The 56,609-nt window shown below is 63.4% G+C and carries 53 protein-coding genes; 33 read left to right on the top strand and 20 right to left on the bottom strand.

Going from position 1 to position 56,609, the window contains the following annotated elements; genetic code table 11:
* Window positions 1–114: 114 nt before the first annotated feature.
* The 6 genes from FJW05_RS21080 to FJW05_RS21055 all read right to left on the bottom strand — a co-directional run bounded on the left by FJW05_RS21080 (window position 115) and on the right by FJW05_RS21055 (window position 6,946).
* A complete protein-coding gene (locus FJW05_RS21080) occupies window positions 115–1,152 on the bottom strand; it encodes an MBL fold metallo-hydrolase (RefSeq protein ID WP_140635392.1) in 1,038 nt (345 codons plus the stop codon).
* A gap of 103 nt (window positions 1,153–1,255) precedes the next feature.
* On the bottom strand, window positions 1,256–1,486 hold the full coding sequence (locus FJW05_RS21075; RefSeq protein WP_140635390.1) for a hypothetical protein: 231 nt from the start codon (window positions 1,484–1,486) through the stop codon (window positions 1,256–1,258).
* A gap of 159 nt (window positions 1,487–1,645) precedes the next feature.
* The gene (locus tag FJW05_RS21070) at window positions 1,646–3,673 is read right to left on the bottom strand and encodes an autotransporter outer membrane beta-barrel domain-containing protein (RefSeq protein WP_140635388.1); all 2,028 of its coding nucleotides are present in this window, start codon (window positions 3,671–3,673) and stop codon (window positions 1,646–1,648) included.
* Window positions 3,674–3,780: 107 nt separating this feature from the next.
* The gene (choV, locus tag FJW05_RS21065; RefSeq protein WP_140635386.1) at window positions 3,781–4,962 is read right to left on the bottom strand and encodes a choline ABC transporter ATP-binding protein; all 1,182 of its coding nucleotides are present in this window, start codon (window positions 4,960–4,962) and stop codon (window positions 3,781–3,783) included.
* Complete coding sequence (gene choW / locus FJW05_RS21060) at window positions 4,959–5,813, bottom strand: choline ABC transporter permease subunit (RefSeq protein WP_140546562.1); 855 nt, start codon at window positions 5,811–5,813, stop codon at window positions 4,959–4,961. Before choW ends, choV begins: the two co-directional genes overlap by 4 nt.
* Before the next feature lie 197 nt (window positions 5,814–6,010).
* A complete protein-coding gene (locus FJW05_RS21055; RefSeq protein ID WP_140546563.1) occupies window positions 6,011–6,946 on the bottom strand; it encodes a choline ABC transporter substrate-binding protein in 936 nt (311 codons plus the stop codon).
* Here FJW05_RS21055 and FJW05_RS21050 point away from each other — a divergent pair.
* From FJW05_RS21050 to FJW05_RS21015, 8 genes are all read left to right on the top strand, one after another.
* Complete coding sequence (locus tag FJW05_RS21050; RefSeq protein WP_140546564.1) at window positions 6,945–7,169, top strand: hypothetical protein; 225 nt, start codon at window positions 6,945–6,947, stop codon at window positions 7,167–7,169. The two genes, FJW05_RS21055 and FJW05_RS21050, sit on opposite strands and share 2 nt — an antisense overlap.
* Before the next feature lie 62 nt (window positions 7,170–7,231).
* On the top strand, window positions 7,232–7,843 hold the full coding sequence (locus tag FJW05_RS21045; protein WP_140635384.1) for a thymidine kinase: 612 nt from the start codon (window positions 7,232–7,234) through the stop codon (window positions 7,841–7,843).
* Window positions 7,844–8,273: 430 nt separating this feature from the next.
* Window positions 8,274–9,362 carry a hypothetical protein gene (locus FJW05_RS21040; protein WP_095766474.1) on the top strand — a complete coding sequence of 363 codons (1,089 nt, stop codon included), beginning with the start codon at window positions 8,274–8,276 and terminating at the stop codon, window positions 9,360–9,362.
* A 34-nt stretch (window positions 9,363–9,396) separates the two neighbouring features.
* A complete protein-coding gene (locus FJW05_RS21035) occupies window positions 9,397–10,542 on the top strand; it encodes a hypothetical protein (protein ID WP_140635382.1) in 1,146 nt (381 codons plus the stop codon).
* Between the two features lie 24 nt (window positions 10,543–10,566).
* Window positions 10,567–12,477, top strand: a complete 1,911-nt coding sequence (locus FJW05_RS21030; protein WP_140635380.1) for an AAA family ATPase — start codon at window positions 10,567–10,569, stop codon at window positions 12,475–12,477.
* A gap of 219 nt (window positions 12,478–12,696) precedes the next feature.
* Window positions 12,697–14,001: a DUF6638 family protein gene (locus tag FJW05_RS21025; RefSeq protein WP_140635378.1), complete on the top strand. Its 1,305-nt coding sequence runs from the start codon at window positions 12,697–12,699 to the stop codon at window positions 13,999–14,001.
* Window positions 14,002–14,103: 102 nt separating this feature from the next.
* The gene (locus tag FJW05_RS21020) at window positions 14,104–15,228 is read left to right on the top strand and encodes a DUF2333 family protein (protein WP_140543554.1); all 1,125 of its coding nucleotides are present in this window, start codon (window positions 14,104–14,106) and stop codon (window positions 15,226–15,228) included.
* 314 nt (window positions 15,229–15,542) lie between these two features.
* A complete protein-coding gene (locus FJW05_RS21015) occupies window positions 15,543–17,222 on the top strand; it encodes a formate--tetrahydrofolate ligase (protein WP_140635376.1) in 1,680 nt (559 codons plus the stop codon).
* A gap of 63 nt (window positions 17,223–17,285) precedes the next feature.
* Here the strand turns inward: FJW05_RS21015 and FJW05_RS21010 are convergent, their stop codons facing one another.
* Together FJW05_RS21010 and FJW05_RS21005 are read right to left on the bottom strand one after the other, a co-directional pair.
* Window positions 17,286–18,590, bottom strand: a complete 1,305-nt coding sequence (locus tag FJW05_RS21010) for a hypothetical protein (RefSeq protein WP_140635374.1) — start codon at window positions 18,588–18,590, stop codon at window positions 17,286–17,288.
* A gap of 388 nt (window positions 18,591–18,978) precedes the next feature.
* Window positions 18,979–19,620: a cysteine hydrolase family protein gene (locus FJW05_RS21005; protein ID WP_140635372.1), complete on the bottom strand. Its 642-nt coding sequence runs from the start codon at window positions 19,618–19,620 to the stop codon at window positions 18,979–18,981.
* 126 nt (window positions 19,621–19,746) lie between these two features.
* Here FJW05_RS21005 and FJW05_RS21000 point away from each other — a divergent pair, with 126 nt between their 5' ends.
* A complete protein-coding gene (locus FJW05_RS21000) occupies window positions 19,747–20,733 on the top strand; it encodes a helix-turn-helix domain-containing protein (protein WP_140635370.1) in 987 nt (328 codons plus the stop codon).
* Here the strand turns inward: FJW05_RS21000 and FJW05_RS20995 are convergent.
* Entirely contained in the window at window positions 20,720–21,277 is a 558-nt protein-coding gene (locus tag FJW05_RS20995; RefSeq protein WP_140635368.1) for a sugar O-acetyltransferase, read from the bottom strand. The two genes, FJW05_RS21000 and FJW05_RS20995, sit on opposite strands and share 14 nt — an antisense overlap.
* 133 nt (window positions 21,278–21,410) lie before the next feature.
* Here FJW05_RS20995 and FJW05_RS20990 point away from each other — a divergent pair, with 133 nt between their 5' ends.
* From FJW05_RS20990 to FJW05_RS20970, 5 genes are all read left to right on the top strand, one after another.
* Window positions 21,411–21,872: a DUF4126 domain-containing protein gene (locus FJW05_RS20990; protein ID WP_140635366.1), complete on the top strand. Its 462-nt coding sequence runs from the start codon at window positions 21,411–21,413 to the stop codon at window positions 21,870–21,872.
* Entirely contained in the window at window positions 21,869–23,245 is a 1,377-nt protein-coding gene (locus FJW05_RS20985) for an FAD-containing oxidoreductase (protein WP_140635364.1), read from the top strand. The genes FJW05_RS20990 and FJW05_RS20985 overlap by 4 nt, the downstream gene beginning before the upstream one ends.
* 160 nt (window positions 23,246–23,405) lie before the next feature.
* Window positions 23,406–24,461 (top strand): succinylglutamate desuccinylase/aspartoacylase family protein, encoded by a 1,056-nt coding sequence (locus tag FJW05_RS20980; RefSeq protein ID WP_140635362.1) that lies wholly within the window; start codon window positions 23,406–23,408, stop codon window positions 24,459–24,461.
* A 238-nt stretch (window positions 24,462–24,699) separates the two neighbouring features.
* Complete coding sequence (locus FJW05_RS20975) at window positions 24,700–26,889, top strand: anthranilate synthase (protein WP_140635360.1); 2,190 nt, start codon at window positions 24,700–24,702, stop codon at window positions 26,887–26,889.
* A 5-nt stretch (window positions 26,890–26,894) separates the two neighbouring features.
* Complete coding sequence (locus tag FJW05_RS20970; RefSeq protein WP_140635359.1) at window positions 26,895–27,842, top strand: cation diffusion facilitator family transporter; 948 nt, start codon at window positions 26,895–26,897, stop codon at window positions 27,840–27,842.
* A 233-nt stretch (window positions 27,843–28,075) separates the two neighbouring features.
* Here the strand turns inward: FJW05_RS20970 and FJW05_RS20965 are convergent, their stop codons facing one another.
* Entirely contained in the window at window positions 28,076–29,173 is a 1,098-nt protein-coding gene (locus tag FJW05_RS20965) for a hypothetical protein (protein WP_140635357.1), read from the bottom strand.
* Window positions 29,174–29,270: 97 nt separating this feature from the next.
* On the opposite strand from FJW05_RS20965, the gene FJW05_RS20960 reads away from it, so the two are divergent.
* From FJW05_RS20960 to FJW05_RS20950, 3 genes are all read left to right on the top strand, one after another.
* Window positions 29,271–29,705 carry a DsrE family protein gene (locus tag FJW05_RS20960; RefSeq protein WP_140635355.1) on the top strand — a complete coding sequence of 145 codons (435 nt, stop codon included), beginning with the start codon at window positions 29,271–29,273 and terminating at the stop codon, window positions 29,703–29,705.
* An 81-nt stretch (window positions 29,706–29,786) separates the two neighbouring features.
* On the top strand, window positions 29,787–30,560 hold the full coding sequence (locus tag FJW05_RS20955) for an SDR family oxidoreductase (RefSeq protein WP_181165028.1): 774 nt from the start codon (window positions 29,787–29,789) through the stop codon (window positions 30,558–30,560).
* A 49-nt stretch (window positions 30,561–30,609) separates the two neighbouring features.
* Window positions 30,610–30,921, top strand: coding sequence for a putative quinol monooxygenase (locus tag FJW05_RS20950; RefSeq protein WP_095766458.1), 312 nt, complete (start codon window positions 30,610–30,612; stop codon window positions 30,919–30,921).
* Window positions 30,922–30,989: 68 nt separating this feature from the next.
* On the opposite strand, the gene FJW05_RS20945 is transcribed toward FJW05_RS20950, so the two are convergent.
* Window positions 30,990–31,919 (bottom strand): LysR family transcriptional regulator, encoded by a 930-nt coding sequence (locus FJW05_RS20945; RefSeq protein WP_140635351.1) that lies wholly within the window; start codon window positions 31,917–31,919, stop codon window positions 30,990–30,992.
* 146 nt (window positions 31,920–32,065) lie between these two features.
* Here FJW05_RS20945 and FJW05_RS20940 point away from each other — a divergent pair, with 146 nt between their 5' ends.
* On the top strand, window positions 32,066–33,601 hold the full coding sequence (locus FJW05_RS20940; RefSeq protein ID WP_140635349.1) for an MFS transporter: 1,536 nt from the start codon (window positions 32,066–32,068) through the stop codon (window positions 33,599–33,601).
* Window positions 33,602–33,651: 50 nt separating this feature from the next.
* On the opposite strand, the gene FJW05_RS20935 is transcribed toward FJW05_RS20940, so the two are convergent.
* Together FJW05_RS20935 and FJW05_RS20930 are read right to left on the bottom strand one after the other, a co-directional pair.
* The gene (locus tag FJW05_RS20935) at window positions 33,652–34,428 is read right to left on the bottom strand and encodes an alpha/beta hydrolase-fold protein (RefSeq protein ID WP_140543518.1); all 777 of its coding nucleotides are present in this window, start codon (window positions 34,426–34,428) and stop codon (window positions 33,652–33,654) included.
* Between the two features lie 4 nt (window positions 34,429–34,432).
* Window positions 34,433–35,599, bottom strand: a complete 1,167-nt coding sequence (locus tag FJW05_RS20930) for an ATP-grasp domain-containing protein (protein ID WP_140635347.1) — start codon at window positions 35,597–35,599, stop codon at window positions 34,433–34,435.
* 455 nt (window positions 35,600–36,054) lie between these two features.
* Between FJW05_RS20930 and leuA the strand changes: the two genes are divergently transcribed.
* From leuA to FJW05_RS20905, 4 genes are all read left to right on the top strand, one after another.
* Window positions 36,055–37,785: a 2-isopropylmalate synthase gene (leuA, locus tag FJW05_RS20920; RefSeq protein ID WP_140635343.1), complete on the top strand. Its 1,731-nt coding sequence runs from the start codon at window positions 36,055–36,057 to the stop codon at window positions 37,783–37,785.
* Window positions 37,786–38,113: 328 nt separating this feature from the next.
* The gene (locus tag FJW05_RS20915) at window positions 38,114–39,901 is read left to right on the top strand and encodes a hypothetical protein (RefSeq protein WP_140635341.1); all 1,788 of its coding nucleotides are present in this window, start codon (window positions 38,114–38,116) and stop codon (window positions 39,899–39,901) included.
* A 204-nt stretch (window positions 39,902–40,105) separates the two neighbouring features.
* Window positions 40,106–40,909 (top strand): alpha/beta fold hydrolase, encoded by an 804-nt coding sequence (locus FJW05_RS20910; protein ID WP_140635481.1) that lies wholly within the window; start codon window positions 40,106–40,108, stop codon window positions 40,907–40,909.
* A 132-nt stretch (window positions 40,910–41,041) separates the two neighbouring features.
* On the top strand, window positions 41,042–41,659 hold the full coding sequence (locus tag FJW05_RS20905) for a hypothetical protein (RefSeq protein ID WP_140635339.1): 618 nt from the start codon (window positions 41,042–41,044) through the stop codon (window positions 41,657–41,659).
* Here FJW05_RS20905 and FJW05_RS20900 read toward each other — a convergent pair.
* Entirely contained in the window at window positions 41,649–42,584 is a 936-nt protein-coding gene (locus tag FJW05_RS20900) for a metallophosphoesterase (protein ID WP_140635337.1), read from the bottom strand. The genes FJW05_RS20905 and FJW05_RS20900 overlap by 11 nt on opposite strands.
* Before the next feature lie 170 nt (window positions 42,585–42,754).
* On the opposite strand from FJW05_RS20900, the gene FJW05_RS20895 reads away from it, so the two are divergent.
* Window positions 42,755–43,258: an NUDIX domain-containing protein gene (locus FJW05_RS20895; RefSeq protein WP_140635335.1), complete on the top strand. Its 504-nt coding sequence runs from the start codon at window positions 42,755–42,757 to the stop codon at window positions 43,256–43,258.
* Here the strand turns inward: FJW05_RS20895 and FJW05_RS20890 are convergent, their stop codons facing one another.
* On the bottom strand, window positions 43,259–44,245 hold the full coding sequence (locus FJW05_RS20890) for a glutathione S-transferase family protein (RefSeq protein WP_140635333.1): 987 nt from the start codon (window positions 44,243–44,245) through the stop codon (window positions 43,259–43,261).
* Between the two features lie 326 nt (window positions 44,246–44,571).
* On the opposite strand from FJW05_RS20890, the gene FJW05_RS20885 reads away from it, so the two are divergent.
* From FJW05_RS20885 to FJW05_RS20860, 6 genes are all read left to right on the top strand, one after another.
* Window positions 44,572–45,177: an N-acetyltransferase gene (locus tag FJW05_RS20885; RefSeq protein ID WP_140635331.1), complete on the top strand. Its 606-nt coding sequence runs from the start codon at window positions 44,572–44,574 to the stop codon at window positions 45,175–45,177.
* Between the two features lie 26 nt (window positions 45,178–45,203).
* Window positions 45,204–45,965 (top strand): 3-hydroxyacyl-CoA dehydrogenase, encoded by a 762-nt coding sequence (locus tag FJW05_RS20880; RefSeq protein WP_140635329.1) that lies wholly within the window; start codon window positions 45,204–45,206, stop codon window positions 45,963–45,965.
* A gap of 4 nt (window positions 45,966–45,969) precedes the next feature.
* Window positions 45,970–47,157, top strand: a complete 1,188-nt coding sequence (locus tag FJW05_RS20875) for a CaiB/BaiF CoA-transferase family protein (protein WP_140635327.1) — start codon at window positions 45,970–45,972, stop codon at window positions 47,155–47,157.
* Window positions 47,158–47,193: 36 nt separating this feature from the next.
* Complete coding sequence (locus FJW05_RS20870) at window positions 47,194–47,964, top strand: HugZ family protein (RefSeq protein WP_140635325.1); 771 nt, start codon at window positions 47,194–47,196, stop codon at window positions 47,962–47,964.
* A 158-nt stretch (window positions 47,965–48,122) separates the two neighbouring features.
* Entirely contained in the window at window positions 48,123–48,461 is a 339-nt protein-coding gene (locus FJW05_RS20865) for a metalloregulator ArsR/SmtB family transcription factor (RefSeq protein ID WP_095766438.1), read from the top strand.
* Window positions 48,462–48,516: 55 nt separating this feature from the next.
* On the top strand, window positions 48,517–49,332 hold the full coding sequence (locus tag FJW05_RS20860) for an RNA methyltransferase (RefSeq protein ID WP_140543496.1): 816 nt from the start codon (window positions 48,517–48,519) through the stop codon (window positions 49,330–49,332).
* 16 nt (window positions 49,333–49,348) lie between these two features.
* Here FJW05_RS20860 and FJW05_RS20855 read toward each other — a convergent pair whose 3' ends face one another.
* Window positions 49,349–50,491: a hypothetical protein gene (locus FJW05_RS20855; RefSeq protein ID WP_140543494.1), complete on the bottom strand. Its 1,143-nt coding sequence runs from the start codon at window positions 50,489–50,491 to the stop codon at window positions 49,349–49,351.
* Between the two features lie 134 nt (window positions 50,492–50,625).
* Window positions 50,626–51,162: an EipA family protein gene (locus tag FJW05_RS20850; RefSeq protein ID WP_224514585.1), complete on the bottom strand. Its 537-nt coding sequence runs from the start codon at window positions 51,160–51,162 to the stop codon at window positions 50,626–50,628.
* A gap of 383 nt (window positions 51,163–51,545) precedes the next feature.
* Between FJW05_RS20850 and FJW05_RS20845 the strand changes: the two genes are divergently transcribed.
* Window positions 51,546–52,175, top strand: coding sequence for a histidine phosphotransferase family protein (locus FJW05_RS20845; protein ID WP_095766435.1), 630 nt, complete (start codon window positions 51,546–51,548; stop codon window positions 52,173–52,175).
* A gap of 221 nt (window positions 52,176–52,396) precedes the next feature.
* On the top strand, window positions 52,397–52,765 hold the full coding sequence (locus FJW05_RS20840) for a response regulator (protein ID WP_140635323.1): 369 nt from the start codon (window positions 52,397–52,399) through the stop codon (window positions 52,763–52,765).
* 132 nt (window positions 52,766–52,897) lie between these two features.
* On the opposite strand, the gene ctrA is transcribed toward FJW05_RS20840, so the two are convergent.
* Entirely contained in the window at window positions 52,898–53,593 is a 696-nt protein-coding gene (gene ctrA / locus FJW05_RS20835; RefSeq protein WP_006203583.1) for a cell cycle two-component system response regulator CtrA, read from the bottom strand.
* Between the two features lie 449 nt (window positions 53,594–54,042).
* Between ctrA and FJW05_RS20830 the strand changes: the two genes are divergently transcribed.
* Window positions 54,043–54,420: a flagellar export protein FliJ gene (locus FJW05_RS20830; protein WP_040989842.1), complete on the top strand. Its 378-nt coding sequence runs from the start codon at window positions 54,043–54,045 to the stop codon at window positions 54,418–54,420.
* 82 nt (window positions 54,421–54,502) lie between these two features.
* On the opposite strand, the gene FJW05_RS20825 is transcribed toward FJW05_RS20830, so the two are convergent.
* The gene (locus FJW05_RS20825; RefSeq protein WP_140635321.1) at window positions 54,503–54,904 is read right to left on the bottom strand and encodes a helix-turn-helix domain-containing protein; all 402 of its coding nucleotides are present in this window, start codon (window positions 54,902–54,904) and stop codon (window positions 54,503–54,505) included.
* A 92-nt stretch (window positions 54,905–54,996) separates the two neighbouring features.
* Here FJW05_RS20825 and FJW05_RS20820 point away from each other — a divergent pair, with 92 nt between their 5' ends.
* Window positions 54,997–55,923 carry an NADP-dependent oxidoreductase gene (locus FJW05_RS20820; RefSeq protein ID WP_140635319.1) on the top strand — a complete coding sequence of 309 codons (927 nt, stop codon included), beginning with the start codon at window positions 54,997–54,999 and terminating at the stop codon, window positions 55,921–55,923.
* Between the two features lie 66 nt (window positions 55,924–55,989).
* Here the strand turns inward: FJW05_RS20820 and FJW05_RS20815 are convergent, their stop codons facing one another.
* A complete protein-coding gene (locus FJW05_RS20815; protein WP_006203587.1) occupies window positions 55,990–56,265 on the bottom strand; it encodes a DUF1153 domain-containing protein in 276 nt (91 codons plus the stop codon).
* Window positions 56,266–56,609 lie beyond the last annotated feature (344 nt).

The raw sequence follows: 56,609 nt of genomic DNA, 5'->3' as shown, positions 1-56,609 counted from the left end.
TCGAAGTCACAGAATGGATTCTATGGTCTGCGCGCGTCGCTTCGCTCCTTGCTCCGCCATAGAATGACGAGGTTGGGGCGGCTTCATCCGATCCCCGGCGTTTGCGCTGGGGAACTAGTGAGATAACGGGCCGCTGGCCTTCCGCCAGGCGTCGATGCCGCCCTGGATATGGCGGGCGCTGGAAATCCCGACGTCCTGCGCCGCTTGCACCGCCATCGCCGAACGCTCGCCGAAGGCGCAGTAAAACAGGATCTGCTTAGCCGTCGACTTCGCCAGCTCGTGCAGCATGCCGCCGGCCATGATGTTTTCCTGCAGCCGCGCATAGGGCAGATGGATCGCGCCGGGGATGATACCGTGCCGCTCGCGCTCGGTTTGCTCGCGCAGGTCGACCAGCGCCACGTCGGGCCGCCCGACCAGCGCCAGCGCCTGCTCCGCACTCACCGCCCAGCCGCGGCTGGCGATGTCGTCCTGATGCAGCCCGACCCGCATGTTGGCGGGCACGGCCACATCCATCATTTTCGGGTTGGACAGATTGAGATTGTTCATGATGTTCACATACTCGTCGACCGACTTCACCTGCAGGCGCGGATTGAAGGCCTTTTCCTCGCCGATCGTCGACACGGTCTCGCCCTTGTAGTCATGCGCCGGGAAGATCAGCGTCTCGTCGGGCAGCTTGAGCAGCCGGCCGAAGATCGATTCATATTGCTGGCGCGGATCGCCGTTCTGGAAATCGGTGCGGCCGGTGCCGCGGATGAGCAGCGTGTCGCCGGTGAACACACGATCCGGCAGGATGAAGCTGTAGGAATCGTCGGTGTGGCCCGGCGTGTAGATGACGTCGAGCGCCAGGCCTTCGATGCCGAGCTTGTCGCCGTCGGCAAGCCGCATCGACACCACGTCGGCCTTGGTCTGCTCACCCATCACGGTCACGCAATGCGTCTTGTCGCGCAACGCGCCGAGGCCGGTGATGTGGTCGGCATGAAGATGCGTGTCGACCGCCTTGACCAGCCTCAGGTCCAGCTCATTGACCAGCTGCAGATAGCGCTCGACCTTCTCCAGCACCGGATCGATGATCAGCGCCTCGCCGCCGCGCCGGCTGGCAAGCAGATAGGAATAGGTGCCCGAAACGGAATCGAAGAGCTGACGAAAGATCATCCTGCGACGTGCCCCACTGCAACGCTGGCCTTCACGAATGCAATGATCCGCGAGGCCGCGTGGCAGTATAGGATTGTGGCGCTTTTTGACCAAGCGCCTATCGTCAGCCAATGACCGCGATTTTCCACGCCAACAGGGCAGCTATCGCCGCAGCGGTGAGAAGCGTCGCCCAGCCGTGCCGCCCGATGGCATGCACGACAAGAACGGCGAGGCCGGCGCAAACGGCGGCGAGCGCGCCTTCGATATAGAAGATTTCATCGCCGCGCAGCTGTGCGCCGGCCGCTCCACCGATCCTGAAGAATTCCAGGATCGACCGGACCGCGATGACGAGCAACAGGCCAAGCGCTATTTGCGCGGCTCGCGGTTCGGACAGCCAGTTCCAGATTCGCCTCACAGGACCCTGCCTGTCATCCATGTTAGAACAGGGCCAACGAGCCCATCCGTCGTAAAAAGGTACTCAAGTCGCGCCAGCGCCGGTGTTGTCTTGCATCCCTCAAAAAGCCTTGCTGAGGCGGGCCTGGCCGCGAACGGTGAAGGCATTATCGCTTCCGTAGCCGGCCTCGAAGCCGGCATTGAGCGTCATGCCTGCGCCCACCTGCGCCGCGACGTCCGCGCCGGCAAAGCCGCGCAACACAAATTTCTTGCCGCCGGCGGGAAAAGAGATGCCCTGGCCGAGCAATGTCGCCGAAACGTCGCCGCTGTTTTGCGCGATCGCATCGATCCCCGCTCGGAGCGTGGTTTGCCAAGCCTGGACAGGCGTGCTGACAGGCGCCAAAGCCAGCGCGAGCTGACCGCGCGCCGAAAACAGGTTGACGTTGCGTCGCGCGACCGCGAGATCGCCGTCCGAACCGGTCTCTGCGTAGCCGTCGACGAAGAGGCCTGCGTAACGCAGCCGCACGCTGGGGATCAGCGTGCCGGCCGCGACCGGCAGCCGCGTGCCGAACGTAACCGACGGGCTGAGGAAGACGCTGCTGAAATCGGCCCGCGCCGTCTCGATGCCGTCGAGCACCCGGTTGTTCGCGACACGGCGGCGGCTGTGCTCCTCGATCGCGCCGGCAATCAACGTCGCCCCGGCAAAATGCGTCCCTCCGTCATAGCCGAGATAACCGCCCGCAAATACGCTGCGATGGGCGATCTCCTGCGCATCGTCGTCGATCTCGGTCGATCCCGCAGCACCTCCCAGCAGCACGCCACCCAGGAAGCCGTCGCCCGAGCGCCTTTCAGCGCCGGCGACGCCGGCGCCCAGCGCCTCGCTGAACCCGGCCGATGCGCCGGAACCGCCTTGGGCGCGTACCCCGCCAAATGTCGAGATCCAGGCGTCTGGATGCGGCGCAGGCAAGCCATCGCCAGGGGTAGACATGCGCGCCTCGGCGACGCCGGCTATGCCGTCGACAAGGTCTTCGATAAGCGGCCCGCTGCTGGCAAACCCGGTGATGTCCGCCACCGCCACGCTGTCGCCGCTCGTCACGAACGGCCTGCCGCCGGTCAGGACGGTCTGCGGCACACCGCTTCCCGAGAAACTCATGACGGCGTTCACCGCGGGACCGAAGGTGACGGTGTTGCCGCCGCCGGAAAAGACGATCGGCCCCTGGATGGCCGTTCCGCCCAACAGGTTCAGCGTCGCACCCGGCGCGCCAAGATAGATTGCCACGCTCTCGTCGCTGAAGACACGGCCGGAATTGGTCACGACGGAGTTGCTGCCCTGGGCGGCGATGCCCACGGCACCCACCCCCTCGACAATGACCGAACCGGAATTGCTTATCGTGGCATTGCCGAACAAGGTGCCTATGCCTGTCGAGGCTGTCCCGTAGGCATTGACCGTGCCGCTGTTGGCGATTGCGATGTCACTGCCGCTGGCGCCGATGCCGACGGAAGCCAACCCCGACACAATGATCGACCCTGAATTTTGCAGCCGAAGACCGTTGCTCTGCCAGATGATCCCGGCGGCGGCGATCCCATAGGCCTCGATCGAGCCGCTATTGCCTATCTCCAGGTCCGGCCCATCGCCGATGATGCCTGCGGCGGCCGTACCTGAAACGCCGATAAAGCCACGGTTGTCCAGGCGCCCGCCCGGGGCGTCGCTGATGATGCCGTATGAGGCAACGCCAAGCGCCTCTATCGCGCCATCGTTCACGATATGCGCATTGCCGCCCTCCGACAAAATGCCGATCGAGCCATCGCCTGTCGCCAGAATGGCTCCGTTGTTGAGGATGGTCGCGTCGAGCCCTTGCGAATGTACATTGGCGGCGCCGTCGCCGAATGTTCCAATCAACCCGTAATTGGTGAGCCGCTGGCCCGAATTGAGCATCCGCACGGCATCGGCGCCGGCGCCGAATGTTTCGATCGCTCCGTTTGGAGCCACGATGCCGGTGTCGCCGGCGCCGGTCATCGTCTGCTGGCCGGCGATGATGCCATTGCCGATAGCAAAACTTTGCGAAAACGCGGTGCCGCTTGCAAGCGAGACCCCGGCGAAAATCGACAGCGCAATCGCACCTGGAACCCCTGTGCGCGACGTCGGCATCACCCCCTCGGCGCATGGGCACGCAACGGGCGGATTCTGCGCTCGAAGGAGGCGAAACACAAGTCGCGGTCAAGCGCCGACCGAAGGCCGGGCGGCGCCGGAAGGCCCTACCGCCTCAGCACCGCGCTCAGCACGTCCCTGATGCCAATCGAGCCGACGAAGCGCGAGCCTTCGTCGAACAGCGCCACCGGCGCAGTCTGCGAACGGTGCATGGCGAGCATCACCGTTTTCAGCGGCGTGCCGGGATTGGCCCAGAACACCTGGGCGCCCTCCTCCGGCTGGCGCTCGACATCGGCGCAGGACACCCACACCGCCGGCTTGCCGTCGCGCTCGGCCGCCGCCACCAGGCCGTGGTCGTCGATCTTGAAGCGTGTCGTCTTGCGCCGATCGAGCCACACCCAGCCGTTGTCGCCCTGCTCCAGGTCGCGACGGTCGCGCATCACGTTCCACGCCGTCAGCACCGACAGCGGATTCACATTGGCGATGAAGTCGCGGACATAGTCGTTGGCGGGGCGCAAGACGATGTCTTCCGGCGCGCCAGTCTGGACGATGCGGCCGCCCTCCATGATCGTGATGTGGCTGCCGATCTTCAGCGCCTCCTCGAGGTCGTGGCTGACGAAGATGATGGTCTTCTTCAGCTCGGCCTGGAGCTGCAGCAATTCGTCCTGCAGCTTGGTGCGGATAAGCGGGTCGAGCGCCGAGAACGGCTCGTCCATCAACAGAATCGGCGCCTCGGTGGCGAAAGCCCGGGCGAGACCGACGCGCTGCTGCATGCCGCCCGAAAGCTCATGGGCATATTTCTTCGACCATTGGTCGAGATGGACCAGTTGCAATTGCTTCTGCACGCGCGCCTTGCGTTCCGCCTCCGGCACGCCGGCAAGCTCGAGGCCGAAGCCGACATTTTCCTCGACCGTGCGCCAGGGCAGCAGGCCGAACTGCTGGAACACCATGGCCACCTGCTTCTGGCGCAACCGCCGCAAGGTCGCCTCGTCGCAGGTGACGACATCGACCGTGCGATCGCCGTCCTTGACCAGCACCTGGCCGCGCGACACCACATTGAGCCGGTTGACGGCCCGCAGCAGCGTCGACTTGCCGGAGCCGGACAGGCCCATCAGCACCGAGATCTCGCCCTCATGGACAGTCAGGCTGGCGCCGGCGCAACCCAGCACGTTACCGGTCTTTTCGAGGATCTCGGCGCGCGTGGCGCCCTTGTCGATCATGGCCAGCGAACCTGCCTGGTCAGCGCCGAAGATGATGTCTACGTTCTTGAAATCAACCGCGACGGTCATTTCTTGCCTCCAACGCCGATGCGGGTCATGCGATCGAGCACGATGGCGAGCACGACGATGGCGAGGCCGGCCTCGAGCCCGAGATCGATGCGGCGCGAGCCGAGCGCGCGGTTGATTTCGGTGCCGAGGCCGCCGGCGCCGATCAGGGCGGCGAACACCACCATCGACAGCGACAGCATAATCGATTGCGTCAGGCCCGCCATGATGGTCGGCAGCGCCGACGGCAGCTCCACCTTCCACAGAAGCTGGCGCTTGGTGGCGCCGAACGCTTCGCCCGCCTCGACGATCGCTTTCGGCACCGAAACCACGCCGAGATGCGTGAGGCGTACGGCCGTCGGGATGACGAAGATAATGGTGACGATCAGGCCGGGCGCGTTGCCGAGGCCGAACAGCGTGAGCACCGGGATCAGGTAGACGAAGGTCGGCAACGTCTGCATCAGGTCGAGTACCGGCAGCATGACCCGGTAGACCTTCGGCTTGTGCGCCGCCCAGATGCCGAGCGGCACGCCGATCGCCATGGCCATTGCGGCGGCCGCGACCACCAGCACCAGCGTCTGCACCGTCTGCTTCCACAGATTCTGGTTGATGATGAAGATCAGGCCGAGGAAGACGCCGATGGCGAGCGGCCGCGAACGTTGCAGCAGCCAGGCGATGATCGCGATGACCAGCGCCAGTAGCACGGGTGGCACCATCAGCAGCAGGTCCACCGCCCCGTCGAGGATGAAATTAAGCCCGTTTGAAAACGCCCGGAAGATGGTGTCGAAATTGTCGGTCAGGAAGCCGAAGAAGGCCTTGCCCCACGGCCCGATGGGGATTTTGTAGTCGGTCAGGAATTTCGAAATCGGATCCATCTTCCCCTCTCGGCTTCGCCGCACTTGCCGTGCGGTCATCTTCTCGCAGCTTAACGCATGTCCCCCAAAAGTGTGCAGCGGTTTTGGGAAAATGACATGCGTCAAAACAGAGGCTTAAGGTGCGCCGCGCCTTAAGAAAAAGGGCAGCCTTTTCAACCGGCTGCCCTCTTTCGGATCATTCCGAACTCAAAGCCGGCTCAGCTCCCGAGCGCGGTCTTGACCGCCGCCGCCGCATCGCCGCCATCAAAGGTGGTCACGCCGGCAAGCCACGGCGTCACCGCATCCGGATGCTTCTTCAGCCAGTCGGTGGCGACCGTCTGCGGATCGCCGCCCTTGAGGATGGCGTCCATCATCTCGCCTTCCATGTCGAGATTGAACTTCAGGTTGGCGATGAACTTGCCGGCATTCGGGCACTCGGTCATGTACCCCTTGCGGACATTGGTCGAGACGGTGGCGGCGCCGAAGCCGCTGTCGCCCATGCCGTCGAGATAGGTGATCTTCATGGCGCCCATCACCGGATGCGGCGTCCAGCCGAGGAAGGCGATCCATTCATTGTTCTTCATCGACTGCTCGGCCTGCGTCAGCATGCCGGCTTCCGAGGATTCGACCAGCTCGAAGCCTTCGAGGTTGTCCTTCGGGTTCTTGATCATGTCGAGGATGATGCGATTGCCGTCATTGCCGGCCTCGATGCCGTAGATCTTGCCGTTGAACTTGTCCTTGAACTTGCCGAGATCGGTCAGCGTCTTGACGCCGGCATCCGCGACATAGGTCGGCACGACGATGCCGTAGCCGGCGCCGGCGAGGTTCTGACTGACGGTCTCGACCGAGCCGTCGGCGGTATAGTCCTTGATGTCGTTGGTCATCGACGGCATCCAGTTGCCGAGGAAGACGTCGAGGTCCTTGTTCTTCAACGACGCATAGGTCACCGGCACGGAGAGCTGGATCACCTGCGGCTCGTATCCGAGCGCAGTCAGCAGCACCGAAGCCAGGCCCGTGGTGGCCTGAATGTCGGTCCAGCCGACATCCGACAGCCGCACGGCCTTGCAGCTCGCCGGATCGCCGGCATAGGCGGCGGTCGTCGACAGAAGCGCCGCGAGGCCGAGGCCTGCGACGAAAGATTTAATACGCGACATGAACTTATCTCCCATTGGATTTTCGAGGCAAAGCGAAGTCACGGTTCTTGCGCCCGCCTTGTTTCGTCAGCCAAACACCATTTTGATGTTGTTTCAAGCGGTTCAACGTCGCGACGAACGGCGCGCGCTGGCCATTAAGCGACATGACAGCTTTTTGAACGACATCGAGTTTTTGGTGGACGGAGCCGGTGCCCTCTCCCCGAGCCGCGGCAAGTCGGCTTAGGGTGTGTCGAGATTCAGGTCGGGCCGGCCTCGCCTGAATCCCGACACACCTAAAAGAGCGACATGGCCAAGCTTTACTTCCACTACGCGACGATGAATGCCGGCAAGACGACGATGCTTTTGCAAGCGTCTTACAATTATCGCGAACGCGGCATGTCGACGATGCTGTTCGTCGCCGGCCACTATCGTAAGGGCGACACCGGGCTGATCTCGTCGCGCATCGGTCTCGAATCCGAGGCAGAGATTTTCCGCGACGGCGACGACCTCTATGCCAGGGTCGCGGAGCACCACCGGCATGGCCCGGTGCATTGCATCTTTGTCGACGAGGCGCAGTTCCTCGAGGAAGAGCAGGTCTGGCAGCTCGCCCGCATCGCCGACCGTCTGGGCATTCCGGTCATGTGCTACGGCCTGCGCACCGATTTTCAGGGCAATCTGTTCCCCGGCTCGCGCGCTCTGCTCGCCATCGCCGACGACCTGCGCGAGGTGCGCACCATCTGCCGTTGCGGCCGCAAGGCGACGATGGTGGTGCGCCTGGGGCCCGACGGCAAGGTGGCGAAGCAGGGCGAGCAGGTGGCGATCGGCAAGGACGTCTATGTCTCGCTCTGCCGCCGGCATTGGGAAGAGGAGATGGGCCGGGCCGCGCCCGACGACTTCATCGGTTTTGTCAGCAGCTGAGCCGGAGCTTGCCTAGAGCAATTCCAGGAAAAGTGCGTAGCGGTTTTCCGTCCGGAATTGTGTAAAAACAAAGACTTAGAGCGGTTCGGCGATTCCGTGAAAACGCTGAACCGCTCTAGAGCCGGATGTCGTCCGAAAACCGCTTCAAGCCTTGACGGGTGCCGGCGAAACCGGCATCGCCGCCGCAAGATATTTGCGGGCGCTGTTTCATGGCCGTTCGCAAAAACAAGACCTTAAGGCATGTCAGCTAAAGCTGTTCGATGTTGGTACGCGTTACTACGCGCCATGCGCATGCTTGCCTTGCCTTTCAAGGACCTAACCAATCCTTTTGTTTTGACGCTTCGCTTTGTCTTCCTTCTTTCAATCCCTTGAAGCCCCACATATATTCGCCGCCACGACACGGAAACGGATGCCGAAGCGGGAGGCCCCAATGGCGACATTGCAGAATTTCGATGCCGAAATTGCCAAGACCAAGCAGGTCGTGCAGGACATGCGCAGCAAGATCGAGCAGTCCGGTACGGTGCTCGACACGCTTGCTCAGGCCGACAAGAAGATCGGCGATGCCAATTTCGACATCGAGAACGCCCGCATCGAGGACGTGCTCAAGCAGCAGAAGGTCATGGAAGGCAATATTGCCGACCTGATCATCGGGCTTGAGGACGCAACCAATGTCTTCGGCGCCGAATTCGAAAGCATGAAAAACTACACCGGTTGGGAAAACTTCGTCGGCGTCTTTTCGGCGCAGCGCAAGCAGCGCATGCGTACCGATCGCGTCCGCAACATGTCGCTTGCCGGCAATCTGCAGGAGCTGCTGGCAAAGTCGGACACCATCGTCGGCATCCTGAAGGCGCAGAAGCAGGTCCTCGACCAGCGCTACAAGACCTCCGAGGCCAGCCTTTCGCAGGTTATCGAGCGCCGCAAGGTGACGATGACCAACCTTGAAGCGGTGCAGAAGCGCATCGAGGAATTGAACCCGATGCTGCTCGACATCGAAAACAAGATCGCCGCCTCCACGACCCAGAAGGAGCGCACCGAGCTTGAGGGCGAACGCTCCAAAATGGCGACCGAATACAATGAAAAGCAGGCCAAGGAGCAGGAGCTGCTGGCCGAAAGCCAGACGCTGGAGCGCTACACCTCGATGTTCCAGACCTTCGTCGATTCGCTCAACAACCAGATCGCCGCGCAGTCGACGCTGATCAACAAGCTGACCATCGACACCGAGCAGCGCATCGTCCTCTACAAGGCGCTGGAAGATTCGCTCAAGACCGCCGCCCAGCAGGACGTCGCCCACAAGATCAACACGTTGGGCAGCCAGGTCGACAACACGGCCGAGGAGACGATGGCCGGCATCGGCGCCGCCTCGCAGAAGCACATCGGCGACCTGCTCGAGATGCATGAGAAGAACATGGTGGCTTCGGCCGACATCCAGCGCCGCAAGAAGCTTGCCGACGATGCCTTCGCCCGCCGCTTCGATGATGTGATGAAGAAGCACAACGCCGCCAACTATGTGCAGCAATAGGCGGCGCCGCTGATTTCATTTCCACGGCAGCCACATGACACCTGAGAACGACGCCGCGGCACGCTATTTCTCCGCCATCACGGCGGCGCTGAGCGGGCTGGAAGTGTTCATGCGCGACGACCGCTCGCCGCTTTACCGGCACGGCATCGTCGCCAGGATCGTCGCGGAGTATATCGCGCGGTTGGACAAGTCCTTTGCCTGCTGGCGCAACCGGCTCGGCTTCATGGACACCTTCCGCATCTCGCGCGCCGAAAGCGGCTACCCCGTCTTCCAGAACCTGCTCGAATTGGAAAACGACCGCCAGCAGGCCGATGCGCGGCTGGCCAACATCCCGCAGGCCGGCGAACTGCGCGAGGAGATGGCCGACTTCATCCTTCGCCACAAGGAATTCCCAGAGGCGCTGCAGAAGTCGATGGCAGAGCGGCTCTATCTTGAGGACGTCAAGAGCGAGGCGACCTTCGGCCCGTTCACTCTGGCGCAGACGGCAAAGGTTTCTGTCAACCCGAAAACCATGCGACCCTATTATCTCGTCCACTGGGCCGCGTTCGACGGCAGCGCCAACCTGCCGCTGGTCTACATGGTGACGGTGGAGGACTCCTCCGAAAGCATGGTGCGCCAGCTGGTCGACGTGAACGGCAAGCTCAACGAGCGGGTCGATATCCCGCTCCCCGTCGACGGCTTGCTCAACCCGGAGCTTGCGCACCGCTTCGACGATTTCACCGAGAAGAACTCGGCCTATACGCTCTCTCCGGCGACGATCGCCGTCAATCTCGACAAGGATTTCGAGCCGCTGCATCCCAAGCAGCTGAGGCGTGTGGTGCTGGGACCCTTCTACTCGGCCGGCATCACCGAGAACAATTCGACGGTGGCCGAGGTGCTGGCCAAGGTGCGCAAGCCGCAGAACGCCTGGCTGCTCACCTGGACGATCCAGGAGGTCTTCTCCAAGAGCGAGAAGCCCGGCCGCAAGGGCCTGTTCTCCAGCGAGAAGACGACGCAGGAGTTCTTCATCAACACCGACGATCTCGAAGCGGCGCGCCAGGGTGTGTCGAGCTACGAGAACCACGCGCTGATCCCGCACGAGGCCTATCAGGCGCTCTACGCCGCAGGCGAGGCGCAGAAGATCTTTTCCGGTTACAAGGTCCACATCCTGTCGAATGGGCAGGTGATCAGCGATGTATGACCGTCAAACCGCGGAGCATCCTTCATGGACACCGGCCTGACCACGATCTCGGAAGCCGCAATCGAGAAGCACCGCGCGACCGCGCAGAGCTTCATCACCCGCATCGTCGTGCTGGAGGATCCTTCGCGCGAATCCGGCACGGCGCTTGCCGGCACCAACCGCCGCTTTGTCTCGACCGTGTCGGTCGGTTCGGTGCGCCGCACGCGCGAGGTCGAGCTCACAAAAACAGTAGCGGCCATTCATCCCGACGACCAGTTGATGAGCATCCCGCAGCACACGCTGCTCTACCGCGCCCGCCGTGGCCTGGCGATCGCGCTAGCCATATCCGACGTCTTCGCCGAAGGCTCCGATCTCGAAAGCCTGCAGGCGAGGAATGCGCGTGCGCCGCTGGAAGGCGATGAGGCAGCCACCTTCAAGAAGCTTCTGTCGGCGTCGGCTTACGTTTCCGCCTTCAGTTTCGCTTCGTATCTCTTCCAACTGATCGACAGCGATGGCGAGGCGCCGAACGACATCCCCGAGCCCGACTTCCTGTTCGACACACCGCAGGACGCGGTCAAGTCGATCGTCGCCGGTCTCGACAAGGCAATCGCCGGCTCGAAGGACGACGCCGACCTGACGACGCGCGCTCGCGCCTTCGCCCGCATCGCCATCGACGGGTTGCTTGCGCGCAAAGGTCGCTTCGACGGCATTGGGCCGTTCGAAAATGCGCATATCCGTATCGACGTCGACGATTTCACCCTCGATGGTTTCGACGTCGCGCCCGGCAAGCGCACCAAGCCGCTGGTGATGACCTTCAAGAAACCGGAAGAGGTCGTCGGCAACCACATCGCCAAATTCCAGTCGGTCAGGCTGGCCAAGATGCTGATGGCCTACGACTTCGAGCGCGAGCTGAACCCCTTCGTCGAGCTCGGCGGCTTTCTTTTCACCTTCATCGGCGACGGCGCGCCGGGCACCGGCAAGACGACGCTGATCCAGATGATCGCCGGCCTCGTCAATGGCTACTGCCAGGTCGCCGGCTATCCCTTCGCCTATGAGAATTTTGGCGTCGACCAGATCTCGTCCTACCAGGGCAAGTCGGGCCAGAACTGCCGCCAGTTCATCAACAACGTGCTCAATCAGCGCGTCATCGGCTTCGGCACCATCGACGACATCGACCAGGTGGCGGCGCGCCGTTCCGACGACCGTGCTTCCGCCGGTCAGCAGGAGATCACCGGCGTCCTGATGGACGCCTTCGCCGGCGCCTCGACGGTGGTGCGCGGCAATTGCTCCTTCGGGATGTTCTCTAACTATCCGGAAAATGTCGACGACGCGCTGCGCCAGCGCGCCGGCGCGCGATGGCTGGTCGACGGCCCGCAGACCCGCGACGACTATATCGACATCTTCGTGCTGCTTGCCGGCAAGAACCACGAGATCCCGCTTGGCAAGCACGAGCTCTATGCCGCGCAGGAAATCCAGCGCGCCGTGACCGAGGCCTATGAAGAGCACGAGAAGCCGCGGGAAGGTGGGCTGATGAAGGTCTATGAGCGCTACATGAAGGAAAATGGCGCGCCGAAGACTATGGCCGATGTCGGCACCTACCTGCATATGATCAAGGACGCCGAGCCGCGCTTCACCGGCCGCGCCATCAAGAACGTCACCGACGCCATCAAGATGCGCGCCATGGACATCGAGCTGCCGGACGACTGGTTCGAGAAGCCGGAAGCCTTCATGCACAAGAGCTACGACGACAAAAAGGCAATGATCGAGGAACTGCGCGGACCGTTCTCGATGGACATGGTCATGCAGGAGATCAATCGCTACGCCGATTCCGAATTCCGCTATTCCGACAAATCCGACGACGCCGCCGTGGAGAAGCTCCTGCGCGACGCAAGGCTGCGCGAGCGCGCGGCACGCGAGATGGAGGAGTTGAAGAAGAAGGGGCTGTGGAATGCGTAAAGCGCGCCTTCCCCTTCTCCCCTTGTGGGAGAAGGTGGATCGGCGCGCAAGCGCCGAGACGGATGAGGGGTGTTCCAGCGGAGTGAGACGCTGGCATTCCCTGGAGCACCCCTCATCCGGCCGCTTCGCGGCCACCTTCTCCCACAAGGGGAGAAGGAGAGTTCGCGCCCCTCATCCGCCCTTCGGGCACCTTCTCCCCGTGAACGGGGAGAAGGGAAGATGAGCGCAATAAAAAAGCCCGACCTTCTGCGCGACAACGAGCTGATCTACGGCCGCTTGCTCGCCATCGACGAGCCGCACCTCATCCAGCGCTACAACAAGGCACTTGCCGCTTTCGGCCTCAAGCCCACCAAGCTTGAGAGCTTCCAGATCGACCGCACCGGCTTCTCGCCCGAGATCGCCGAGGAATGCGGCGACTACGACTATCTCGACCCCAATGAGGTCAACCGCCGCTTCATCATCCTGACGCCGTCGCAGATCGACCTGCCGGTGGTCCACACCGCCTTCTCCAACACCTCGCAGCTGATGTTCGAGTTCATGTCAAAGAACCAGCGCGCGATCGACGCGCTGACCATCAAGGACGTCATCTACGGCGAGATCGAGGACTCGGTCCCGAAGGTCAACGACATCGAGGACCTGCTGTCGATCAACCAGGTCGAGTTCAAGGTGTTGTCGGCCGAAGATGTGCTCGGCAAGGCGGCTGAGCTCGGCAAGCTCGTCGACCGGCTGAGGCAGGAGCCTGACGCCTGGCGCGACGACGCCATGCTTGAGCGCATGGTCGACCTTGCCAAGGTCTGCGGCGACATCCGCGAGAACGCGCTGGTGCCGGACCAGGTTATCTTCCGCCACAACGCCTACTGGACAAGCCATTTCGGCGGCCTCTATGTCTTCGTCGACCCCGATATGATGACGGTGATCAGCGATCCGGCCGCTCCCGGCTTCCGCCGCTCGCGGCCCTGGCAGGTGAGCTATCTGTCGATCAACGACGCCGACAAGGTGTTCGGCTTCCTGGCCGCCACCGGCCGCCTCGACCTGCCGCGCGCCTCCTGGATCGAGGCTTCCGGTTATCTCGAGCACCGCGCCGAAATGGTCGTGCGGGCGCTGATCCGCGATGCCGAGCCCAACCGCAATCTGACCGATGTCGACAAGGTCTGGCTGCAGACCTGGATCCTTGGCCATGCCGACCTGATCGCCAGCGACGGCAATTTCCCGTTCCTCAACGCCGCCAAGCGCGAGATCGCCCAGCTCGGCCATCTCAAGATCGAGGATGTGCCGCCGCGCCAGCGCTTCCTGGTCGTGCGCGCCAAGCCCGATCATCCCGATGCCTGGCTGACCAACCAGCTGATCTCGGATTTCGTGCCGCAGGACTTCGTTTCGCGCTACGTCTTCAACAAGCCCGGCTTCTACAAGGATTATGACGGCTTCAGCGACGCCTGGCGAAGCCATGTTGTGGACGTTCTGAAAACCACATATTTGAAGGACAAGGCGGCGTTCCGCGCGCGCCTTTACGGCCTGATTGACTAGAACGAAATGAACCGTCATTTCGTTCTAATTTATTGTGTTGGCGCATGATGTTATCCAAAAAGTCTGCAACTTTTTGGCATCATGCTAAGGGGTGCCAAAGCCATGCTTGATCCGATCGTGAACTTCGTCACCCAGATTTTTCAATGGATCGGCCGCGGCATCGGCTTCGTCATCGGCCTCATCCTGTGGCCGTTCATGTGGGTTGGCCGCTGGTACGGCCAGCGCGGCTGGATCCTGAAGGCGGTGGTCGGCCTTGCCATTCTGGTGTTGATCGGCCTCTACGCCAATTTCTTCTACGCCACGCAATGGTGGAACAATTTCGACCCGAACTATCCCGACACCTACACGTTCGAGAAGCGGAACGTGTCGGCGGGCGAGCAGGTTTCGGCCGGCAGCGGCACCGATACGGCCAAGACATGCGGCAACTCGGCGATCGCCCAGGTTGCCGCCGATTTGACGGACTTCAACGTCAACCAGAATGCCTGGATCTCCTCGATGATCCTCTACAAGCTCGGCCTGTTCGGCATCGATTGGGACAACACGCCCTGGATGGACAACAAGGCCTCCTTCCAGCGCGGCATCAACCAGGCGGTGCGGCGCACCGCGACCGAGCTTGCCGACAATCTCGGCCGCGTGCGCACCACATCGCAGATCGATGCCGACCTGCAGGATGCGCGCGGCAATCTGCAGTTCGACGAGTACACCTGGTATTTCGGCCTCAACCCGTTCGGCCCCAAGACGCCGACGCCGAGCTATTATCGCGACGCGGTGCGCAAGCTGCGAAACTTCAACGCCCGGCTGGCCACCTGCCAGGCGACGTTCGACGCCCGTGCCGACAATCTGAAGCAATATATCGACCGCATCTCGTCGGACATCGGATCGACCTCGGCCATCCTCAAGGAGCGCGCGGAGAACCACAATAATGGCTGGTTCGATACCCGCGCCGACGACCGCTTCTGGTTCGCCTATGGCCAGCTCTACGCCTATTACGGCTTGATGAAGGGCGCCCAGGCCGACTTCGAGAACGTGATCAAGGAAAAGCACCTGCAGAGCCTTTGGGACACGATGGATTCGCAATTCGTCTCGGCGCTGCGCATCCAGCCCTTCATCATCGCCAACGGCCGCGAGGATGGCTGGCTCCTGCCGACGCATCTGACGACGATGGGCTTCTACATCCTGCGCGTGCGCTCCAACATGGTCGAGATCAGCAACGTGCTCACGCAATAGCGCCTTTCGAGACGACACGGCGATGGTGGATTTGCGCCGTCGCCTCTGTCGCTTTTCGCGTATTCAGCGGCTGTTTTGAGACGGCGGAACGGTCTTGGCTCTGGCTTCTATACGCCGCAAGCGACCGGGGCCGAAGACCCGAACAGGGTCGGACCGGGAACAGCAGTTTTTCTTTGCAGGAAACTTAGTTGCATGGAAGTTGACGCCGCGGCCGCGACAGGGTTAGAACTTGCCCTTGCGCCCGCGCGGCATTTCGAACATGCACAAATGATCAATACCGTCCCTTCCACCGCCCAATCCAGAGGAAAGCCGTCATGGCCGAAGTGAAGTCCGACATCGAGATCGCGCGCGCCGCCAAGAAGAAACCGATCCAGGAGATCGGCGCCAAGATCGGCATCCCGAACGAGCATCTGTTACCCTATGGCCACGACAAGGCGAAAGTCTCGGCCGAGTTCATCAAGTCGGTGAAAGACAGGAAGGACGGCAAGCTGATCCTGGTCACCGCCATCAACCCGACGCCGGCCGGCGAAGGCAAGACCACCACCACGGTCGGCCTTGGCGATGGCCTCAATCGCATCGGCAAGAAGGCGATCGTCTGCATCCGCGAGGCCTCGCTCGGCCCGAATTTCGGCGTCAAGGGCGGTGCCGCCGGCGGCGGCCTCGCCCAGGTGGTGCCGATGGAGGACATGAACCTCCATTTCACCGGCGACTTCCATGCCATCACGACGGCGCATAACCTGCTTTCGGCACTGATCGACAACCACATCTACTGGGGCAACGAGCTCGGCATCGATACCCGCCGCGTCGCCTGGCGCCGCGTCATGGACATGAACGACCGGGCGCTGCGCGAGATCATCTGCTCGCTCGGCGGCGTCGCCAACGGTTATCCGCGCGAAGCCGGCTTCGACATCACCGTGGCTTCCGAAGTCATGGCGATCCTGTGCCTCTCCACCGACCTCAAGGACCTCGAGAAGCGCCTCGGCGACATCATCGTCGCCTACCGCCGCGACAAGTCGCCGGTCTATGCCCGCGACCTCAAGGCCGACGGCGCCATGGCGGTGCTGCTCAAGGACGCCATGCAGCCCAATTTGGTGCAGACGCTGGAGAACAACCCGGCCTTCGTTCATGGCGGCCCGTTCGCCAACATCGCGCATGGCTGCAACTCGGTCGTGGCCACCACGACGGCGCTGAAGCTCGCCGACTATGTCGTCACCGAAGCTGGCTTCGGCGCTGACCTCGGCGCGGAAAAATTCTTCGACATCAAGTGCCGCAAGGCGGGGCTGAAGCCCTCGGCGGCGGTCATCGTCGCCACCGTGCGCGCCATGAAGATGAATGGCGGCGTCAAGAAGGAAGACCTCGGCAAGGAAAACATCGAGGCGGTCAAGAAAGGCTGCCTGAACCTCGGCCGCCACATCGAGAATGTGAAGCAGTTCGGCGTGCCTGCCGTGGTGGCGATCAACCACTTCACCACCGACACCGAAACCGAGATCCAGGCGATGAAGGACTTCGTCAAGGCGCAGGGCGCCGAGGCCATCCTGTGCAAGCACTGGGCGCAGGGCTCGGCAGGCATCGAGGACCTCGCAAGGAAAGTGGTCGAGATCGCCGAATCCGGGGCCTCGCAGTTCTCGCCGCTCTATCCAGACGAGATGCCGCTGTTCGAGAAGGTCAACACCATCGTCAAGCGCATCTACCGCGGCGACGAGGCGATCGCCGACAAGTCGATCCGCGACCAGTTGCATGCCTGGGAGCAGGCCGGCTACGGCAATCTGCCGGTCTGCATGGCCAAGACCCAGTACTCGTTCTCGACCGACCCGAATCTGCGTGGCGCGCCGACCGGCCACACCGTGCCGGTGCGCGAGGTCAGGCTATCGGCCGGCGCCGGCTTCGTCGTCATCATCTGCGGCGAGGTCATGACCATGCCCGGCCTGCCCAAGGCGCCGTCTTCGGAGAAGATCTTCTTGAACGAGATTGGCCAGATCGAGGGCCTGTTCTAGACAGCGTTCGAGCTGAAAGACCAAGGGCGCCGCCTCACCGCGGCGCCCTTTTTTCGCCAGCCTTCACGCCACCGTGGGCGAGCCGAACTTCTTGATGCCGGCGACCGACATCGAGACGAACTGGTCGAGGATGGCGAAGAAGATATCGAGGCTGAAGCCGAACAGGAAAGCGAAGGTGAACAGGCTGAAGCCTATGCCGGTCACCTCGCCGCCGAGCTTGGTTCCCGGCGCCATGAACCAGGCGAGGATCATCCCGGCAAGCCCGCCCAGCGCGATGCGATGAATGAGCCGCGACAGCGGCGGATTGGGCAAAAGCGGGTTCAGGATCATGCGCATGTGGAACATGATGCCGCCAAGCGCGCCGTAAAGCGCGGGCAGGATCCACAGCGCATAGGGGCTGAGAACCTCGCTGAGCGTCTTGGCCTGCAGTGTCAGCGTCGAAATCGAATTCGGCGTGATGGTGATGACGCCTTCGCATTGTAGATCGCGTGTCGCCTCGTCGAAATCCGCGTTCACGTCTTCGACCATGCCGGTAGAACTGACGACTTGCATGCCGCCTTGAGTGGTGCCGTTGTTCCTGCAATCGAAATCCGACTGCTTGAGCGGCTGGATGCTCCCGGCCCCGCTCTGCTGTTGCGCCAGCACGATCTGCTGGCCGCAGAACTGGTCAATCGCCATCTGCCTGGGGTTCGAAAAATCAAGCGGCGCGCCCGCTTTGGCCGAGGAAGCCGAAAACTTGCAATAGGCCCATTGCATGCCCCAGAGTGGAAATGGCGCCTCTTGCGTCATGAACCCCTGCGCCCGCACCAGCAACGAGGAAAAACGCTGGTCGAGCGAATGCAGGCTGTCGACGGAATTGTAATAGGCGTCCTTCAGAAGCGTCAGATCGGTCGCCGACGCCTGCTGGGCGGCGGCCGAGCTCAATTGCTTCTTGGTCGCCCAGACTTGCCTGATCGACTGCCCGAACCGAGCGCTGAAATCGCTGTTGTCGATCTCCTGCAGTTCCGCGTTGATCGAGACGCCCCTGTTGTAGACATAGGTCAGCTTGCCGATGACGATCATCATCGTCACCGACAGGGCGATGAGGAAATAGGTCGCGAGCGCGGTCCGGCGCGACATGTCGCCCGGCGACCAGCCGGTGCGCAGCGCAGCCAGGGTTGAAAACGGCACGGTGCTGGAGCAGTCGTTGAGCACCATTTGAAGTTTGACGACCTCGGGCTGGCTTGCGCTCGCGTCACTGAGTTTTTCCGCATCGCCGATCGCGGCGAAGAGCGCACTATCCTTGAACACGCCGTAGCGGCCGTAGCCGGCAACCAGCTTGGCGTCGGCAAGCAACCCGGAGACAAGAGGATCGTGGAATGTCGTCATCGCGCCCCCCGACGACTAGCCCAGATAACCCTGCACGAAGCCATATTGCGACGGGCATCCGCAGGGATAGCCGGCCGGCCCGGGCGGTTGCGCCCAGCACCAGAAGAATTGGGTGAAGCAGATCGTGCCTGGCGCATGCGGCGGAACTTGCGCTAAGGCGGGCCACGGCAGCAGCGCCGCGCCGACAGCGAGGGTCAGGACGACCAAGGTTCGTGCAACGCGCGCCTTCAATCCAGCCCCCGAGCCATCCGCGCTTATTCACATGCGCGGCGACTTTCTGAAAATACCGGAACGGCGTCCGTGAAATGGCTCACGCTCTTGCTGGATATTTGGCGCCAAGAAAAAGGCGCCGCATCCTGGCGGCGCCCTTGCTTTTGAACGGCTTCGGTTACGCGGCGTTCCGCTGCAGGGCCCGCTGGTTGGACGCATAGATCGTGTCGCGCTCAGGCAGGGCGCCGGTCTTCAGGCAATCGATCCACTCGGCGGTCTTGAGCACCGCAGCGAAGCGCGACTGCAGGACGACGCTCACCACCCGGTGTATGTCCTCGGCCGACGCGTAGCCGGCGCTGTTGGCATAGGGCACCGAGCCGCTGGCATCCGAGAGGAACTCGACGGCAAAGCCCATATGCACCGCGTGGATGATGGTCGACAGATCGCAATTGTGGGTCATGTAGCCGACGACCGCGATCGTATCGATGGCGTTGGCGCGCAGCCAGGCTTCGAGATCCGTCCCGGTGAAGGCCGAAGGCAGCGTCTTTTCGACATAGTGGTCGCGTGCGCGCCTGGCGATCTCGGGATGCAGCTCGCCGCCATGGCTGCCCTTGGCGAAGATCGGCGAGGTCTCGGGCGCCATCTGCTTGACGACGACCACCTTGACGCCGGCCGCTGCGGCGGCATCCATGGCGCGCGCCACATTGGCGACGGTCTCAGTGAATGGCGGATGCTGGATGGCGAGATTGCCGCCATTGTAGTCGTTCTGGACATCGACGACGACAAGCGCGCGGCGTGGCTGGGTGGCTGGTGCTGACATGGCGGTTTCCTTTCGACCGAGTTGATGGGCGCTAAGCTAGGCCGATGTTTCGAGCCAAAAAAGTGGCCCGATTGACATCATCCGAAAAAATTGGGACATTCAGCTTTCAACGGAGCGATGCTTGCCATGAAGAATCCGATCATCGCCGCCGTCGCTTTCGACGGCATCAGCCCGTTCCACCTCTCCGTGCCGTGCCTCGTGTTCGGCACCGATCGAACCAAACTTGGGCTGCCGCGCTTCGACTTCCGCGTCTGTGCGATGGACGAGGGACCCATTCATACCGATGCGGGGCTGAGCATCGTCGTGCGGCATGGGCTTTCGGCGCTCGACGAGGCCGACATCGTCATCATCCCGAGTTGGAAGGATCTCGGGGATCCCTTGGCCGCGCCGTTCAAGGACGCGCTGCGGCGCGCGCATCGGCGCGGCGCGCTCATCGTCGGCTTGTGCCTCGGCACCTTCGCCATTGCCGGCGCCGGCTTGCTGGCCGGGCGCAAGGCAACAACCCACTGGGCCTATACGGATCGGCTGCACGTGCTTCATCCCGACATCGCGATCGATGCGGACGTGCTCTATATCGACGATGGCGACATCGTCACCTCCGCCGGCGTCGCCGCCGGCCTCGACTGCTGCCTGCATATCGTGCGCGCCCGCTATGGCGCGGAGGCCGCCCTTCGGCTTGCCCGCCACATTGTGCTCTCGCCGCATCGGCAGGGCGGCCAGGCGCAGTTCATCGAGCGCCGGCTTGCGCCGACACCGAATGCCGACCGGTTCACGCGCGCTCTCGACCAGGTGCGGGCGGCGCTCGGCGAACCGCACAGCCTCGACAGCGTCGCCGATGCGGCCGGCCTCACCCGCCGCACCTTCACGCGCCGCTTCCAGAAGTCGATAGGCACAAGTTTCGGCGACTGGCTTGCCGACCAGCGCGTGGCACTTGCGCAGAGGCTGCTGGAGCAGACGGACAAATCGATGGACATCGTGGCCTTCGAAGCCGGCTTCGGCAGCGCCACCTCGCTGCGCCAGCACTTTGCCGCGCGGCTCAGGACCTCGCCGGTGCGGTACCGGCGTGAATTCTCAAAAACCGCTCAAAACGCCGGTGCGCTCATCGGCGCGTGACGACCCGCGCCGGGTTGCCGACGACCGTGGTGTTCGCCGGCACGTCGCGCCTCACCACCGCGCCCGCGCCGACGATGGCGCCCTCGCCTATGCTGACGCCGGCGAGGATCACCGCGCTGCCGCCGATCCAGGCATTGTCGCCGATCGTTACCGGCCTGGCGATCTCCAGTCCGGCCAGCCGGCCGGCAGCTTCGCGATGATGTTCGGCGCAGTAGATCTGCACATTGGGGCCGAGCAGGGCGCCCTTGCCGATGCGCACCGGCGCGGTGTCGAGGATGGTGCAGCCGGCATTGAGAAAGACCCCCTCGCCGAGATGGATGTTGAACCCGTAGGCGCAATGGAACGGCGCCTCGATGCGAGCCCCCTCGCCTACGCCGCCGAGCAGCGCCCGCAGTGCTGGAGCGATGTTGCCGCGCTGCCTGGGCGGCAGGTCGTTGTGCTCGAACACCGCATCGCGCGCGGCGACGCGCAATGCCTCCAGCTCATCGTCGATGCAGGTGTACCATTCGCCCGCCGCCATCTTCATGCGCTCGCTTGCCGTCATGGCGATACCTCCAGATTTCGTCTGCTGCCAAAGCATAATCGATTGTGAGACAAAGCCCCGTGGCGAAATGCTTGGCTTGTGCTAGCCTTCCGTCGCGAGACCACGCGACGGTCTCGGTTTGAGGGGGTCGATCGTGCTTTACATTCTCGCCCTGCTGATAGGCGTCATTGCCGGCCTGCGCGCCATGACCGCGCCCGCCGCCGTCGCCTGGGGTTCCTATCTCGGCTGGCTGCCGGTCGCGGGCACCTGGGCGAGCTTCATGGGCCACTGGATCGCCGTCGGCATCTTCACCATCCTGGCCATCGTCGAGTTGGTCGCCGACCAGCTGCCGTCGACGCCGAGCCGCAAGGTGCCGCCGCAGTTCGGCACCCGCATCTTCGTCGGCGCCTTCTGTGGCGCGGTGATCGGCGCGACCGCCGGCGCCACCATCGGCGGCCTGGTCGCCGGCGCGGTCGGCGCGGTGATCGGCACGCTGGGCGGCGCCGAGGTCCGCGGACGGCTGGCCGCCGCATTCGGCAAGGATCAGCCCGCCGCCTTCATCGAGGATGCGGTGGCCATCATCGGCGGGCTGCTCATCGTGGCGGCGGTCGCATGAGCGCAAAGAGCTTCGACGCCATCGTCATCGGCGCCGGCCAGGCCGGGCCGCCGCTTGTTGGCCGGCTCGAGGCCGCCGGCATGAAGGTTGCGCTGATCGAGCGCAAGTTCATCGGCGGCACCTGCGTCAACACCGGCTGCATGCCGACCAAGGCGATGGTGGCGAGCGCCTATGCCGCGCATCTCGCCCGCCGCGCCGCAGACTACGGTCTCGCGCTCTCAGGCCCCGTCGGCGTGGACTACAAGCGCATCAAGGCGCGCAAGGACAAGGTCACCAACGACGCCCGCGGCAATCTCGAAAAATGGATCGCCGGGATGAAGGGCTGCACGCTCTATCGCGGCCATGCGCGTTTCGTCACCGCCGACACGGTGCACGTCGGCGACGCGCTACTCACCGCGCCAAAGATTTTCCTCAACACCGGCGGCCGCGCCTCGGTGCCCAACCTGCCCGGCATCAACGACCTGCCCTATCTCACCAATTCCTCGATGATGGATCTCGATGTGCTGCCCAGCCATCTGATCGTCGTCGGCGGCAGCTACATCTCGCTCGAATTCGCGCAGATGTTCCGCCGCTTCGGCTCCGAGGTCACGGTGATCGAAAAGGCGCCGCGGCTGACCGGCCGCGAGGATGAGGACACCTCCGCCGCCATCCAATCGATACTCGAAAACGAAGGCATCGCCGTCCATGTCGGCGCGGACGACATCAGCTTTGCCAGGCAAGGCAATGGGATCGCCGTCACCTTCTCCGCCGGCAAATCCCCGGCCATCGGCTCGCATGTGCTGCTGGCGCTGGGGCGCACGCCCAACACCGACGATCTGGGCCTCGACAAGGCCGGCGTCGCGGTCGACCAGCGCGGCTATATCGTCGTCGACGATCAGTTGCGCACCAATGTGCCGGGCATCTGGGCGATGGGCGACTGCAACGGCAAGGGCGCCTTCACCCACACCTCCTACAACGACTTCGAGATCGTAGCCGCCAACCTACTCGACAACGATCCGCGCAAGGTGAGCGACCGCATCGAGGCCTATGCGCTCTACATCGATCCGCCGCTTGGGCGCTGCGGCATGACTGAGGCCGCGGTGAAGAAATCCGGCCGCCGCGCGCTGGTCGGACAGCGGCCGATGACCCGTGTCGGCCGCGCCGTCGAGAAGGGCGAGACGCAAGGCTTCATGAAGATCCTGGCCGATGCCGACACCGGCGAGATCCTCGGCTGCTCGGTGCTCGGCCCGGGCGGCGACGAGGCGATCCACTGCGTGCTCGACCTCATGTACGCCAAGGCGCCGATCTCGACGCTGGCGCGCGCCATGCACATCCACCCCAATGTCTCGGAGCTGCTGCCGACCATCGCCCAGGAGCTGAAGCCGCTGGTCTAAAATCCAGAGGCGGCGTTCGGCCGTTGCGGCGAAGCCTCGTGCCGCGCAGCAAGCGGGCGAGCGCGATTGCGATGATGCCCGACAGCCCGGCGCGGCTGGACCACTCGACAGCCCGATCGCAACAATGCATGGCTGAAACCTCCTCACACGGAGATATCCCATGCAGAAGACGATCGAACGCATCGCCGGCGACAGCGAAGGCGTTGCCTACGAATTCCCGGTCTTGCGCTTCGAGGGCAAGGACAAGGCGGCCACTTCCGCCTATCTGCAGGCGGCGCTGCATGCCGGCGAGCTGCCGGGCGTCGTCGCCATCGACGCCCTGGTGCCGATGCTCGCCAGGGCTGAGGCCGAAGGTCGCATCAAGGGTCCGATCACCATCGTGCCCTGGGCCAACCCGATCGGCCGCGCCCAATATCATTTCGGCGAGCATCAGGGCCGCTTCAATCTCGGCACCCGCACCAATTTCAACCGCTCCTTTCCCTTGCTTGCCGCGCCCGACGAAAGGCTCTTGCCGGATGTCAGCCTCGGCGGCGCCGATCGCCGGCTGAAGAACCGGCTCGTCCAGCTCTCGCTCGGCAACGACATCGTGCTTGACCTCCACTGCGACGACGAAGGTCTGGCCTATCTCTACATCCACACCAGCCTGTGGCCGCATATGGCCGATTGCGCGGCCGCCATGGGCGCCGAAGCCGTTCTGCTGTGGAGCGAGGACGATACCGGCACCTTCGAAGGCGCCTCGATCATGTCCTACCAGAACGTGCCGGCGAGCGTCGCGCGCTTCGATCGCCGCGCCGTCACCACGGTCGAATATCGCGGCATACTCGATGTCGACGCCGCCCTCGCCGCGGCCGATGCCGCCGGGCTTTACCGCCTGCTGGTGGCGCGCGGCGTCGTCCAGGACTCATCCGTGCCGAAATTCGAGAAATTTCCCGGACCGGTCGTACCGCTGGAAAACATCGACATGATGCCTTCGCCAAGGGCCGGCGCGATCCTTTACGAGGTCAAACCCGGCGACCGCGTCAAGAAAGGCGACAGGCTGGCGACGATCGTCCACGCACCCGGCGAGGCCGGCGGCCGCACGGAAGTGTTCGCCCCTCAGTCGGGCTTCATCCTGACCCGCCGCGCGCGCCGCATCATCCGCGCCGGCGAGGATCTTCTGAAGCTCGCCGGCGACGCCAGGAGCACCGATGCACGCTCCGGCACGCTGGAAGACTGAGGCGTAGCGGCTTTCACCATCGCCGTGAAATCCAGTTGCATGGACCTCCATTCGCCGCTATGGGAGTCGCCATGAACATGCGTTCGAACAAGACCATTTGGTGGTGGGCTCGCTGACAGCGGCCTGTTCGTGCGTGTGCGCGTGAAAAAGAGGTTGGCCGCAGCGGAATATCCGGGCGGCCATTTGTTTTTTAACGCCATTCCCGGGTCCGTTGCCCAAGACGCTGATGGAGACGGCAATGACGACTAAAGTTCTGGACAACGGGGCGGAGCGTTTCGTCACCGCGGGCGGCGTGACGATTACCCGCGAGCGGCACGACCGGCCCTATGAAGGCGCGATCGATGCCTATGTCGACGGCCTGAATTCGCGCCGCGGCGCAGTGTTCTCCTCCAACTACGAATATCCAGGCCGCTACACGCGCTGGGATGCGGCCATCATCGATCCGCCGCTGGTGATTTCCGCGCGGGGACGCACGATGCGCATCGAAGCGCTGAACAAGCGCGGCGAAGCGCTGTTGCCCGTGATCGGCAAGGCGCTTGGCGAGCTCGGCGAAGTGACGATCGTCGAGACCTCGACGACACTCATCCGCCTCGATGTCGCCAAGCCGGGCCGCGTCTTCACCGAGGAGGAGCGCAGCCGCGTTCCGTCCGTCTTCACGGTGCTGCGCGCCATCACCGCGCTGTTCAAGACCGCCGAGGACGCCAATCTCGGCCTTTACGGCGCCTTCGGCTACGACCTCGCTTTCCAGTTCGATCCTGTCGACCACAAGCTCGAGCGCAAGGAGAGCCAGCGCGACCTCGTGCTGTTCCTGCCCGACGAGATCCTCGTCGTCGACCACTATTCGACCAAGGCCTGGACCGACCGCTACGACTATTCCGGCGACGGTTTTTCGACCGAGGGCCTGCCGCGCGACGCCACCGCCGAGCCGTTCAAGACCGCCGACCGCATCCCGCCGCGCGGCGACCATGAGCCGGGCGAATACGCCAACCTGGTGCGCCGCGCCATGGAGAGCTTCAAGCGCGGCGACCTGTTCGAGGTCGTGCCTGGACAGATGTTCTACGAGCGCTGCGAGACCCAGCCTTCCGACATTTCGCGCAAGCTGAAGTCGATCAACCCCTCGCCCTACTCCTTCTTCATCAATCTCGGCGAGAACGAATATCTGATCGGCGCCTCGCCGGAGATGTTCGTGCGCGTCAACGGCCGCAGAGTCGAAACCTGCCCGATCTCGGGCACCATCAAGCGCGGCGACGACGCCATTTCCGACAGCGAGCAGATCCTGAAGCTGCTCAACTCGAAGAAGGACGAGTCCGAGCTCACCATGTGCTCGGACGTCGACCGCAACGACAAGTCGCGCGTCTGCGAACCGGGCTCCGTGCGCGTCATCGGCCGCCGTCAGATCGAGATGTATTCGCGCCTGATCCACACCGTCGACCATATCGAGGGGCGGCTGCGCGAAGGCATGGACGCCTTCGACGCGTTTCTCTCGCATGCCTGGGCGGTCACCGTCACCGGCGCGCCGAAACTGTGGGCCATGCGCTTCATCGAGCAGAATGAGAAGAGCCCGCGCGCCTGGTATGGCGGGGCGGTCGGCATGGTCAACTTCAACGGCGACATGAACACCGGGCTGACCTTGCGCACCATCCGCATCAAAGACGGTATCGCCGAGGTGCGCGCCGGCGCCACGCTGCTTTTCGACAGCGTTCCCGAGGAAGAAGAAGCCGAAACCGAACTGAAGGCATCCGCCATGCTCTCCGCCATCCGCGACGCCAAGGCCGGCAACGCCACCGGAACCGAGCGCGCCACCGCGCGCGTCGGCGACGGCGTCAACATCCTGCTGGTCGACCATGAGGACAGTTTCGTCCACACCTTGGCCAACTACTTCCGCCAGACCGGCGCCAACGTCTCCACGGTTCGCTCGCCGGTGCCGGAGGAGGTCTTCGAGCGGTTGAAGCCGGACCTCGTCGTGCTTTCGCCCGGTCCCGGCACGCCGAAGGATTTCGACTGCGCCGCCACCATCAGACGAGCGCGCAGCCGCGACCTGCCGATCTTCGGCGTCTGTCTCGGCCTGCAGGCATTGGCCGAGGCCTATGGCGGCGAGCTCAGGCAGTTGCACATCCCCATGCATGGCAAGCCGTCGCGCATCCGCGTTTCGAAGCCCGGCATCATCTTCTCGGGCCTGCCCAAGGAAGTGACCGTCGGCCGCTACCACTCGATCTTCGCCGACCCGGTGCGCCTGCCCGACGGCTTCGTGGTCACCGCCGAGACCGAGGACGGCATCATCATGGCTTTCGAGCACCGCAAGGAGCCGATCGCGGCGGTGCAGTTCCATCCGGAATCGATCATGACGCTCGGTCACAATGCCGGCATGCGCATCATCGAAAACATCGTCGCGCATCTGCCGCGCAAGGCCAAGGAAAAGGCCGCGTAGGAACCATGGCTGTGACGCAGGAAACGGTGGCGGCCGCGGCGAAAGCCGCGACCCGCGAGAAGATTGCCAGGCTTGCCTTCTGGTCGATCCTCGTCGCCTTCGTCGTGCTCGTCTTGAAGCTTGCGGCCTGGTACATCACCGGTTCCGTGGCGCTCTATTCCGACGCGCTGGAATCGATCGTCAACGTGATCGCATCGGCCGCCGCCTTCTGGGCGATCCAGGTCAGCTACAAGCCCGCCGACCAGGATCATCCCTTCGGCCATCATAAGGCCGAATATTTCTCGGCCGTCCTCGAGGGCGTGCTGATCGTCGTCGCGGCGCTGCTGATCCTCAACGAGGTCTGGCAGTCCTGGCAACATCCGGCCCCGCTGGAACAGCCCTGGGAAGGACTTGCCGTCAACGGCGTCGCGACGGTCATCAATGCGATCTGGGCCTGGACGCTGATCCGCGCCGGCCGGAATGCGAAGTCGCCTGCGCTTGTCGCCGACGGCCAGCACATCATGACCGACGTGGTAACATCCGTCGGCGTGTTCGGCGGTCTTGTCGGTGCCGTGCTCACCGGCTGGCAGATCCTCGACCCGGCACTTGCCGTGATCGTCGCGCTCAACATCCTGTGGCAGGGCTGGCATGTCATCGGCTCGTCGATGAGCGGGCTGATGGACCGCGCCGTCGACAACCATGAGCACATGCAGATCCGCAACATCATATCGGCCAATTCGAAGGGCGCGCTCGAGGTGCATGATCTCAAGACGCGCATTGCCGGCCGCGCCACCTTCATCGAGTTCCATCTGGTGGTCGACGCCGACATGACCGTCGGCGCCAGCCATGTCATCTGCGACCGCATCGAGGACGCGCTGAAGGCCGAGATCCCCTCGGTGCGCGTCACCATCCATGTCGAGCCAGACGACGAAGCCAAGTTGCCGAAAGGCACCGCGGCGGTGCCGTTCGCCTGACGGTGCCAGCATGGCAGCCGTTAGAGATTGGCCGGAGCCTCTCAACTTCGTCATTCCAGGGCGGAGCAGGAGCGAAGCTCCGTCGCGAAGACCCTGGAATCCATGCCGTTACCTTCGCCAAGGCATGCAACGGAGCAAAATTCTGCACCGAGGCGGCGCTTCCAAGTCACAGGATTCAATGGTCTGCGCCGCGTCGCTTCGCTCCTTGCTGCCATAGAATGACGAAGCGCTGGTTACGGCGCACAGGCCGACTGCGGCATGGGGTTCAGCCGGTAGACCTTGTCGTCGGACCTGGTCTTGCCGTTCGCCGCCTTCGAGCAGAGATCGAGGACCGCCACCGCATTGTTGGGGTTCGCGACCATCATCGTGCCGTTGACGCCGCGCTTGAGGAAGATCTCCTTCTGCGAGACGTTGCAGGAAAAATCGCTCATCTTGGAATTGGCCGAGCAGCGCCACTGATCGGCCTCGCCCTGGCAGGAATAGGTCTGCGTGACCTTTTTCCCTTTCTGCCTCGTCGTCACCGAAACGGCGACATCCGCCCCATCCGGCCAGTTCGCGGCATCGCCGCCGGCGGCGAAGGAGGCGAGCTCGACCGGTCCGCGGAAAATACGGATCGATTGCGTCAGCTGGTTGGGATGCGACCTCAGATGCGCATCGTCGTAGTCACGCCCGAAGCAGAAGGGCTGATCGGGCTTGAGCCGCACGCGCAGCGGCTCGCCCAGCGCCGGGTCGATCGGATCGATGCGCGCGAACTCCGCCTTGCAGGTCTCGGCCGGCATCCGGTCCAGCTTGAAATTGTCGTCCTCGCTGCCCAGCGCCTGCTTGTTGTACTCGGCCTTGCCGAGCTGCTCTTCCGAATCCGGATCGAGATAGACGTCTGGCGACAGGCCGGACAGAAGAAGCTTCCCCTTGTCGTCGACTCTCGGCGAAGCCAGCGTCCGGTCGCAGTCCATGCCGCAACGGATGCCGCTCGCCTTGTCGCTTGGATCCTCCTTGTTGCACCAGCTGCCCGCCCATTCCGGCTTCTTGGCGCCGCGCACCGTTGTGGTGAGGAAGCCGTTATAGGACGTATCCTGGTTGGCGGCGGGTTCTTCGTTCGTCCGGCTGACCGGATCATGGCCGTAGAAGAAGAAGATGCGCGCCACCTTCTGGCGCGGATGCGCCTTGAGATGGGCGGTGTCGTAGACGCGGCCGAAGCAGGCGTCGGCGCCGGTCGGGCTGAGCTCGGGAAGCTTGGGCGGCTGTTCGGCGCGCGCCGCGCCGAACGAGGCGGCAAGGGCGGCGCAAAGCACCACCGCCATGGTCCTCGCCACCATGGTCCTCGATATCATGTGATCCTCCTCCCACCGACAGGACTTGAATATGCTAGTCTAGGAGTGCCGCCTGGACCATGCAAAATCGCGAGCGGGCGGGCGAACGGAGGATACGATGCTGCGCCGTGACATCTTTCGTGCCGGTCTCGCTGGCGCCGCGGGCCTTTTCGGCCTGAGCCGGGCAAATGCGGCAACGCCTGAGGGAAGGCTGAAGGTCGCCTATCACCTCAGCGACGCCGACAAGGTCAACTTCGTCCTCGGCAACATCAAGAACCACTATGAGGGCACCGGCGGCAATGTCGACATCGTGCTTGTGGTGCACGGTCCGGCTCTGGCCGCCTTCAAAGTCAAGAGCGCTTCCGGCGCTGTTTCCAGCCGCTTCGCCGGCCTCGTCCAGCAGGGACTTGTGCCGCAAGCCTGCGGCAACACCTTGCACGGCATGGATATCACGCTGACCGACCTGCTGGCGGGCTTCGAGCTTGCCGACAAGGGCGGCGTCGTGAAGCTCGCCGAACTGCAGCATCAGGGCTATGTCTATCTCAGGCCCTGAATGCGCCCCCACTGAACGCCAACACTTGAAGGCCAGGCCGGCAATGGCCTACGAAGGATGGCAACCCGGAGGCCAGCCGACATGACGACACTTGCCATCCCCGATCTTGCCGGCAAGGCGGTGCTGGTCACCGGCGCTTCGACCGGGATCGGTGCAGCACTTGCCCGTGCTTACGCGGCGCAGAAATGCCGCGTCGCGCTGCATTTCAATGCAAGCCGCGCTCCCGCCGAAACCGTGGCCGGATCCATCCGCGACGATGGCGGCGAGGTGTTTCTGGTCCAGGGCGACTTCTCGAAACCGGCCGACGTCGAGCGTGTCGTCGAAGAGAGCGCAAACCACTTCGGCCGGCTCGACGGCCTAGTCAACAATGCCGGCGGCATGCTTGGCCGCGTCGCCTATGCCGACCAGGACGAGGCGCATTACGACGCCGTGATGGACCTCAATGCGCGCTCGGTGCTGACCGCCTCGCGCAAGGCGATACCATGGCTGAAGCGCCAGGGCGGCTTCATCATCAACACCACCTCGATCGCCGCCCGCAACGGCGCCGGCGGCGGCGCCGGCCTTTACGGGTCGTCCAAAGCCTTCGTTTCCAACGTGACGCGCGGCATGGCCAAGGAGCTGATCGGCTTCGGCATCCGCGTCAACGCCGTGGCGCCCGGTACGATCTTGACGCCCTTCCACGAACGCTATTCGAACGCCGAGCAGATCAAGGCCATGGTCGCAACCATTCCTCAAGGGCGCGCCGGAATGCCGGAGGATTGCGTCGGCGCTTACCTGTTCCTGTCGTCCGATCTGTTGAGCGGCTACATCATCGGCCAGGTGATCGAGGTCAATGGTGGCCAGTTGATGCCGTGAGCGGTCGACTGCATACTCGATGCAGCGCAACCTGGAGGAGATCAAGGGCATGTACGGACTGATCGGCAAGATGCGGGCGGCGCGCGGTCAGCGCGATGCGGTCATGGACGTGCTGCGCGAAAGCACCGGCGCTCTCCCCGGCTGCCTGAGCTACATCATCGCCACCGATCCGGCCGACGCCGACGCCATCTGGGTCACCGAAGTGTGGACCGACCAGGCGAGCCACAAGGCATCATTGCAATTGCCTGAAGTCCAGGCGGCGATCGCCAGGGCGCGTCCCTTCATTGCCGGCTTCGAATTCCAGATCGAGACCCATCCCGTGGGCGGCTTCGGCCTTCCTGCGCCCGAAAAGGCCGGGTGAAGTCGTGGCAGCCCAATGTCGTGGCCCGCTATCCAGGCCCGATCCGAAAGCTCTGACGGACGCACGACCTACTGACAATCCCCGCGGAGCTTCGTTTGGATTGCCGGGGCCGATCGCCCCGCCGCAAGCCGCTCGGGCAGGAAATCGACGAAGACGCGCACCTTCGGCGAGAGATGGCGGTTGGATGGCCACAACATGCGGAACTGGCCGCGGCCGTCGACATGGTCGTCGAGCACGGTGCGCAGCCTGCCGTCATGCAGCGCCTCCCGCACCAGGAAGTCGGGCATGCAGGCGATGCCGAGACCGGCGATCGTCGCGCCCTTCAATGCCTCCATGTTGTTGCAGGTCAGCATCGAACGGATCTGCGGCTCGGCGCTCCCGGTGATGAACGGCCAATTGAGCAGCCTGCCGCTGTTGAGAAAGCGGAAGTGTATCCCGAAATGCGCCACGAGATCCGCCGGCGTGCCGGGCGTGCCATGGCGATCGAGGTAGGAAGCGGCCGCGCAGAGCAGCATGCGAAAGGGCGCAACCGGCCTCGACACCAATCGCGAATCGGGCAGCTCGCCGCTGCGGATCGCCACGTCGATACCCTCGTCGATAACGTCGACGATGCGATCGTTGAAATCGATGTCGAGCTCGATCTCGGGATAGCGGGCCATGAACTCCGACAGCACCGGCAAGAGCAGATGATAGGTGACGATCGGTGTCGAGATGCGCAGCCGGCCATGCGGCGTCTCGCGTGTCCGCGACAGCATCGCCTCCGCTTCTTCTATGTCGTCGAGGATGCGGCGCACCCGCTCGTTGAACAACTTGCCCTCCTCGGTCAGGCCGATGCGCCGCGTGCTGCGCTGCAGGAGACGCACGCCGAGCTCCTGCTCGAGCCGGGCGACGCTCTTGCCGATGGCGGAGGCGGAGATGCCGAGCGCCCGTCCGGCGGCGACGAAACTGCCGAGCTCGGCGGTGCGGGCGAAGGCCAGAAGGCCGCTCAGACGATCCATGGCATAAACCTATTCGAGCGTTTCATTCCGGGATGACTGGCAGTCTAATACTATTTTGCCGGAAATGCCGCCGCCCTATCTTGTCGTTGCGGCCGGCGCTGCCAGTCAGGGCATGTCGGCAAATCCTGCCTTAGATAGGAAAATCCATGACTTTGATGACCAGAACCGGCCCGGCCGGCAGATGGCTCGTGCTGCTGTCGGTTTGCCTCGCTGCCATGACGATGCCGTTGAGCTTCACCGGTCCCGCCGTGGCGCTGTCCCGCATTGCCGCCGAGCTCGGCGGCAGTCCGATCGAGCTCAATTGGGTGACCAATGCCTTCATGCTGACCTTCGGCGCCGGCCTCATGGCGGCCGGAGCGTTGGCCGACAACCTTGGCCGCAAGCGGATTTTTCTCGCCGGCCTCGCTGCCTATGTCCTTGCCGCGCTGGGCTGCATGCTGGCGCCAGGTATCGTCTGGTTCGACCTGTTCAGGGCCCTGCAAGGCATAGGCGGCGCCGCCGCTTTTGCCGGCGGTGCCTCTGCGCTTGCGCAGGAATTCGACGGGCAATTGCGTCTGCGCGCCTTCAGCTTTCTCGGCACCAGCTTCGGCATCGGCCTTGCCTTCGGCCCTGTTGCCTCCGGCCTGCTCATCGACGCGTTCGGCTGGCGCGCGATCTTTCTTCTGGTGGCGGTGCTTGGCGTTGCCGCCGCCGCGCTTGGCCTGCGCGCCGTCGCCGAATCACGCGACCCGGATGCAACCGGGCTCGACTGGACAGGAGCCGGCACCTTTACCATCGCGCTTGCCGCGCTGACCTGCGGCGTGCTGCAGGCGCCCCAGAGCGGTTGGGCCAATCCCCTCGTTATCGCCCTTCTCGGCGTGGCTGCCATCTTCTTTGCCGCCTTCGTCATTGTCGAGCGGCGGGTGCGTCGGCCGATGCTGGACCTGACACTGTTCCGCTTCCCGCGTTTCGTCGGCGTGCAGTTCCTGGCCGCCGCCCCTGCCTATGCCTTCGTCGTCCTGCTCGTGCTCCTGCCGATCCGCTTCATCGGCATCGAGGGGATGAGCGAGATCGAGGTGGGGCAATTGATGATCTGCCTGTCCGGGCCGCTGCTGATCTTGCCGCTGCTGGCCGGCCAGGCGGCACGCTGGATCGCCCCGGCCACCATCTGCGGTGTGGGCCTCCTCGTCGCCGCGGGCGGCCTGGTCTGGCTCAGTCGCGTGCCGGTGGCGGACAACGCGCTGCTGCTCCCGCTGATCTTGATCGGCATCGGCATCGCCTTGCCCTGGGGGCTGATGGACGGACTTGCCGTCAGCGTCGTGCCGAAGGAACGCGCCGGCATGGCGGTCGGCATATTCAACACCACCCGCGTCGCCAGCGAGGGCGTGGCCCTGGCGATCGTCATGGCGGCCTTGTCCGGTTTCACGGCCACGCAGCTTAGCGCTCAAGGACTGGCCTCGCCTGCCGAAGCGGCCGCGGCGGCACAGCTACTGGCAACCGGCAATATCAGCGAAACGGTGCAACATCTGCACTTGGCCGACGCCAGCGCCCTGGTCCAAGCCTATGAAACGGCTTTCGACCGGCTGCTCATCGTGCTGGCGACGATCACCGTGCTCACCGCCATCGTCGTCTTCCTCGGCTTGCGTCGCGGATCGGCGTCGGAACAAGATGTCGCGCCTGTCGCGGCCTGCCAGGAGAGTTAGCCGTCAGGAAACCCATTTGCCGGCCTGGCTCACCTGAATATCAACGCACCTCAGTCCAATCTGTGCATCAGATCGTCATCCAGCCAGCGGCCGAAGAAATAGACGAGCTGCTTGTGCCACCACGGCCAGTCATGGCTGACGTCGCCGCCCCAATAATCGACCCAGGCCGGGATCGATTTGTCGCGCAGCACCTGTTCCAGCTCGCGCGTCTCGACCAGCATGCGCTCTTCCCAGGCGCCCTGGCCGCAGCAGAAGATCAGCCTGAGCGCCCTGAGCCGCCCGAGCAGCTTCTGGTCGACGATGCCGGGCAGATAATCGAGCGGCGAGTTGAAATAGATATTGCCTTCCAGCGCGCGGCCGAAAAAGTCGCGCGCCGAATAGACGCCGGACAGCGAGATCACCCCGCTCGCCAGCTCCGGGAAGCGGAACACGAAATTGGATGAGTGGTAGCCGCCCATCGAGCAGCCGCAAAACAGCGGCTTCAAAACGCGGCCGCCGTTGGACTTGCCGGCAACCGCCTGCAATTCCGGCAGCGCTTCTTCGCGCACATAGCGGAAATAGGCTTCGTGGCGGGCGATGCGCTGCGCCGGGTCGGCATGCTTGTCGAAGAAGGATTCCGAGTCGATGCCGTCGAGCGTGAAGAGCTGGATGCGGCCGGTGTCGATGAAGTCGGCAAGCGCCGCGACGCCTCCCGAATCCTCGAACTGATAGAACCGCCCTTGCGAGGTCGGGAACACCACCACCGGACGCCCGGCATGGCCATAGCGCTTGTATTCCATGTCTCGGCCGAGATTGCGGACATGGTCCTTGTGATAGGAGACGTCCATCGGCTCAGGCCTTTTCCGCGTGGATGTAGTCGACCGCCTGGCGCAGCGCCTTCGGATCCTTCGAACGCATCTGGTAGGCGTAATTGCCCATGGCGCGGCTGAAGACCTCTTCGATAGCCTGATGGTGGACGATCTTGTCGCCGTGGGCGGCTAGCACGTCCGCATGGCTGTGCAAATAGTCGATGTGGCGTTTGCGGCTGGCATAGGCGGTGAAATACTTGCCCTTGTAAGGGCCCCCGGCGGCATTCTTGACCACCATGTCGGCCCAGGCGGCATAGACGTCGATATCGAAGGTGTAGTTGATGGCGTCGGTCATCCAGGCGCCGGGAGGGCGCATATTGACCTCGAGCGCGATGACGCGTTTGTCGCTGGTTTCGAACAGCTCGATATGGAAGAAGCGCTCGCGCACGTCGAACGCCTTGAGGATCTTGCGGCCCGCCTCCTCGACTTCCGGGCTGATCTCGGGAAAGCAGGTGTAGCTCATATGGTGGTCGCGGTTGACCGCCTCCATGATGCTCTGATCGTAACGGTGGCTCGCCGTCAGCACCACTTCGCCGTCGCGGTTGACCAGGCCGTCGAAGGTCACCACCAGCCCTTCTATGAACTGCTCCATGACGAAGGTCACACCCTCCGGCTTGTCCTTGAAGAACTGGTCGAGCTCCTTGGCGTTGGAGATCTTGAAGGTGTTCGAGGCGCCGGAGCCGGAATCCGGCTTGACCACCACCGGAAAGCCAACGCGGCGGATGAAGGTCATGGCGCCGGCGCGGTCGGAGCATTTGCGCTGCGGGATGGTCTCCACGCCGCTCTTGCGGAAGAAAGCGCGCATACGGCTTTTCCGCTTCAAATTCTTCACGAAGTCGAGCTTGGTGCCGAAGATGTTGAAATCAGTGCGGATATTGGCTTCAAGTTCGAGCCAATGCTCGTTGAGCGACTCGAAGCGATCGATGCGGCCCCATTTGTGGATGAAGTGCCCCATCGCCCGGAAGACGACGTCGTAATCTTCCATGTCGGCGATGCGGTAATATTCCGAAAGCGCCGCCTTCAGCTTCGCGTTCAAAGTCTCGTAAGGCGCATCGCCGATGCCGAGCACAGTGGCGCCGGCCTTTTTAAGCCGGTCGCAAAAATCGGTGCCGTTGGCCGGGAAATGCGGCGAGAAGAACACGAAATTCATGGACGAACCCCTCCCCGGAGCTTCGCTCGGTAGCCAAGCCTTCGAAACCAAGTCTTCGAAACCAAGTCTGGCGCATTTGCGAGGCGCGGGGAAGGCTGTCCGCGCCGGCGGCGATATTAGGCAAGGCCATTCATCCATGCGTCCCGCTTGCCTCTGCCGGGCCGCTCCTGTAAGAGAGCCGACATGATCACGCGCGTTCGCTCCGTCGCCTCCTCTCGCACCGGCTTTGCCGGCGAGACCGCGCGCGCGCTCGCCTCGACCCTGCTTCTTCTCGGCCTTATCGGCGATCGCCGGGTTCGCTGAAGGAGCGCCCGGCGGTCGAAACCGCCGCTCAAGGCGCATGCTCCTTGGCCAGACTTTGGCAAAGTCACATCAAGCGAACGAATTTTTGGTAGAGGCGACGCTCGCCACCCATCCGCCTGAAGCGGGCATGCGGGCCGCCGGGAGAAACGACGATGAACGCACGAGAAGAAATCCGCGCCGGCGAGGCTGAAAACCGGAAGCGCGCGGCCGGCCACATGCCGGATGCAGCACGTAAATACCAATCCTACTCGACGGTCGGCCTGACCGACCGCACCTGGCCGAATAAGACTATCGACAAGGCGCCGATCTGGTGCTCGGTCGACCTGCGCGACGGCAACCAGGCGCTGATCGACCCGATGGGTCATGAGCGCAAGGCGCGCATGTTCGCCATGCTGCTCGATATGGGCTTCAAGGAAATCGAGATCGGCTTCCCCTCGGCCTCGCAGACCGATTTCGACTTTGCCCGCTGGTGCATCGATGAAGGCGGCGTGCCGCAGGATGTATCGCTCCAGGTGCTGGTGCAGTGCCGGCCCGAGCTGATCACGCGGACGTTCGAGGCGCTGAAGGGCGCGCACCGCCCGATCGTGCATTTCTACAATTCGACCAGCGAGCTGCAGCGCCGGGTCGTGTTCGAGAAGGATGTCGCCGGCATCAAGCGCATCGCCACCGACGCCGCCAAGATGATCACCGACATGGCCGCCAAGGCCGGCGGCGGCTACCGCTTCGAGTATTCACCGGAGAGCTTCACCGGCACCGAGCTCGAAGTCGCGCTGGAGATCTGCAACGCCGTCACCGAGATCGTGAAGCCGACGGCTGACAACAAGCTGATCATCAACCTGCCATCGACGGTCGAGATGTCGACGCCCAACGTCTATGCAGATCGCATCGAATGGATGTGCCGCAACCTCGACGCCAGAGAGAACCTGATCGTCTCGCTGCATCCCCACAACGACCGCGGCACCGGCATCGCCACCACCGAGCTCGGCCTGATGGCTGGCGCCGACCGCGTCGAAGGCACGCTGTTCGGCAATGGCGAACGCACCGGCAATGTCGATATCGTCACGCTGGCGCTCAACATGTTCACCCAGGGCGTCGATCCGGAGCTCGACTGCTCCGACATCAACCGGATGAAGGACGTCTACGAATATTCGAACCAACTGAAGATCCCGGAACGTCACCCTTATGTCGGCGAGCTCGTCTACACGGCTTTCTCCGGCTCGCACCAGGACGCCATCAACAAGGGCATGAAAGCTCTGAAGAAGGCCAACACCCCAATCTGGGAAGTGCCCTATCTGCCGATCGATCCGGCCGATGTCGGCCGCACCTACGAGGCGATCATCCGCATCAACTCGCAGTCCGGCAAAGGCGGCATCGCCTACGTGCTGCAGGCAGATTACGGCCTCAACTTGCCGCGCAATCTGCAGATTGAATTCAGCCAGGCGATCCAGGCGATCACCGATGCGGAAGGCAAGGAAGTGCCGGCCAGGCGCATCCATGAACGCTTCCTCGAAACCTATGTCGACCAGCCCGGCGCGCGGCTGAAGTTCCTCGACCATCGCACCTATCCCGACACTGCGGTGAAGGGCCGGCGCATGGTCGAAGCGGATATTCTCGACAACGGCAAGGAAGTGACCATCACCGGCTCGGGCACCGGCCCGATCGACGGCTTTGTCGATGCGCTCTCGCGCCATGTCGGCGTCGACATGTCGGTGCTCGACTATTCCGAGCATTCATTGCAGCGCGGCTCCAACGCCTCGGCGATCTCCTATGTCGAGATGGAGTATCCGGGCGGCAAACTGTTCGGCGCCGGTATCAACACCAACATCGTCGCCGCCTCGCTGGAGGCCGTCGTTTCGGCCGCCAACCGGATCATCGGCGGCTAGAGCAAATTCCGGGAAAAGTGTGAAGCGGTTAGGCTCGGCGGTTTCGCCGTAGCCTTCCGTCCGGAATTGCGGTCAAAAACAAAAAATTGAGCGGTTCACCGATCCGCGAAACGGTGAACCGCTCTAGCCGGATGATCTGATTCAGCGATGGAGCTGGCGCATTCCACCTTGCGCCACGCTTCAGAAGCGGATGCGAACATGCCATTCGTTAACCGCCTGAGGAATTTCCGGTGGCTTACGCGATCACATAATAGAAGCATCCTTGTGCGCCGGCGCGAGCACTATATTATCGCTCCCTAACCTGTGCCGACTTCGAAAGGATCGACACTTGGAGCATGCCCCGCCTGCCGCCCCCGCAGTGCGCGAGACATTGGAGCGACTGCTTGCCAGCGAAACGTTCGGACGATCCGAGCGTGCCCGCAGGCTATTACGCTATCTGGTTGAACGCGAGCAGGCCGGCGAGGCGGACAGGCTGAAAGGCGTTTCCATCGCCATGGACGTCTTCGGCAAGGACGGCGATTTCGACGCCTCCACCGATGCCGTGGTCAGGGTTCAGGCCGGTCGTCTGCGCGAGCTCCTGGAGCAGTATTTCGCCAATGAAGGTGTCGCCGAGCCGGTGCGCATCGCGATCCCGCGCGGCGGTTATGTCCCGTCCTACGAGCCGAACGCGATCCGCCTGCCTGGCGACGCCAGGTCCGCCTCCAAGACCATCGCGCAGCGGCCCGACGCTTCGGCCGCAGCCACTCCGGCCGCAACCGAACATCTCGACACCTCTGCCCCGGGCGAACCTGTAGCGTTGATGGCACCGGCAGCACCCGCCCAGTCGCTCACGCGGCAATTGCGGTTCTTCTGGGCTGCCATGGCTCTGGTCATTGTCATGCTCGGCGTGCTCATCGTGCGTCAAGGCAATGCCTTCCTCAACGGCGGCGACACTGCAGCGACAGTCGAGACGGCGCGCCTGGCCGGCACCGCCCAGTCCGGATTCGACTCCCTGCCGCTGATCTACATCGCAGTTAAAGCCGACGGAGCGGAGGCGGCTCGCGTCGCGTCGTCGCTGCGCGCCGGGCTTGCGGGTTTCGACACCATCGATTTCATCGGGCGCGATGCGGATTCGACGCGTGATCGGTCCGCCGATCCGATCAGTTTCGTTTTCGAAATTGTTCCCGGGCCCGCTGCCGGCGACGTCACGGTGGAGTTGCAGAGCGTCGGGACCGGGCGGGTGCTCCTGTCGCGCAACCTTACATCAGCCGAGAGCGCCCCTGGCGCGGTGGAAGGCAACGTCGCCAGCCTTCTCACCTCGACCGTTCCCGCTTCGGGCGCGATCTACAGCTACATCGACCAGAGCGACATCCGGACCAGCCAGATCGGGTGCCTGGTGCTCGACGACCGCTATTATCTCGACATGAGCGCCCAGACGCACGAAATTGCGTATCGCTGCCTGGAGAAGCTGGTCGGCGAAGGCACCAAATCGTCGCTTGTCTACGCGGAGCTGGCCGCGCTTCATGTGGAAGCCGTCACCGCGCACTATGCCTATCCACCGGAAGCGACGCTCGAAAAGGCCATGTCGCTTGCCCACCGCGCCGTCCAGATGGGACCGATGAGCCCGCACGCGCATCGCGCCTTTGGCTACCTCAACTCGCGTCTCGGCAACACGGACGAAGCGACCCGATTGATGCGAAAGGCCTACGAGCTCAACCCGTACGACCTCGGCATGGCCGCCGCCTATGGCTACGGGCTGATCTTCGCCGGCAAATATGATGAGGGAACGCCGATCCTGCGCCACGCGGTCGAAGCCTTCAGCGGCCATCCGACCTGGTGGGATTATGGCCTTTTCGTCGGAGCCTTCATGCAGGGCGATATGAAAAGGGCGGCCATCGCCAGCGAATCGCTGCGCACGACGGCATCAAAGTCGCATTACCTGGCCGCGCGCCTGATCGGCGCCAGGATTTCGGGACGCGACAAGCTGGCGGGCGAGCTTGCCAACGAGCTCACCGCACAATTCCCGAAGTTCGCCGCCGACCCGCGCGCGACATTCGTCGATCGCAAATACCCAGCGGATCTCACCGATCGGCTGGTTCAATCCTTGCGGGCCGCCGGGATCGGCAACCCGAGCTAATCCAACTCTCCACACTCATTTGGGCCACACGAATGCCGGAGCACCAAAGTATGACGCTGTGATCCGCCATATATTAGGACATTCTTGCGTATCGAGCGCCTGACGGGGCGCTCGGTCGCGAAAATTTTACTGGCCATCAATCCGGTTCGGGAGCAATTCAGCCACAATTTGAAGCCCCTGCCTTGTTCACCGCCCCATTTTTTCATGCGTCCATTCCCTTATGCCGTCGAAAGCGGCGCCGGTCCGAGGACAATCGTCCTTCTGCACGGGTTCGGAGCCAGTGGTGATATCTGGCGTGACGTCGCGGCCTCGCTGGCGGCGGAGGCGAGAGTGTTGGCCTACGATCTGCCGGGCCATGGACAGTCCCTGGAAAGCGAAGGCCTGGGCGGCGCCAAGCCGGCCGCGCGAGCCATCCTCGCCGATCTGGCCGCTCGCCGGTTGGGCAAGGTCCATCTCGTCGGTCACTCCATGGGCGGCGCGATCGCCACATCGATGGCGCTTGCCGACCCCGACAGGGTGGCCTCGCTTACGCTGTTGGCGCCCGGCGGTTTTGGCCCGGAAATCAACGCAGACTTGCTGCGCCGCTACGCCGCCGCTGCCGGGAGGAAACAGGTCCGCGCCAGCCTTGCCGCCATGTCGGGTCCGCGAAGCGTGCCGCCTGATCACGTGGTGGATGCACTCTGCCGGATGCGCACCCGACCGGGCCAGTTGCAGACCCTGATCGATATGGCGGCCGCGATGACGAGAGATGACCGGCAAGGGATCATCCCCCGCGCGCAGTTGGATACGCTTGACATGCCGGTCATGGTCGTTTGGGGAGCGGAGGATCCGCTGCTGCCGGTCGAGCAGGCCGAGGCGCTGCCGTCGCATTTCCATCTGCATCATGTCCTTGACGCAGGTCACATGCTGGTCGAGGAAGCTCCTGACCTGATCGCCGAAATCGTGCGTCGCAACGTGCGGCGGCGCGGCAGACGGTTGCGTCCACCGCTGGACGCTTCGGCGGGTTGATCTCTCCCGGACCGATCTCGAAATACCGTAACCGCTTCCGTCGGACCGCGACAGTCGCGCGGGTCGTCGTCGGCAGTGCATTTTGCCGGCGACTGTGGTAACTCGCTGTTAACCAACAGTGAGGCAGCCGCCATGAAGGATGCAGGCGACAAAATCACCCCGATCGAACCGTCGCGAAAGCTCGCCGATGCCGTACGCGACGTCAAGAACGCCTTTGCCGACCGCGATGACGTGGTCGTCGACATGCGCGAGGCGCACCGCATGCGGCTCGATCTGCTGGCGAGCGAGCTTGCCCCGGTCTTTGCCGATGTCCCGGCCGATATGGACAGCTTCGACTTCGCCGTCTCGTCCGGCCTGCAGCCGCGGCTATGGATCGATGCGGTGAGCCACGTCGCCATGGGACGCGACCGCCGCACTTATCGTTTCCTTAGGGATACGCGCGTCGGCCGCGTGGTGCTGGCCGAATCGACCGAGATGAAAGCCGTTGCCGATGCAGTGACGCGCTACGTGGCCGAGCGTGTCGTCGAGCGGCAGCGCATGATGGAAGGGAGCGTGGAGAGCGCCGTTCGCGGCTTGCATCGCCCCATGGTCCAGGAAGCGGAGCCGCCCATCCGATCCGAAAGCGGCCGCAATGGCTGGACGACCTTCTTCGCCGGCCTCGGCCTGATCGCCGCAGGCGCCCTTGTCGGCCTGGCGGTTTCGCTGGCGTTGTTTTGGGACCGCATCATGCAGATGAAGATCAGCTTCTGACGAGCTGGCGCGCCGTGCCGGCAGGCACATCGAGGTCCATGGCCTGCAGGTCGGCAGGCGGCAGGGCTGGCCCCGTCAGCCCGCGCCGGATCAACCGAAGACGCCAGTCGCCCTTTTCACCGTCGATCTCGAAGATGTTGTATTGCGCCGGCGGGTGTTTGCCGCCGGGCGCTTGGCCCGCGGCGGCAACCCCGACCACGGGCACCTTGGCGCCCCGTGCGCCGATGGTGAACAGTGACGGCAGATGCGAATGCCCGTGCAGGACGAGTTCCGCGCCATGCCGGCGAATGACCTTGTGAAAGCGCGTGATGCCGAACAGCCGCTTATGCTGCGGGACGGCGCCGCGCACCGGAGGGTGGTGGATCATGATGGCGCGGAACAGCCCTTGCTCCGCGGCATCATCGAGAATCTTGGCGAGCCGCTCGGCCTGCCCTTCCATGAAGAAGCCGTTGGCCATGAAGGGCGCGGTGGCGCGCGCCGTGGTGACGCCGATCAGCGCGACATTGCCGCGCACACGCAGATACGGAAACGAATTGCGGTCGACCGGACTGTTGACGCCGTCGCCCGTCATCCAGGGAGCCCACGACCGGCAGACCTTGTCGAAGGCGCCCGGCACATAGGCGTCATGATTGCCGGGGACCACGGAAACGTCATGCGGCGATCCAAGCGTCTCCAGCCAGTGCTTGGCCATCTCGATCTCGCCGTCGAGCGCCAGGTTGACGAGATCGCCGGTGACGGCGAGGTGGTCGGGTGCGCCGGCCTTGATGTCGGCGACGATGGTGTCGATCACCGCGTCGTGCATATGGCGGCGGCGATTGCGCTGCCAGTTGACGTAGCCCAGCACGCGCTTGGAGGCGAGGTCGCGATAGGTTACATCGGGCAGCGGTCCCAAATGAGCATCGGAAATATGCGCGAGCCTGAACATGGCCCCTTCTTAAGCGACGCCGACGAGGCTTTCCACTCACCGTTTGCTGTTCGCCCAAGCAGGTTCTGCAAAAATGTCCCACGGTTTTGCGGCCAGCGCCTGCGAAGAACAGGGAAAGCCAAGCAGACGTTCGTGGGGCAACCCACGAACATCTGCTTGGGGATCGTTGAATGAATCGCCCGGCCGATCCTGACGCGGCATTCCGCCAGACCGGCTGGCCGGGGTTGCGGGCAAGGCTGTTCCATTTTTACTTCCTGCTGCGCCGCCCGATGACGCTTGGCGTGCGCGGCCTGGTCTATGACCGTGCCTCCAACTCAGTCTTCCTGATCCGCCACACCTATGTTCCCGGTTGGCAATTGCCGGGCGGCGGCGTCGAGGTCGGCGAGACCCTTGAGGAAGCGCTGGCGCGCGAGCTGGCCGAGGAAGGCAACATCGCTCTGACCGCTCCGCCGGTGCTGAGATCGATGCACTTCAACCGCCGCCCCAGCAAGCGCGACCATGTCGGCCTTTATCTGATCGAATCCTTCAGCCAGACGGCGCCGAAACTGCCGGACCACGAGATCGCCGAAGCGGGTTTCTTCCCGATCGACCGCCTGCCGGAGGGCACGACGCCGGCAACGCTGCAGCGGATAGCGGAGATTTTTGGCGGCGAGCGTAACTCGGCTTACTGGTAATCACGCCGCCTTCCTGAACCTGTTGCGGTCATGCGGCGCGGCATAATCAAGCTCCGGCCCTGCCGGGACGATTCCCGTCGGGTTGATCGATCTGTGGCTGCCGTAATAATGCGCCTTGATGTGATGCAGGCTGACCGTGCGCGCGACGCCGGGCACCTGATAGAGATCGCGCAGATAGTTCGACAGGTTCGGATAGTCGGCGATGCGGCGCAGGTTGCATTTGAAGTGGCCGACATAGACCGGATCGAAACGAACCAGCGTCGTGAACAGCCGCCAGTCGGCCTCGGTGATGCGTTCGCCGGTCAGATAGCGCTGCTGCGAAAGCCGCTCTTCGATCGTATCAAGCGCCGTGAACAATTCGCCGAACGCTTCCTCATAGGCTTTCTGCGTGGTGGCGAAGCCGGCGCGATAGACGCCGTTGTTGATCGCCGGATAAACCAGCGCATTGATCCTGTCGATTTCCACGCGTAGCACCGCTGGATAGAAGTCGAGACCGGCGTCGCCCCATTCGTCGAAGGCGGAATTGAGCATGCGGATGATCTCGGATGACTCATTGTTGACGATGGTCTCTTGCCCTTTGTCCCACAGCACCGGCACCGTCACGCGGCCTGAATATGCCGGATCAGCCTTGGCATAGACCTGGTGAAGGAAATCGAGGCCGTAGAGTGTGTCGCCCGTAGCGCCGTCCTCGGCTTTGAAGGTCCAGCCGTTCTCCCCCATGAAATGGTGCACCACGGAGACGGAGATGATGCCCTCCAGCTTCTTCAGGACGCGAAAGATCAGTGTGCGATGCGCCCATGGGCAGGCGAGCGACACGTAGAGGTGATAGCGGCCGGGTTCCGCCTTGAAGCCGCGCATGCGGCCTTGCACCGGCGCGCCGTCGCGCGTGATCCCATCGCGCCATTGCGACTCCGTTCGCACGAACCGGCCGCCGCTGTCGGTGTTGGGCGCGCGATTCTGCCATCTGCCTTCAACCAGCAATCCCATGCGGAAAATCTCCCTGTGGTTCGATACTATCTAGGTTGATGACCGGGCTGGCGAAGCCCTCAGCGGATGAACAGTTCGTCAAACGACGAACCAGTTCGTCAAATGACCAACCGCTCCGGAGACGGATAAGTTCGTCATGGACGCAAAGAAAGCCTGAAAGCACCGATTGCAGCGGCCCAAAATTGATGCTAGCGGAGGCGCCCATGTTCGACTTTGCCTCGATCCGGATCGACCGACGACGAAAGGGCGCCCGCGCTTAAGAAGCGTTGACTGGCGAACGCTGCCGCTTTGCAGCAAACCTTCCTCGATACCGGAACGCAAAGACCATGAGCCTTGCCGACGTGAAATACCTGCCGGAGACTCCGGCGCATGACCCTGAAATCGAAGCCATCAACGACGAGGCCTTCGGTCCGGGTCGTTTCGTGCTTGCCGCCTACAAGATCCGCGAGTCGGGAGGACATGACCGCTCGATGTCCTTCGTCGCCGTCAAGGACGGTACGGTCATCGCTTCGGTGCGCATGACGCGCGTGGCAGCGGGCGCCGGACGAGCCATGATGCTCGGCCCGCTTGCGGTGCGCCCCGCCTACAAGAATCTCGGTATCGGCCGCAAGCTGGTCGTGATCGCGCTGGAGGCGGCCAGGACGGCCGGCGCGCCCGCCGTTATCCTGGTTGGCGATGAGCCATACTACGGACCGCTTGGCTTCAAGCGCTTTCCGCGCGGGCAGATCACCATGCCGCGCCCGGTCGATCTCGACCGGTTGCTGCATCACGAAATCAAGCCCGGCGCCGTCGCTCGCTTTGCCGGCGATGTCTGCCACGCCAACATGACGAGGGTTGCGGAACTTGTCCCGGCCCCGGCGCGGTCGGCCGCTACCGGGCAGGCATCTGTCGACCCGCCTGTAGCTGTTGCGCCTCCTTTGCGCGCTTCGTAGCATAACCCGGTTCCTGGGAGGCTTGCATGAACCCGAACGGCCAGATCGCGATCGTCACCGGCGGCGGGTCGGGCCTTGGCGAGGCGACGGCGCGAGCGTTGGCGGCCAAGGGCGCCCGTGTCGCCATCCTCGACCTGGACATCGAGCGCGCGGCGAAAGTCGCGGCCGACATCGGCGGCATTGCCGTCCGATGCGATGTCGGCAGCGGCGACAGCGCCACCGCCGCGATCGCCGAAGTGGCTGAAAAGGTCGGGCCGCCGCGCATCCTGGTCAATTGCGCCGGCATCGCCATCGGCATGAAGACGATCGGCAAGGACGGACCGCATCCGCTCGACCAGTATCGCAAGGTGATCGAGATCAACCTGGTCGGCACCTTCAACATGATCCGCCTCGTCGCCGACCGGACGGCAAAACTCGATCCGCTCGCCGGCGGCGAGCGCGGCGTCATTGTCAACACCGCCTCCGTTGCCGCCTATGACGGCCAGATCGGGCAGGCCGCCTATGCGGCTTCCAAGGGCGGCGTCGTCGGCATGACGCTGCCTGTGGCTCGCGATCTGGCGCGATCCGGCATTCGCGTCTGCACCATCGCGCCCGGCATCTTCAAGACGCCGATGATGGCCGGCATGCCGCAGGAGGTGCAGGATTCGCTCGGCGCTTCCGTGCCCTTCCCGCCGCGGCTCGGCGAGCCGTCCGAATATGCGTCGCTCGCCCTCCACATCGTCGAGAACCAGATGTTGAACGGCGAGACCATCCGCCTCGACGGCGCTATCCGCATGGCGCCGAAATAGCGGGATGTCTGGCTCGCCGACAGGCGCCGGGGCTTCCACCGGAAAGACCGGGCCGCTCGCCGGCCTGAAAGTGATCGAGATGGCCGGGCTTGGCCCGGTGCCGCTTGCCGCCCTGATGCTGTCCGAAATGGGTGCCAAGGTGCTGCGCATCGAACGCGCCGATGCCGGTCAGCCGCTTCTGAGCCTGCCCGAACAATACGATCTCGACCGCCACGGCCGTTCCATCCTGAAGCTCGACCTGAAGAACCAGGCGGGCGCGGAACTGCTGCTGCGCCTCGCGGCAGGGGCCGACGTGCTTGTCGAAGGCTTCCGCCCCGGCGTGATGGAGCGGCGCGGCCTCGGGCCGGATGCCGTTCTGCAGCGCAATCCGGCGCTGATCTATGGCCGCTTGACCGGATTCGGACAGGACGGGCCGCTGTCCGGGCGTGCCGGGCACGACATCACCTATCTCGCTTATGCGGGCCTTTTGCATGCGATCGGCAGACAGGACGCGCCGCCGGTGCCACCGCTCAACCTCGTCGCGGATCAAGGCGGCGGCGCCATGATGCTGATTGCCGGCGTGCTCGCCGCTCTTTTCCAGCGTTCGCGCAGCGGAAAGGGCCAGGTGGTCGATGCCTCGATGATCGAGGGAGCCTCGATGCTCGCCGCACCCATCCACGCCTATATGGCGGCGGGTCTCTGGAGCGACAGGCGCGGCGAGAACCTGCTCGACTCCGGTGCGCCGTTCTACGATACATATGAGACGGCGGACGCAAGGCACATTGCCGTCGGCTGCCTCGAACCGCGCTTCTTCGCCGAGTTCGCCAGGCTGCTGCCGCTCGACGAGCATTTTGTCCGCAGCCAGTATGAAAAGTCATCGTGGCCCGCGATGCGCGCCGCCATCGCCGGCCGGATCAAGGAGAAGACGCGCGACGAATGGGCCACGCTTTTCACCGTGACCGACGCTTGCGTGGCGCCCGTGCTGTCCCTGGTCGAAGCCAGGAACCATCCGCACAACCGCGCCAGGAGAAGCTTTGTGAGGTCCGGCGAGCTCGACCGCCCGGCGCCGGCGCCGCGTTTCTCGCAAAACCCGCAGACGCTTTCCGCGGCGCCGGACGTCGCAGATCGCGAGCCTGCGGACATATTGACCCGTTTCGGCGTGAGCGAAGACGAAATCGCAGCCCTTGCAAAGGCAGGTGTACTCGGCCGATAACCGGAGAACCAAAATCAACTTATCTCGGGTGAACCTGTGACCGAACCGAAGAAGGATGTCATCCGCGAGACCGACGCCGAGGCGATCAGGCTGGCGAAAACCCTGATCCGCTCGGCGCGGTTCGGCGCGCTCGCGGCGATCGAGCCTGGCACCGGCGCGCCGCTGGCAAGCAGGGTTGGCGTCGCCACCGACATCGACGGCGCGCCGTTGATCCTGATCTCGATGCTGTCCGCCCACACCGGGGCGTTGCTCGCCGATCCGCGCTGTTCGCTGCTGCTTGGCGAACCCGGCAAGGGCGATCCGCTGGCGCATCCGCGCATCAGCCTGGCATGCCGGGCCTTGCGGCTGGAGCGGGGATCGGCCGATCAGATCCGAGCTGAACGTCGCTATCTCAACCGCAATCCGAAGGCGAAGCTCTATGCCGGGCTCGGCGACTTCTCGTTCTTCCGGCTCGAGCCCGAGCGCGCCAGCCTGAATGGCGGCTTCGGCAAGGCCTTTCTTCTCGACCGTGATGATTTCATCACCGATCCCGCCGCTATCGACGAGTTCGCCGGCAGCGAGCAGGCCGCACTCGATCACATGAATACCGACCATCGCGACGCGCTTGCTCTTTACGCCCGTCATTTCGGCCGCGCCGAAGGCGACGGCTGGATCGTCACCGGTTTCGACCCCGATGGCATGGATCTCGCCGTCCCCGATGCGACCTGCAGGATTTTCTTTCCCCGGCCTTTGCAAAGCGCGCGCGAATTGCGTTCGGTGCTTGTCGAGATGGCCAAAACGGGACGTGCGGCCGAGCAAGAGCGATAGTTGATCGCGCGCCGGCAAAAGCAACGCTTGAGATTTAGATGAAATGATCTACCTTTGTAGTGGCGCTGATTCAGCAGCGCCTATCGACATCTGAACATCGTGGAATCAGGCGCCATTGCCCCCTGGCGTCTGGATGAGCCAGGACCCTTGGGGGATCTATGATCTCAAATAAGCTAATCGCCAATGCGGAATCGGCGGCCGCCTTTCTCACGCTCATGGGCAACGAAAAGCGCTTGTTGATCATGGCTCACCTGATCGACGATGAAATGTCGGTCGGCGCCATCGCCGAGAAGGTGCAACTCAGCCAGTCCGCGCTGTCGCAGCATCTCGCCAAGCTGAGGGCGCTCGATCTCGTCGAGACCCGGCGCGACCGCCAGATGATTTACTATTCCTGCAAATCCGAGGCGGTGCGGGAATTGCTGCGCATGCTGGAAGGCATTTTCGGCGACGGCGACCTTTCACAGATGGCTTATCGGTTGCGCCGCGCCGGGGCTTGACCCGCGCCATCCAAAGCCCCTTATCTCGCTGGCAATTTTTGCCGGCGAGATTTGGATGAACCTCATCCCCATCGACGATCCTCGGGACCCGCGCGTCGCCGCCTATCTCGACATCCGCGAGCGCGACCTCGTCGGCCGGCATGGTCGCTTCGTCGCCGAAGGCAAGGTCGTGCTGGACCTTCTTCTGTCGAGCGGACGCTTCGCCGCCGAGTCTGCCCTCATCCTCGAAAACAGGCTGGCTGGCGTGCAGGACATCTTGCGCAAGGCGCCCCCGGGTTTTCCGGTCCATGTCGCCGCCGGCGAGGTCATGGACCAGATCGCCGGCTTCCACATGCACCGCGGCATCCTGGCGATCGGCTTGCGTGGCGATCCGGCACCCGCCGAGATTCTGATGGAAACCTTGCCCCGGCGTGCCTTGGCCGTCGTCCTGGTCGGCATATCCAATCACGATAATATGGGCGCGATCTTCCGCAATGCGGCGGCCTTCGGCGCCGACGCGGTGCTGCTCGACCAGACGTGCTGCGATCCGCTCTACCGCAAGGCAATCCGTGTTTCGGTCGGTGCGGCGCTGAAGGTTCCCTTCGCGTCCTTCGGCGACACCGGAACGTTCACCGCGACACTCGATCGGCTTGGCTTCGCCCAGTTCGCACTATCGCCGAGCGGCACCACCGACATCCGGGCCGCGCCACATTCGGCCAGGCTGGCGCTCTATCTCGGCACCGAAGGCGAAGGCCTGCCGCAAGACCTGCTTGCCCGGTTGCACACGGTGCGGATCGGCATGGCGGAAGATTTCGACAGCCTGAACGTCGCCGCCGCGTCGGCCATCGCGCTGCATCACTTTTCAAGGGCCGCTGATCCGCCGGCCGGATAGCGGGAACACCTCTTGTTCAGTTGGACGAACCGGCCTTCTGCAAAGCCCTGACACGATCGGCAAGGCTGACGCCGCGCCCATTTTGCTGCCCCTCGCCCGCCAAGGCCTTCGCGATAGGCGAGTCCGGCCCGTCGAGCTTCATCGTCAGATTGACCACCTCGGCTGCCAGTTCGTTCATTTGTTGGCGGAGACCGGCGCCGGAGCGTGCGTCGCCCGCCGATTCGGGCATTGCCGCGCCCGACGCGGCGGCAAGATCGGCCTTCAGCCGCTTGTTCTCGCGCGCCAGCGCCGTCAGCCTCGCCTCCAGCCGTTCCCGATCGCCATCGAGCCTGGCGATTGCCTTGTCGACATCGTCGCCTTTCGCATCCGTTCCGGCAGCCGGCCGCGCAACGCCGGTTGCAGCGCTCTCCTTCGAACGTTCGCGCATTCGGGCGAGATCCTTCTCGCGGCGGTCGAGCTTTTCCTCGCGGTCGGCAAGCGTCGCGAGCAGCCGCTCGACCTTCTTGTCCAGCTCGGCCGTTTTCTTCTTCTCCGCCTTCAGCGCTTCGCGTGCGGCCTTGCTTTCCGACGCGACCTCCTGATTGCGTCGGTCCGCCTCCCTGCGCTGGCCTTTGAGCAACGCGATGTCACTGGCCAGCTTTTCCAGCTCCGATTCGCGGGCAACCAGCTCGATCTGCCGGTTCGAGGACGAGAAGCTGGCGTCGTCATACATCTGCTCGAGCTTCTGCAACTCCAGCGCGCGCTTCCCCAACGCCCGCTCCGTCTGCGCGTGCTTCTCCGCCAGGCGGTGCAACTCCTCCTCGCGCTGCCTGAGCTCCGCAGTCTTGGCCTGCAGATCGGAAAGCGCCTGGTTCTTGTCCTTTTTCTCGACCGCGAGCTCCTTCAAAGCCTCGTTCGCGCGGCCGATCTCCACCAGCTGCTCAGCGACCTTTTCCTGAAGGTTCTTGACGGTTATCTCCAGCCGGCGCGTCGTCATGGCATATTCCGCCCGCACCCGGTCCTTGTCTGCCTGGATTTCGGCCGGCGTCAGCGGCAGCGAAGCCTCGAGGCGCCTGCGCGTCAGGACAACGGCTCGCCGCCAGACCGCCGGCGCGACCAGCGACGCCAGAAAAACGGCGCAAAGGAAACCGAGTACGAAGAACAGAACCGACTGGACCAAGGCGTGCTATCCACTTTACGGCGCGGCAATCGCTGGATTGTGCCAGCTTGGCATGGCGGAAATTCAACGCCGCGGCAAGAGCTTGCCGCGGCGCGATTAGCACTGTCCGAGCGATCGTAGCGAGCGCAATCCGATCAGAACGGGTTCCAGGTCGGCCTTTCGGTGAGCTTCAGATAGCCGAGATTGACTCCCAGACGAGCGCCGACGCCGGTGCGGATCGGCACGAGCAGCACCCGGTTGCTCTGCAGCACGTTGAAGCCAACGCCGGCGATGACATAGGCTGAGCCGGCAACGCCGCCGAAGCGGTTATAAAGGCTGCTGATGTCGTCGAGGTTATAGACCAGCATCATCACCCGGGACCCCTCGCCGCCGAAATCCCAGCCGAGCGAAGGGCCTTGCCAGAACACCTTATGGTCGCCGGCGTTCTTGGTGTAGAGCGTCCCTTCGCCATAGGTCAGGCCGCCGATCAGGGCGCCGGATCCTTCCTCGCCGAGCAGGTAGCCATTGGGCAGGCCGTAGGAGGCGAAGATCTTCTCGACGACGGTGGCCAGGCCGCCGGATGTCTCGCCGAAGAATTTATGACCGGAGTCGACGATTTCCTGAGCGGTGTACTGCTGAGCCCGCGATGCCGAGGTCGAAAGGACCAAAGCTGCCAGGAGTGTGATGGTCATGGTGAGGACGCGGACGAACGTCCGGTCGTAGTATCGGGAAAACATGCTTCCAATCTCCGTCAGGGAGCACTTTCGCCGACGCCTCGCACCCCTGCGGCTCTTGCCGGCCGTTCGGGGTGGCTATCACTGGCAAATTATGCCGTAATCCTTTTTCAACCATTAAGCTCCCACACGAAGATGGCGGTTCGAAGGCTGGGCTTTTGCCGCTGCGGCGGGTTTCCTCCCGCGAACACACCATTTTCGCCGTCGATGATTTTGGATTTGTTGATGCGCGCTCGGGCCCTGTGTATTCAGAAAGCCTTGGAAAAGAGCGTGATTCGTGGGGGCAGGCGCGAAGACGGTCGCTCGGCCATGAACAAATGACTTAAGCAGGGATTTCGCCGATGGCCGAGCTTTTCACCCTTTCCGCGCCAGATCTCGCGGCGCTGCTTTGCAGCCGTGTCTGCCACGACATCATTTCGCCGGTCGGCGCAATCAACAACGGCCTCGAGCTGCTCGACGAAGGCGGCGCCGACGAAGACGCCATGAAGCTCATTCGCCAGAGCGCCAAGAACGCCTCGGCGCGATTGCAGTTTGCCCGCATCGCCTTCGGCGCCGCGGGTTCCGCCGGCATGATGATCGACACGGGCGATGCCGAGGCCGTGGCCATCGCCTTCTTGAAGAACGAAAAGCCGGAACTGCTGTGGAACGGCCCCCGTGCGCTGCTTCCTAAGAACAAGGTCAAGCTGCTGCTCAACCTCATTCTCGTCGCCAACGCGGCCATACCGCGCGGCGGCAAGCTGGTGGTCACGCTGGAAAGTCTCGAAACCGAGCCCCGTTTTTCGCTGTCGGCCAGTGGCCCGATGCTGCGCGTGCCGCCGAAATTCCTCGAACTGCATTCCGGCCACAAGCCGGAGGAGCCGATCGACGCCCATTCGGTCCAGCCCTATTATACGCTGCTTCTGGCGCGCGAGGCCAATATGACGATCTCGATCCACGCGACCGCCGAGGAGATCGTGCTGACGGCTGCCTAAGAAAAACTGAAGTATCTTTATTGCTAATATTTTTGCTGGCGGCGCAGATTGAGCAATGCCAGCCGCGATCCATGTAATCGCGCTGCGGGGCCAAGGCCGCGCGATACCGTGTTTGGAAAAACTTTACCTAACGGCTTTTCGGCTTCTTTACCAGATTGGCCTATGGTGCTTTGCGGTCACCCCGAGATTGCGGTTCGGCAGATGGTAAAGAGGACCCGGACATGAAGCGCTGCCTGTTCGTCGATGATTCGAGCGTCATCAGGAAGGTCGCAAAACGCATTCTTGGCGGCTCGGACATGATTGTCGTCGAGGCCTCGACCGGAATCGAGGCTACCGACATTTGCGCCGGCGACATGCCCGATGTCATCGTCATCGACGGTGGTCTTGCCGACGTCCCGGCCGTGGACCTTATTCGCCGCATCCGTGCTATCGAAGCGCTCATCAAGCCGCAGATCCTGGTCTCGCTGGTCGAGGTCGACGTCGCGGCGATCATGCGCGCCAAGCGCGCCGGCGCCCAAGGCTATCTGCTGAAGCCCTTCAACCGCGCGCAACTGCTCGAAAGCTTTCGCGTCCTGAAGATAGCCGCCTGATTCGCCGGAACCGTTTTCAAGCAAAAACCCGGCCTGAGCCGGGTTTTTTTCGTTCGAATCACCTGGATCGCTTATGCGCTCAAGCAAAAACCCGGCCTGAGCCGGGTTTTTCGTTCGAATCGCTGGGATCGCTTATGCGCTGACGCGAATATCTTCCGGCTCGCGCAGCACATAGCCGCGGCCCCACACCGTTTCGATGTAGTTCTGACCGCCGGACGCCGCGTCTAGTTTCTTACGCAGCTTGCAGATGAAGACGTCGATGATCTTCAGCTCCGGCTCGTCCATGCCGCCATAGAGATGATTGAGGAACATTTCCTTGGTGAGCGTCGTGCCCTTGCGCAGCGAGAGCAGCTCCAGCATCTGATATTCCTTGCCGGTCAGGTGCACGCGCTGACCGCCGACCTCGACCGTCTTGGCGTCGAGATTGACCACAAGGTCGCCGGTGGTGATGACCGACTGGGCATGGCCCTTCGAGCGGCGCACGATCGCGTGGATGCGCGCCACCAGCTCGTCCTTATGAAAGGGCTTGGTCATATAGTCGTCGGCGCCGAAGCCCAGGCCGCGCACCTTGTCCTCGATGCCGGCCATGCCGGAGAGGATCAGGATCGGCGTCTTGACCTTGGAAAGGCGCAGCGTGCGCAGGACTTCATAGCCCGACATATCGGGGAGATTGAGGTCCAGAAGGATGATGTCGTAGTCGTAGAGCTTGCCGAGATCGACACCTTCTTCGCCGAGATCGGTCGTATAGACGTTGAAGCTCTCCGATTTCAGCATCAGTTCGATGCTCTGTGCGGTTGCACTGTCATCTTCAATCAGCAGAACACGCATTTCATTCCCCTTTTCTGCTGCCGGACCGTGTCACGACCCGTCCGGGACCCGGAGCAGTGATTGCCTGAACAGAAGGTGCCACCGACTGGTTAACAAATCCTAATTTCGTGCCATCCACGATACCAGATTTTTTAACCCCTTTCTACACCCACTTGAATCTAATAATGAATCACAGACTAAAACCGCTAATGCACCACATTAAAAAGTCAGCCTAAGTGACTCCAGGGACTCGCTGGCCCGGGCTTCCCGCCGCAGCCAGAATTTTTACCCGGCCTTAAGTCCTCGCCCGTATGATTAACAATGCCCGTAAACGAATGGTTACCGCCGGCGAAAATCTTTAGGGCTTTGTTTCCCATAGCCCAGGGAAAGCCGGGGGAAACGGGCGGCGCTTAGGTCTTTCCGGGCGGACTGGACGGTATTGCAGGTGTGCGTTTGCGGAGTATCGAGTCATGAAGTCACGTGAAAACCTCGTTCGACTGAAGCAGTTTCAGGTGAATGAGAAGCGGCGGCAGCTCTTGCAGCTGGACATGATGATCGCCGAGTTCGAGCGCATGGCCGTCGAGCTGGAAGCGCAGATCATCGCCGAAGAGAAAAAAGCCGGCATCACCGACATCAACCATTTCGCCTATCCGACCTTCGCCAAGGCGGCTCGCTTGCGCCGCGACAACCTCAGGAATTCACAAAGCGACCTCGCCCAGCAGCGAAGCACTGCCGAATCATTACTCGGCGAAGCTGAAGCGGAGCTGTCCAAGGCGGAGATGCTGGAATCGCGCGACACCAAGATCCGCGAGGCCGAAACGGGCGGCCGCAGCGCCATGATCGGCTGATCGCCGGGCATAGTCGCAGTCATGCCGGAGACCTGCCGGCATCTTCAGAACCGGCAATCGGCAGAAATCGGCCTCGCTGTCTTCACGGCATAGCGGCCTTCTCGCCGCGATCGGCCGACGCCCTGGTTCGGGCATCCTTGATTTCGGATGCATGCTCTTCCGCCCAGGAGCGGATCTGGCTGAGCAATCCCGCAAGATTCCGCCCAAGCTCCGTCAGTTCGTACTCCACGCGCGGCGGGATTACCGCGAACACCTCGCGCCGCACGAGACCGTCGCGCTCCAGCACGCGCAGCGTCTGAGCCAGCATTTTGGGCGTGATGCCCTCCAGCTTGCGCGCCAGCTCGCCATTGCGCAGCCGGCCGCGCCGCAGCGCGCAGACGGTGAGATAGACCCATTTGCTGGCTAGCATCTCGAGCACCGCATGCGACGGACAGGTGCGCCGGAACGCGTCGTAGCCGCATGGGGATCTGTCTTCGCTATCCATAAGGTGCCTATATATACAAAAGGTACATACTCGACAATTGAATATTACTATCCAAATGATAGCGGGCACATCCACTCGAACAGGAGGCGTTCATGCGTGCCGTTATCCAGACTTCCGTCGGCGGACCCGAGGTCCTTTTCGTGGCCGAGCAGCCCGACCCCGAGCCCGGGCCCGGTGAAGTGCTCGTCCGCGTCAAGGCGGCGGGCCTCAACCCGGTCGACGGCGCCGTGCGCGGCGGGTTCTATCCGCTGCTGGGCGAACCGCCTTTCATCCTTGGCTGGGACATTTCCGGGACCGTCGCGGCGCTCGGAGACGGCGTGACCGCCTTTAAACTCGGCGACGAGGTGTTCGGCATGCCGCGCTTCCCCAAACAGGCCGGCGCCTATGCCGAGCTCGCCGCGGCGCCGGTGGACGAGATCGTCGCGAAACCTGCCGCCATCGACCATGCCCATGCGGCTGCATTGCCGCTGGCCGGGCTGACGGCCTGGCAAGGCCTCGTCCGCCATGGTGGCCTGCAGGCAGCACAACGCGTGCTGGTTCACGCCGGCGCCGGCGGCGTCGGCCATCTGGCGGTGCAGATCGCTAAGGCGCGCGGCGCCTGGGTGGCATCGACCGCCAGTCTGGACAAAACCGACTATGTCCGCTCGATCGGCGCCGACGAGGTGATCGACTACACCAGGGACGATTTCACGGGGAAGGTCGGCAATGTCGATCTCGTGCTGGACCCGATCGGCGGCGACCACGCAGATAAGTCGCTGGAAGTGCTGCGTGACGGCGGCGTTCTGGTGTCGCTGCTCGACGTTCACGACTCCACCAGGGCGAAGGCCAAGGAGCGGAACATCCGCATTGAACGCATGTCTGTAGTGCCAGATCGCGAGGGCCTTGCCGAACTCGCCAGGCTGGTCGATGCCAAAAAGCTGATGCCGCATGTGGCCAAAGCTTTCCCGCTCGACCAGGCGGCGGCCGCCCATGCCTTCCTTGCGACCCGACCCATCGGAAAGGTCGTGCTGACTGTTTGAATGGAAGGCCGCTTCAAAAGCGAAGGGCGCGGAGTCCCGCGCCCTTGCTCGTTTTCGGCCGGCAGCTTAATGCCGGTATTGCTGGATTCGCGTGGTGCGCAGCCCGGCAAGGCCGTATTCGTCGATCGATGCCTGCCAGGAGAGAAATTCTTCGGTGGTGAGCTTGTAGCGCTGGCAGGCTTCCTCAAGGCTGAGCAGGCCGCCGCGCACAGCGGCGACCACTTCCGCCTTGCGCCGGATAACCCAGCGCCGCGTGTTTGTCGGCGGCAGATCGGCGATCGTAAGAGGGCTGCCGTCGGGCCCAATAACATACTTGACTCTAGGTCTAACCAGATCGGTCATCGTACTCTCTACTAAAAACTCAAAGACCCAATCCCCGCCACAGTACCGTCACAGCTTTAAAAATTGCCTAAGCGAACCCTAATGACTAAGTAAGGATCGTGAACGCCCGGTTAGGATTTCGTTTAGAAATTGAAACACCGGCCTCCGGGCCTTGATTTTGCCGGTGAACTCGTCTTGGCCGCAAGCTGGCGCATGCGTGGCGCTTGACCTATATTCCGGCCATTGGCATTGAGCGCCGCACAGTGAAAGCATCATGAACAGCCTCGATCTCCCTCGCCGCCCCGAAGAAACCCGCGTCGTCGTCGCGATGTCGGGTGGTGTCGATTCCTCGGTGGTTGCAGGCA

The sequence above is a fragment of the Mesorhizobium sp. B2-9-1 genome, assembly GCF_006439455.1.
Taxonomy (GTDB): domain Bacteria; phylum Pseudomonadota; class Alphaproteobacteria; order Rhizobiales; family Rhizobiaceae; genus Mesorhizobium.
The sequence above is the reverse complement of the archived record's forward strand: the minus strand, read 5'-3'. Positions and strand labels throughout refer to the sequence as shown.

Coding starts and splice junctions, on each gene's coding strand:
- FJW05_RS20895 (WP_140635335.1), top strand. CDS start 42,755: ATGAATCGCCCGGCCGATCCTGACGCGGCATTCCGCCAGACCGGCTGG.
- FJW05_RS20830 (WP_040989842.1), top strand. CDS start 54,043: ATGAAGTCACGTGAAAACCTCGTTCGACTGAAGCAGTTTCAGGTGAAT.
- FJW05_RS20900 (WP_140635337.1), bottom strand. CDS start 42,584: ATGTTCAGGCTCGCGCATATTTCCGATGCTCATTTGGGACCGCTGCCC.
- FJW05_RS21025 (WP_140635378.1), top strand. CDS start 12,697: ATGAGCGCAATAAAAAAGCCCGACCTTCTGCGCGACAACGAGCTGATC.
- FJW05_RS20985 (WP_140635364.1), top strand. CDS start 21,869: ATGAGCGCAAAGAGCTTCGACGCCATCGTCATCGGCGCCGGCCAGGCC.
- FJW05_RS21020 (WP_140543554.1), top strand. CDS start 14,104: ATGCTTGATCCGATCGTGAACTTCGTCACCCAGATTTTTCAATGGATC.
- FJW05_RS20885 (WP_140635331.1), top strand. CDS start 44,572: ATGAGCCTTGCCGACGTGAAATACCTGCCGGAGACTCCGGCGCATGAC.
- FJW05_RS20930 (WP_140635347.1), bottom strand. CDS start 35,599: ATGAATTTCGTGTTCTTCTCGCCGCATTTCCCGGCCAACGGCACCGAT.
- FJW05_RS21070 (WP_140635388.1), bottom strand. CDS start 3,673: ATGCCGACGTCGCGCACAGGGGTTCCAGGTGCGATTGCGCTGTCGATT.
- FJW05_RS21000 (WP_140635370.1), top strand. CDS start 19,747: ATGAAGAATCCGATCATCGCCGCCGTCGCTTTCGACGGCATCAGCCCG.
- FJW05_RS20910 (WP_140635481.1), top strand. CDS start 40,106: ATGCGTCCATTCCCTTATGCCGTCGAAAGCGGCGCCGGTCCGAGGACA.
- FJW05_RS20860 (WP_140543496.1), top strand. CDS start 48,517: ATGAACCTCATCCCCATCGACGATCCTCGGGACCCGCGCGTCGCCGCC.
- FJW05_RS20850 (WP_224514585.1), bottom strand. CDS start 51,162: ATGACCATCACACTCCTGGCAGCTTTGGTCCTTTCGACCTCGGCATCG.
- FJW05_RS21040 (WP_095766474.1), top strand. CDS start 8,274: ATGGCGACATTGCAGAATTTCGATGCCGAAATTGCCAAGACCAAGCAG.
- FJW05_RS20820 (WP_140635319.1), top strand. CDS start 54,997: ATGCGTGCCGTTATCCAGACTTCCGTCGGCGGACCCGAGGTCCTTTTC.
- choV (WP_140635386.1), bottom strand. CDS start 4,962: ATGACCGTCGCGGTTGATTTCAAGAACGTAGACATCATCTTCGGCGCT.
- FJW05_RS20905 (WP_140635339.1), top strand. CDS start 41,042: ATGAAGGATGCAGGCGACAAAATCACCCCGATCGAACCGTCGCGAAAG.
- FJW05_RS20825 (WP_140635321.1), bottom strand. CDS start 54,904: ATGGATAGCGAAGACAGATCCCCATGCGGCTACGACGCGTTCCGGCGC.
- ctrA (WP_006203583.1), bottom strand. CDS start 53,593: ATGCGTGTTCTGCTGATTGAAGATGACAGTGCAACCGCACAGAGCATC.
- FJW05_RS20965 (WP_140635357.1), bottom strand. CDS start 29,173: ATGATATCGAGGACCATGGTGGCGAGGACCATGGCGGTGGTGCTTTGC.
- FJW05_RS20880 (WP_140635329.1), top strand. CDS start 45,204: ATGAACCCGAACGGCCAGATCGCGATCGTCACCGGCGGCGGGTCGGGC.
- FJW05_RS20940 (WP_140635349.1), top strand. CDS start 32,066: ATGACTTTGATGACCAGAACCGGCCCGGCCGGCAGATGGCTCGTGCTG.
- FJW05_RS20955 (WP_181165028.1), top strand. CDS start 29,787: ATGACGACACTTGCCATCCCCGATCTTGCCGGCAAGGCGGTGCTGGTC.
- FJW05_RS20945 (WP_140635351.1), bottom strand. CDS start 31,919: ATGGATCGTCTGAGCGGCCTTCTGGCCTTCGCCCGCACCGCCGAGCTC.
- FJW05_RS21045 (WP_140635384.1), top strand. CDS start 7,232: ATGGCCAAGCTTTACTTCCACTACGCGACGATGAATGCCGGCAAGACG.
- FJW05_RS20935 (WP_140543518.1), bottom strand. CDS start 34,428: ATGGACGTCTCCTATCACAAGGACCATGTCCGCAATCTCGGCCGAGAC.
- FJW05_RS21010 (WP_140635374.1), bottom strand. CDS start 18,590: ATGACGACATTCCACGATCCTCTTGTCTCCGGGTTGCTTGCCGACGCC.
- FJW05_RS21055 (WP_140546563.1), bottom strand. CDS start 6,946: ATGTCGCGTATTAAATCTTTCGTCGCAGGCCTCGGCCTCGCGGCGCTT.
- FJW05_RS20865 (WP_095766438.1), top strand. CDS start 48,123: ATGATCTCAAATAAGCTAATCGCCAATGCGGAATCGGCGGCCGCCTTT.
- FJW05_RS20975 (WP_140635360.1), top strand. CDS start 24,700: ATGACGACTAAAGTTCTGGACAACGGGGCGGAGCGTTTCGTCACCGCG.
- FJW05_RS21005 (WP_140635372.1), bottom strand. CDS start 19,620: ATGTCAGCACCAGCCACCCAGCCACGCCGCGCGCTTGTCGTCGTCGAT.
- FJW05_RS21015 (WP_140635376.1), top strand. CDS start 15,543: ATGGCCGAAGTGAAGTCCGACATCGAGATCGCGCGCGCCGCCAAGAAG.
- leuA (WP_140635343.1), top strand. CDS start 36,055: ATGAACGCACGAGAAGAAATCCGCGCCGGCGAGGCTGAAAACCGGAAG.
- FJW05_RS20995 (WP_140635368.1), bottom strand. CDS start 21,277: ATGACGGCAAGCGAGCGCATGAAGATGGCGGCGGGCGAATGGTACACC.
- FJW05_RS20980 (WP_140635362.1), top strand. CDS start 23,406: ATGCAGAAGACGATCGAACGCATCGCCGGCGACAGCGAAGGCGTTGCC.
- FJW05_RS21035 (WP_140635382.1), top strand. CDS start 9,397: ATGACACCTGAGAACGACGCCGCGGCACGCTATTTCTCCGCCATCACG.
- choW (WP_140546562.1), bottom strand. CDS start 5,813: ATGGATCCGATTTCGAAATTCCTGACCGACTACAAAATCCCCATCGGG.
- FJW05_RS20950 (WP_095766458.1), top strand. CDS start 30,610: ATGTACGGACTGATCGGCAAGATGCGGGCGGCGCGCGGTCAGCGCGAT.
- FJW05_RS20840 (WP_140635323.1), top strand. CDS start 52,397: ATGAAGCGCTGCCTGTTCGTCGATGATTCGAGCGTCATCAGGAAGGTC.
- FJW05_RS20875 (WP_140635327.1), top strand. CDS start 45,970: ATGTCTGGCTCGCCGACAGGCGCCGGGGCTTCCACCGGAAAGACCGGG.
- FJW05_RS21030 (WP_140635380.1), top strand. CDS start 10,567: ATGGACACCGGCCTGACCACGATCTCGGAAGCCGCAATCGAGAAGCAC.
- FJW05_RS20845 (WP_095766435.1), top strand. CDS start 51,546: ATGGCCGAGCTTTTCACCCTTTCCGCGCCAGATCTCGCGGCGCTGCTT.
- FJW05_RS20890 (WP_140635333.1), bottom strand. CDS start 44,245: ATGGGATTGCTGGTTGAAGGCAGATGGCAGAATCGCGCGCCCAACACC.
- FJW05_RS20960 (WP_140635355.1), top strand. CDS start 29,271: ATGCTGCGCCGTGACATCTTTCGTGCCGGTCTCGCTGGCGCCGCGGGC.
- FJW05_RS20970 (WP_140635359.1), top strand. CDS start 26,895: ATGGCTGTGACGCAGGAAACGGTGGCGGCCGCGGCGAAAGCCGCGACC.
- FJW05_RS21080 (WP_140635392.1), bottom strand. CDS start 1,152: ATGATCTTTCGTCAGCTCTTCGATTCCGTTTCGGGCACCTATTCCTAT.
- FJW05_RS20815 (WP_006203587.1), bottom strand. CDS start 56,265: ATGACCGATCTGGTTAGACCTAGAGTCAAGTATGTTATTGGGCCCGAC.
- FJW05_RS21050 (WP_140546564.1), top strand. CDS start 6,945: ATGAACTTATCTCCCATTGGATTTTCGAGGCAAAGCGAAGTCACGGTT.